Source organism: Mycobacterium angelicum (assembly GCF_002086155.1).
Classification (GTDB): domain Bacteria; phylum Actinomycetota; class Actinomycetes; order Mycobacteriales; family Mycobacteriaceae; genus Mycobacterium; species Mycobacterium angelicum.
Window position 1 is genome coordinate 1 of record NZ_MVHE01000019.1, and the last position, 57,671, is coordinate 57,671.

Below are 57,671 nucleotides of genomic sequence, written 5' to 3' on the forward strand. Positions count from 1 at the left end.
CGCCGCCGGCCCCGCCGTTGCCGTAGAGCCAGCCGCCGGCGCCGCCGTTGCCGCCCGGGGTGGTGGCGTTGGCGCCATCGCCGATGAGGGCGCGCCCGGTCAGCGCGACCGACGGGGCATTGATCGCGTCGAGCAGTGCCTGGATCGGCGAGGCGTTGGCGGCTTCGGCGCTCGCATAGGCGCCCGCGCCGCCGGTCAGGGCTTGCACGAATTGGCTGTGGAACGTCGACATCTGCGCACTGAGCGCTTGGTACTCGCGCGCATGTGTGCCGAACAAGCCCGCAATCGCCGCCGACACCTCATCGGCAGCGGCGGCGGCCAGCGGGGTTGTGCTGACGGCGGCAACAAGATTAGCCGCGTCGATGTTCGCACCGATATCCGCCAAATCTGTTGCGGCAGCTGCCAACATCTCCGGGACGGCAATAAGGTAAGTCATGGCAGAACCTTCCTGCGGCTCGTCACGACTCGGCTATTGCCGGCTGATAAAGAAACCAATAGTTTGCGGTGACGAGCTTGGCCTTGACACCAAACGTTGTCAGACGAGCTTTGAATAAATGCTGAACCGATGTTGAATCCACTGGTCAACGGCATATAACGGGCGTGTGTAAGAGTCTTGACGGCGTCACCGGAATCGTTGGCGTGCCGCATGAGGTGTCCGAGAAATTGTAGAACGATATTCCAGTAAATGCGTTGTATTGCAAACGGATTGAACCGCGACACGCCGCTGAGTCTGGTTGCTGCGCCGCCTTCGTAGCGATAAGTTCTGTCGCCACAACTAAATAGCGCGAGCCAGAGTGCAGGCGAATTCGAAACGAAGCGTAAGTGATACGAAAAGCAAAGGGAGTGAATAGAAGTGAAGAATCGCCTGATATCTGTCATCGGTGTAACCGCACTCGTTCCCAGCCTTCCGGTCGTCCTACCGATTGCCACGGCACATGCACATGGCTATATCGCGACGCCGGCCAGCCGGCAGGCGCAATGCGCCCAGGGACTCGTCCAGTCGAAGGCCCCAAGGACTTCACAGCTGCAGCCCCACACCGCCTACGACCCAACCTGGACCCTGGCCGCCACACCCGCTCTGTGGAAGGAGGCCTGACCGTCCGTCTCGGCTGCCCGTAACCTGTAGCGGGTGGTCGACGACAGGCACGGGCGCAGCGATAAGCAACGACCGCGATCGGGTTCCGGCGGCGCGCCGCGGCGCGGTCCACGGCGCGAGCGTGATGCCTCGTGGTCGGGCCCCGGCCGCGCCCGACCAGTGCAGCCGCAGCAGGCCGGCGGCGACAAACCCCCCGCAGACGGGCCGGCGATTCCGCAGGGGGTGGACGCGCGGCAGTTGGCGCCCGAAATCAGGCGTGAGTTGAGCACATTGGACCGGGCCACCGCCGACACCGTGGCGCGGCACCTGGTGGCCGCCGGCACCCTCCTCGACGACGACCCGGAAGCCGCCCTGAACCATGCCCGCGCGGCCCGGGCTCGGTCCTCCCGAATCGCCGCGATTCGGGAGGCGGTCGGAATCGCGGCCTATCACTGTGGCGATTGGGCTCAGGCGCTGGCCGAACTGCGGGCCGCGCGCAGGATGGGCAGCAAGTCGTCGCTATTGGCGCTCATAGCGGATTGCGAACGCGGCCTTGGGCGCCCCGAACGTGCCATCGAACTTGCCCGCGGCCCAGAGGCGGCGCAGCTCAGCGGTGACGACGCCGACGAACTGCGCATCGTCGCGGCCGGCGCGCGTGCCGATCTCGGCCAGCTGGAGCAGGCGCTGACGGTGTTGTCCACTCCGCAGCTGGATCCAGCCCGCACCGGTTCCACAGCCGCGCGCTTGTTCTACGCCTACGCCGACACGCTGCTGGCATTGGACCGCAGCCAAGAGGCGCTGCAGTGGTTTCTGCGCTCCGCGGCAGCCGACATCGACGGTGTTACCGACGCCGAGGACCGGCTGGACGAGCTGGGCTCGGCGGACGAAAAGTGAAAACGATTGCGCAACAATATGATTGCCTGCTCATCGACCTGGACGGGACGGTGTTTCGCGGCCGCGAAACCACCACTGGCGCGGTGGAATCGCTGGACGCGGTAACCGCCCGCAAGCTGTTCGTCACCAACAACGCCTCGCGCAGCGCCGACGAGGTCGCGAGCCATCTGGGCGACCTAGGCTTCACCGCGACCGGCGAGGACGTCGTCACCAGCGCCCAAAGTGCCGCTCACCTGCTGGCCGCACAGCTACCAGCCGAGGCCAAAGTGCTAGTCGTCGGCACCGATGCGCTGGCCAATGAGATCAGCGCTGTCGGGCTGCGTCCGGTGCGCGCGCACGACGACGAACCGGTAGCGGTGGTGCAGGGTCTGTCGATGACGATCGGGTGGGCTGAGCTTGCCGAGGCGGCCCTGGCCATTCGGGCCGGTGCGCTCTGGGTGGCCGCCAATATCGACCCGACGTTGCCCACCGAGCGGGGTCTGCTGCCGGGCAATGGGTCCTTCGTGGCCGCGCTGCGAACTGCCACCGGCGCCGAGCCGCAAGTGGCGGGCAAGCCGGCTCCGCAACTGATGAAAGATGCGGTGGGACGCGGCGATTTCAGCGCGCCCCTGGTCATCGGCGACCGGCTGGACACCGACATCGAGGGCGCCAACGCCGCGGGGTTGCCCAGCCTGATGGTGCTCACCGGGGTGAATACCGCGCGCGATGCCGTGTACGCCGAACCCGCGCGGCGGCCCACTTATATCGGCCGGGACCTGCGCAGCCTGCATCAGGACGGCGAACTGCTTAAGGTGGCACCGCAGCCGGGCTGGCACGTCGACATCAACGGCGGCACGCTGACGGTCAGCGCCAACGGCGACCCGGACGATGAGCTGTCGATCGTGCGTGCCGTCGCCAACGCGGTGTGGGACGCCGCGATCGACGGACAGACACCGAGCATCGAACCCGGCGACGAGCAGGCCCGCGACGCCCTGGGGCGCTGGTCGATGATGCGTACCGACTAGCCGCCCACTAGCGTAGGAGCGCAATGACTATCGATCCTGACGAGATTCGCGCGGAAATCGAATCCCTGCTCGCCCAGTTGCCCGAGGCCACTGACGGCGAGAACGGACCGTCTCTGGCCGAACTGGAAGACATCGCCCGACGTCTCTCCGAGGCGCACGACGTGCTGTTGGCTGCCTTGGAGTCGGCGGAGAAGGGCTGAGGGCGCGCATGTCTCGGCGTGCCCGCGTTGACGCCGAACTGGTTCGGCGGGGCCTGGCACGATCCCGGCAGCAGGCCGCGGAGCTGATCGGCGCCGGCAAGGTGCGCATCGACGGCCTGCCGGCGGTCAAGCCCGCCACCGCGGTGGCGGTCACCGCGAACCTGACCGTGGCGGCCGAGGAACGCAGCTGGGTTTCCCGCGGAGCCCACAAGCTCATCGGCGCCCTAGACGCCTTCGATATCCCGGTGGCAGGACGGCGCTGCCTGGACGCGGGCGCATCGACCGGTGGCTTCACCGAAGTCCTGCTGGACCGGGGTGCCGCCGAAGTGGTTGCCGCCGACGTCGGTTACGGCCAGCTGGCGTGGTCGTTGCGCAGCGATCCGCGGGTGGTGGTTGTCGAGCGGACCAACGCGCGCGAGTTGACCCCCGAGGCGATCGGCGGGCCCTGCGACTTGCTGGTCGCCGACCTCTCCTTCATCTCGCTGGCGACCGTATTGCCCGCTCTGACTGGATGCGCTGCGCCGGGCGCCGATATCGTTCCCATGGTGAAGCCGCAGTTTGAGGTAGGAAAAGGCCAGGTCGGCACCGGCGGGGTGGTGCATGACCCGCAGTTGCGCATCGACTCGGTGCTCGCCGTAGCCCAGCGTGGCCAGGAGTTGGGATGGCACACCGTCGGCGTGACCGCCAGTCCGCTGCCGGGCCCGTCGGGCAACGTCGAATACTTCCTGTGGCTGCGTGCCCAAACCGATCGTGGCCTGTCGGGTGATGCGCTGGCAGCCGCCGTGCAGCGGGCCGTGTTGGAGGGACCGCGGTGACCGAAGAACGTACCGTGCTGCTGGTCGTGCACACCGGGCGCGATGAAGCGACCGAGACCGCCCGCCGGGTGGAGAAGGTGTTGAGCGACAAAGGGATTGCGCTGCGTGCGCTGTCGGCAGAGGCGGTCGACCGCGGCGGTGTACGGTCGGGTCCCGACGATATGCGCGGGCGCGGCGTCGGAATCGATCTCGTCGACGCCGACCCGCACGCGGCCGAGGGTTGTGAACTGGTGCTGGTCCTCGGTGGCGACGGAACATTCCTGCGTGCCGCCGAATTAGCCCGCAACGTCGGAATTCCGGTATTGGGGGTAAACCTGGGCCGGATCGGCTTCTTGGCCGAAGCCGAGGCTGAGGCCATCGACGCGGTGCTCGAACACGTTGTCGCACAAGACTATCGGGTGGAAGAGCGGCTGACCCTGGACGTCGTGGTACGCCAGGGGGGCCGCATCGTCGATCAGGGCTGGGCACTCAACGAAGCCAGCCTGGAGAAGGGTCCGCGGCTGGGCGTTCTCGGGGTTGTCGTCGAGATCGACGGCCGCCCGGTTTCGACGTTCGGCTGCGACGGCGTGCTGATATCGACGCCCACCGGTTCCACCGCCTACGCGTTCTCTGCGGGCGGACCGGTGTTGTGGCCCGACCTGGAAGCAATCCTGGTGGTGCCCAACAACGCTCACGCACTGTTCGGCCGGCCGATGGTCACCAGTCCCGATGCCGCGATCGCGATCGAAATCGAGGCCGGCGGTCACGATGCCCTGGTGTTCTGCGACGGCCGGCGTGAAATGCCGGTCCCGGCCGGCAGCCGACTCGAGGTGACCCGCTGCGCCACGCCGGTCAAATGGGCACGACTGGACAGCGCGCCGTTCACCGACCGGCTGGTGAGCAAATTCCGCCTGCCGGTGACGGGTTGGCGCGGGCAGTAACTGGTGCTTACCGAAATTCGTATCGAGTCGCTGGGCGCCATCAGCGTCGCTACCGCCGAGTTCGATCGCGGCCTGACCGTGCTGACCGGCGAAACCGGAACCGGCAAAACCATGGTGGTCACCGGCCTGCACCTGCTCGGCGGCGCCCGCGCCGACGCCAACCGCGTGCGGTCGGGAGCCAGCCGAGCCGTTGTCGAAGGTCGTTTCACCACAAGCGATCTGGACGGCGCGGTGGCCGCACAGCTGGATACGATTCTGGATTCCTCGGGGGCCGAACGCGACGAGGACGGCAGCGTGATCGCGTCGCGCTCGGTCAGCCGCGACGGTCCGTCGCGCGCCTACCTCGGCGGTCGCAGCATTCCCGCCAAGTCGCTCAGCGGTTTCACCAACGAGCTGCTCGCCTTGCACGGCCAGAACGACCAGCTGCGGTTGATGCGCCCCGAGGAGCAGCGCGGCGCGCTGGACCGGTTTGCGGTCGCCGGCCCGGCGCTGGAGCGCTACCGCAAGCTGCGCGACGCGTGGCAGTCGGCCCGCCGCGATCTCGTCGACCGTCGCAACCGGACCCGCGAACTGGCCCAGGAGGCGGATCGGTTGCAGTTCGCGCTCAACGAGATCGACGCCGTCGACCCGCAACCGGGCGAGGACGAGTCCCTGGTCGCAGACATCGTTCGGCTCTCCGAACTGGACACGCTGCGCGAGGCCGCGTTGACCGCTCGGGCGGCGCTGAGTTCCGACGACGCGGAGGGCCTCAGCGCTTCCGACGGCCTGGGCCGCGCCAGGGCGGCCCTGGAATCCACCGACGACGCCGCGCTACAGGCGTTGGCCGAGCAGATCGGTCAGGCGCTGACGGTGGTGCTCGACGCCAGCGGCGAACTCGGCGACTACGTCGACGCGCTACCCGCCGATGCCAGCGCACTGGATGCCAAGCTGGCCCGGCAAGCTCAACTGCGCACCTTGACCCGCAAGTACGCCGCCGACATCGACGGTGTGCTGCGGTGGGCGACCGAGTCGCGCGATCGGTTGACCCAACTCGACATTTCCGAAGAGGGGCTGGCCGCGCTGAACCGCCGCGTCGACGATCTGGCGCTCGAATTAGGCCAAGCCGCAGTCGATCTCAGCAAGATTCGGCGTAAGGCCGCCAAGAAGCTGGCCAAAGAGGTCACTGCCGAGCTGTCCGGCCTGGCGATGGCCGACGCCGACTTCACCATCGGCGTGACGACGGATCCGGCCGACCGAGACGACCCCGCGGCACTGATCTTGCCGACGGGCGAACAGGCCCGGGCCGGCGCCGACGGCATCGACCAGGTCGAGTTCGGCTTTGCCGCACACCGCGGCATGACGGTGCTGCCGTTGGCCAAGAGCGCGTCCGGCGGCGAGCTGTCCCGGGTGATGCTGGCGCTCGAGGTCGTACTGGCCACTTCCCGGAAGGAGGGGGCCGGCACCACGATGGTGTTCGACGAGGTCGATGCCGGCGTCGGAGGCTGGGCGGCGGTGCAGATCGGGCGCCGGCTGGCCCGGCTGGCCCGTACCCACCAGGTCATCGTGGTCACCCACTTGCCCCAGGTCGCCGCCTACGCCGACGTGCACCTGATGGTGCAACCCAGCGGCAAGAACGGGGCCAGCGGCGTACGCCGCCTTTCCCACGACGAGCGGGTAGCCGAGCTGGCCCGGATGCTGGCCGGCCTGGGCGAGTCCGACAGTGGCCGCGCACACGCGCGCGAACTGCTCGATACCGCGCAGAACGACGACAACTAATCCGGCCCCGGCCCGGGCCAGGCGCCTTATTTCAAGGCGAGCTGATAGCGATAGTGATACTGATCCGCGACAGCTGCCAGGGCCGTGGGCGACGAAGGTTCGTTCCCGGCGAACGACATGACCATGCGCTCGACGAGGCGAGTATTCGAATCGACTATGTTGCCGACCGTCTCGTGCGAGGTTGTCGCTCCGGTAATCCAGAGATTCCTTCGTCCCTGGCACCGCTCCATCTTCTCGACAGCCCCGTCGCGAATGGCTTCTGACTGGAGCTGAGGTGAGTATTTCCAGCGGCATTGGCGAAGCACCTCGTTGACCACCGCGCCGTCGTCGAGGAGATCAGTCTCGAGTTGGCCGAGCAACTCGGCATCGCTCTGGCCGCCGTCACCGTATTGATAGCAAACATAGAGATCCGGACGTGTCTGAGACCGGGCACGCGCAACAGGAGTCTTGTCCCCGGTTCGGCGGGCCCCGGCGACCTGCCCCCGGAAGATGGCGACCCGGTCCTGTACGCGGTCTTCCCAGCAAATGGTATCCATGTCGTGGAACCACCCTTTGACATCGACGAGCGTGGTGACATAGGCCCGCCAGCGCAGGGTTTCCGAATCGATCGGATACGCCTGCCGCTCGGTTTCGTCGAACGGAAACCAGCCGGTGGCTTCGTCGAGTGGGGTGGAGATCACGAGGTGATCGAATTCGAAATCGCCCTGGTTGGTGTGGACGACGTAGCCGGCCTCGCGTCGGTCGACGCCGACCACCGTGTGTTCGAGGCGAACGTCGAGCTGGGCGGTCAGGTAGTTCCACAGCGGAAGCCAGCCGGGTGTGGGCTCCTTGACCTTGATCAGGCCGGTGGCAAAAAGAGCCGGGGTATTCCAGCGAAGTCCGTAAAGCGCCGGAACGGCGTCGAGCGATCCGTAACCCATGGTGCCCATCGAGCGAACCGCCAACCGGGTAACGACATCGAGCCCTCGCTCTGCGAGCCATCTGCCGAACGGTTCAGCAACCTCGTCGACCATGCGCCGGCCCGCGGTCCCGGCCGCATCGCTGGGCGCACCATGCAGATCCCAGTTATGGAAGACCCGCCAGTCGGCGACATATCGTCTGATTTGGGTGAGGGCGTCGAAAATCCCGGCTTTGCTGCCAATCACATAGTCTTTGAAATCTAAGACGTCGCCCATCGCAGTCGATATGCGCTGCTTTTCTACAGCAAACAAACCGATATCTGCTTTCTTCATCCACCTCTTCACGGTGGTATACCCAAGCGGTATGTAACACGCACCGAGTTCGTGCCCAATGCCGTTGTGCTGCAAGGTAAAACACTTGCCGCCGACACGATCCGCTCGCTCGATCACGGTGATATCGGCAAAGCCTTTCTCCGTGAGCAATCGAGCTAGCGAAAGGCCGCCGGGGCCAGCGCCGATGATCCCAATCCTAGGTGACATGCCGGCTGATGCTTCCAGCGCTTCTAAACAATTCCTCAACACTGGACCCGAACCAATAACGGCGCACCCTCGCCGGCCGCAAGCGCGTAGCGGGCGCGCTTTGTTGAGGAATTGTTTAGACGCATGTGAAGGATCGTGTTGTCCGTCACTTCGAGCACTAAAAGTGATGGGCGCCACAACTGTCGCGAATCGTAAGGGGCGAAGCGATGTGTGTAGGCGCGCAGCGACATCGGCTGGCAAAACGCCAGGGTGACACCAACCTATCCAATGCGGCGGCTTTTCGGCGTGGAATGCGTTGCGGTCGAACGATTCTGATCGGGCCGTTTAATCGTCGTCTCGGAACGATCGTTTCGCGGTGTTTGCCAGCTTCGGCAATTAGTCACGAGCACAGACAGTTGCCTGGAGAGCTGATTTGCTGTGGCCGGTCTTGGATGTCCTGGAGGGTGTCATGATGGCTCAGGTCGAGACGGTTACCGTCTTGTTCACCGACTTGGTCGATTCGACCGCGCTGGCCTCCCGGGTCGGTCCGGAGCGCGCCGAGGAGTTGCGGGTCGAGCATTTCCGGCTGTTGCGGGAAGCGGTCGTGGGGGCCAACGGTGTCGAGGTCAAGAACACCGGCGACGGGTTGATGGTGTCGCTGCCGTCGGCGGTGGCGGCTGTCGAATGCGCCCAGGCGATCCAGCAGCGTCATGAGCTGCGTAACCGTCGCGCCGCCGAACAGCTGTTGGTGCGGGTCGGAATCAGCATGGGCGATGCGACTCGCTCGGAGGGCGATGTGTTCGGCGTCCCGGTGGTGGAGGCGGCGCGGCTGTGCGCCAAGGCCAATCCGGGTCAAGTGTTGCTGTCCAACGTCACCCGGGTGATGGTCGGTCGTCGCGGCGAGCACACCTTTCGCTCGGTGGGCGACCTCGAACTCAAGGGGCTGCCCGAGCCGGTGGCGGCCTGCGAGCTGTTGTGGGCCTCGCTGGAGTCGGCGACCTCCCCATTGCCGCCGCGGCTGCAGGTGTTGCCGTTGACCGACTATGTGGGCCGCGAAGCCATCCGCGAGCGGCTGTCGGAGGTGTGCCAGCTCGCGATGGACGGCACCCGCCAGGTGGTGCTGATCAGCGGGGAGCCGGGAATCGGCAAGACCCGGTTGGCCATTCAGGTGGTCTCGGAGGCGCATGCCGATGGCGCGAATGTGCTTTTCGGGCATTGTGACGAGGAGCTGGCAGCCGCGTATCAGCCGTGGGTGCAGGCGTTGCGGGGGTTGATCGAGTACGCGCCGATCGAGGTGCTGGCCCGCCATGTGAGCGAGCACGGCGGTGAATTGTGCCGGCTGGTACCCGAGTTGGCGCGCCGGCTGCCCAATGTGCCGGCCCCTCGGGTCAGCGACCAGGCCACCGAGCGCTGCCTGTTGTTCGGGGCGGTCGTCGGGCTGCTGGAGTGCGCGGCCGCCCAAGGGCTGGTGGTGTTGCTGCTCGACGATCTGCATTGGTCCGATAAGCCTTCGCTGGCGCTGTTGAAGCACGTGGTGGCGCATCTGGTGCATGCCCGGCTGTTGGTTTTGGGCGCTTACCGCGAGAGCGACATCGACGCCGATCATCCGCTGAGTTCGTTGCTGGCCGACCTGCGCCGGGAACCCGCGGTGGAGTGGGTGGCCCTCGGGGGTTTGGCCCAGCGCGAAGTGGAGTCGCTGATTGCGGCCGCCGCGGGTCGACAGCTGACCGCCAAGGAGCTCAAGCTGGCCGAGGCGGTGTGTCTGGAAAGCGACGGCAACCCGTTTTTCGTCACCGAAATCCTGCGCGATCTCTTCGAGTCGGGGGGAGTGGAGCGCGCCGACGGCGGCCGCTATGTGGTGACCGCCGATATCGGAGAGCTCACCCTGCCGCGCAGTGTGCGCGATGTGATCACGCAGCGGATCCATCGGCTGGGTCCCGACGCCGTCAGCATTCTGGACGCCGCGGCGGTGATCGGTTTCGAGTTCGACCTGGAGTTGTTGTCGGTGGTCACCGGGCGTCGCGAGGACGACCTGCTGGCGGCGCTGGAGTCGGCGGTGGCCGGATCGCTGTTGCGGGAAAGCCCACAAACGTTGGGGCGCTTCGTATTCGCGCACGCGCTGATCAATCACACCCTCTGCGAGGACCTGAGCCGGACCCGGCGCGCGCGGCTGCATCGGCGCATCGCCCAAGCCATCGAGGACACTGCGGGGCAGAACATCGATGAGCGCTTCGGCGAGCTGGCCCACCACTGGGCCGCGGCCGGCCAGGCGGCCAGCTCGGCCAAGGCGATTTCCTATGCCCGGCGCGCCGGCGAGCGCGCCCTGGCACAGCTGGCCCCCGACGAGGCGCTGCGCTGGTTCGACCAGGCTCTCGACCAGCTGGCCACCGTGGGCGACGACAACACGGCCGAGCGCTGCGACCTGATGATCCTGATGGGCGAAGCCCAACGCCAGACCGGAGAACCGATCTATCGGGACACCTTGCTGGCCGCCGGCGAACTCGCCGCGCGGCTCGGCGACGGCGAGCGGATGGCCAAAGCGGCCATCGCCAACACCCGCGGCTGGCCGAGCAACGTCGTCGACGTCGACGCCGAGCGGGTCGCCGCGCTGCAGTCGGCCATCGAGGTGCTGCCCGCCGAGTCGCCGCATCGCCCCCTGCTGCTGGCGCAGTTGGCCGCCGAGGCCTGTGCCGCTTGGGATTTCACCACTCGGGTACGCCCGCTCATCGACGAAGCCCAGGAGTTGGCGCGTCAGAACTGCGACAAATACACACTGGCGCGGGTGCTGACGTTGGTCAGCGCGGCGCAGGTGGTACGGCCCGACCTCACTGCCGAGCGGCTGGGGCTCACCGCCGAGCTGCAGGCTCTGGCCGACGGGATCGATGACCCGCACCTGGGATGCATGGCCGCGGCGATGAGATTTTTCGCCACCGTCGAAATCGCCGACGGCGACCAAGCGCGCCAGTGCGCCCACCGGGTCTGGCAGCTCTCCGAGCGCACCGGTCAACCCTGGATGCGTTGGCTGGCACTGTTTTTGGCCACAGCGACCGCGGCGCTGGGCGGCCAAATCGAGCTCGCCGAGCAGCACGCCAGCGATGCGCTGGCAATCGGGATGGCCATCGGCTTTCCCGATGCGGTCTTTCTCTACAGCCCCCAGTTTCACTATCTGCGGTACGAACAGGACCGTCTCGACGAGGAAATCATCGACGCGAACATTCAGATGCGAAAAGTCGCGCCACGGCTGTCGTCGATTCCGGCCCGGCTCGCGTTCTACCTCACCGAAGTCGGGCGCCTGCCGGAGGCCGCCGAACTGCTCGACGAAGCCACCCAAGCCGGTCTGGGCTCGCTCAACCACGACGATCTGCGGCTGTATGCCCTGGCGCACTGGGGCCTGACCGCGGTGCGCGTCGGTAATCGCGATGCCGCCGCGGAAATCTATGACCTGCTCTACCCCTACCGCACCCAGCTGATTTACCCGGTGCCGATTGCCTTCTCCTCCGCCCACGCGATTCTGGGACACCTGGCGGGCGCGCTGGATCGTTACGACGACGCCGAACATCACTTCGCCGCCGCCACCGCGCTGCACGAGCGCATCGGTGCGCCGCTGTTCGAGGCACGCAACCTGCTCTATTGGGCCCAGATGCTGCTGACGCGAAACGCCGAGCAAGACACGCCCCGCGCAGTGGAGTTGCTGCACCTCGCCCGTGACACCGCCCGCGACTTAGGGGGAGCGGCAATCGTCAGGCAGACAACACATCTCATCGACGCCACCGAAGCAGTGCTGAACAGGAGTGGGTTATGACAGGCAGGATCGCACCGGCACGGGGGAGCGGTTGCACCGACACCGCCGACCGGGTCAGCGACAACGTTCGAAGCGCTGCCATCGTGGCGGCGGACACGGTTTCGGCCAACGGAGGACGCCAGCGGATCCGCAACCCGCGTGGGCCGCTCATCCGGCGCCGCCAGCCGTCGCCAACGGCGGTGTTGCTTGTCGCGGGCCTCGGTGCCGGTTTGGCTTTTCTGGACTCCACGATCGTCAACATCGCCTTCCCGGCCATCCAGCGGCACTTCCATAGTGGCGGCATCGGCACCGTGTCGTGGGTGCTCAATGCCTACAACATCGCGTTGGCTGCGGTCCTGGTGGCCGGCGGCCGGCTCGCCGACCTATTCGGGCGCAAGCGAATCTTCATCTACGGTGTCGTATTGTTCACGATCGCATCCGCTTTGTGCGCGGTGGCCGAAACCGTCGGAGAGTTGATTGCGTTCCGGGTGCTGCAGGGCGTTGGTGCCGCGGTCTTGGTACCGGCCTCGCTCGGGCTTGTCGTCGAGAGCTTGGACCCGGCGCACCGCGCGCGCGGCGTAGGCATGTGGAGCGCGGCAGCCGCGGTCGCAGCGGGCTTGGGCCCGCCGATCGGCGGTGCCCTGGTGCAGGCATTGAGCTGGCGCTGGGTCTTTCTGGTGAATCTGCCGCTGGGCATTGTGGCGGTGCTGGTGGCTCGGCGGAGTCTGGTCGAAAGCCGCGCCGCAGGGCGCCGGCGAGTGCCCGACTTGCGGGGTGCCGTGCTGCTGGCCATGGCGCTGGGGTTTATGACGTTCGGGTTGATCAAGGGTCCCGACTGGGGCTGGGGCAGCGTGGGCGTCATCGGTTCCCTGGTGGCCGCGACGGGTGCGATGGCCGGATTTGTCATCAGCTCGCGCAAGCACCCCACACCCTTGATAGAGCCGGCGTTCTTGCGTATCCGATCGTTCGTAGTCGGCAATACGCTAACGCTGATCGCCACCGCCGGGTTCTACGCCTATCTGCTGACCCACGTGTTGTTCCTGAACTACGTGTGGGGTTACAACCTGTTGCGAGCCGGCCTGGCGGTCGCTCCCGCCGCGTTCGTCGCGGCCGTCGTCGCCGCGGTGCTCGGCCGCGTCGCTGACCGTCATGGTTACCGCATCGTCATCGTCGCCGGTGCGCTGATCTGGGTGGCGAGTCTGCTCTGGTACATCGAACGGGTCGGATCAAAGCCCGATTTCCTGGGTGCCTGGCTGCCCGGCCAGATATTGCAGGGCATCGGGTTCGGCGCGACGTCGCCCATGCTCGGCGGTGCCGCGCTGGCCGGTTTGGCTGCCGGCGGCAGTTACGCCACCGCATCGGCGGTGGTGAGCAGTGCCCGCCAGATCGGTGCCGTGCTCGGCATCGCGCTGCTGGTGGTGGTGGTCGGTACACCGGCTCGCGGCGCCGCCGAAGAGGCGCTGCGACGTGGTTGGGTGCTGTCCGCGATCTGCTTTGCGGTCGTCGCGGTCGCAGCGGTGTTCTTCGGCCGTACCCGCCAGGTCACCGGCGACACGGTTGAGCGCGAGCCGGCGCCGCAGATCGATGTGCTGGGATCACGGTCGGCACCCCGGCACGCCGCGTCCGCCCCACTCCCGTCGGCCGCATCCAGCCAAGTGGATCCACTTCGGGGCTTGCCGCTGCTTGCCGGGCTGGGCCCGGCCGCCCTGGCCGAAGTGCGTAACTGCGCCGAGCACGTTGAGCTGCAGGCGGGCTCGTACCTCTTCCGGGCGGGTGAGGTGTCCGACGCGCTCTACGTGGTGCGCAACGGGCGCCTGCAGGTGCTGCGCGACGGCGTCGTGGTCACCGAGTTGGGTCGCGGCGAGGTCGTCGGCGAACTCGGATTGCTTATCGAGGCGCCGCGATCAGCCTCCATTCGCGCCGTGCGCGACTCCACGCTGCTGCGCCTGACCAAGGCCCAATTCGACAGGATTTCCGACGCGGGCGTCCTCGCGGCGCTGGTCAAAGCCTTGGCCACCCGGTTACACCGGGTGCCGCCACCCGCCGTCCCGCACATACCGGCACCCGAGGTGGTCATCGCCGTGATCGGTGTCGATCAACGGGCGCCGGTATCGATGGTGGCCACCCAGCTGTGTGCCGGGCTGGCGGGCCGGCTGAAGGTGGTCCACCCCAGCCGCGTCGACCGCGACGGCTTGGAACGCGCCGAGCAGGCCGCGGACAAGGTGTTGTTGCACGCGAAGGCCGACGACGCCGACTGGCGCGACTTCTGCCTGCGCGTCGCCGACCGGGTCGTGCTGGTGGCGGTCGACCCGGCCCCGCCGGCGCAACCCCTGCCGGCCCGAGCCGTCGGTGCCGACCTCGTGCTGGCCGGAGCGCCGGCAAGCCGGCAACACCGGCGGGCGTGGGAAGAATTGATCACACCGCGCTCGACGCATACGGTCCGCACCGCACACGCGACCGCCGACCTGCGTCCGCTCGCCGCACGCCTGGCCGGCCACTCGGTCGGACTGGTCCTCGCCGGCGGGGCCGCACGAGCCTTCGCCCACCTCGGGGTGCTCGAGGAACTGGAGGCCGGCGGTGTCAGGGTCGACCGCATCGCCGGCACCAGCTTCGGAGCGATCATTGCCGCGCTGTCCGCCATGGGGCTGGACGCAGCGGCCGTCGACGCTTACATCTACGAGTACTTCATCCGCAGCAGCCAGACCGATTACACCCTGCCGACCAAGGCGCTCTTCCGAGGGCGACGCACCATGACCGCCCTCTACGACGCCTACGGCACCCGGTTGGTGGAGGAGCTGCCCAAGCAATTCCGTTGCATCAGCGTCGATCTGCTGGCGCGCAAGGCCGTCGTGCATCGCAGCGGCGTGCTCGCCGAGGTGCTGGCCTGTTCGATGTCGCTACCGGGTCTTTACCCGCCCAAACGCTACGACGGCTCGCTGCATGTCGACGGTGGCGTGCTCGACAACCTGCCGGTGACCGCGCTGGATCGCAGGGACGGCCCGCTGATCGCGGTCAACATCGGCGCCGGACGAGCGGCGCAGTCCGGCGCGGCAACCACCAACGGGCGCCCTGTCCAGGTGCCGGCCATCGGCGACACCCTCATCCGCACCATGACGATCGGCAGCGCGATGGCCTCGACGACGGTGTTGGCGCAGGCCGACGTCGTCATCACGCCTGACACCAGTGGCATCGGCTTCGTCGAGTTCCACCAGATCGACCGCGCACGTGAGGCCGGCCGCGTCGCCGCTCGCGCGGTGATGCCGCAAATCTCGGCTCTGTTGCGCCGCTAAGTACGGGTGACCCCGATGTGGGCCAGGGAGAGAAATTTCATCGTCGAAAAGGACCAGAACATGACCGAATTCATGCGCAATATCGACGCGATTTCCTGGTCGCTGGAAAGCGATCCCCGGCTGCGCTCGACCGGAATCACGCTCGCGCTGTTGGAAAGGTCCCCCGATTGGGACGAAGTTCGGTACCGATTCGAGCTCATGACCCGGAAGATGCCGACGATGCGTTGCCGGCTTGTGGAGTCGCCGCGCCCGGCCCCACATCGCTGGGAGCCCGACCCCGACTTCGATTTCGACTTTCACCTGCGGCGGGTGACCGTGGCCGAACCGGGCACTTTCGACACCGTCCTGGAAATGGTGCGGGTGGCCACAATGGAGGACTTCGACCGCGCGCGCCCGCTGTGGACCGTCACGTTGATCGAAGGGCTCGACGGCGGCGAAGCGGCGCTGATGTGCAAATTCCATCACGCCCTTACCGACGGGGTCGGCGCTCTTCAGATTGCGATGACCATGCTCGATTTCACCGAGGAGCCGCCAGAACGGCAGGTGTTAGCGGTCTTTCCGAACGTGCCACGTCGCAGCTGGGTCAGCGGATACGCCGACCTGGCTCGCTACCACGGCGACCTAGCGGCCAAGACGTTGGTCGGCGCCGCTCGCGGCGTGCCCGCGGTGTTGTTGCGGGCATTGCGGCGACCGCTGGACACCGCGGCAACGGTGACCTCGATGGCGGGATCCGTCTACCGCGTGGTTCGGCCGCTGGTCGGGGCGGGATCACCCGTCATGACCGAACGCAGCCTGGCTCGTCAGATCGGCGTACTGGAGGTCTCAACGTCGGCCCTGCGCTCGGCTGCCAAGCGTCGCGGCGGCACTCTCAACGATGCATTCATCGCCGGCTTGGTACGTGGACTGGGCCACTATCACGCAAAGCACGGAGCCGATGTCCGCGAGGTGCATCTGGCGATGCCGATCAGTTTGCGGTCCGACACCGACGATATGGGCGGAAACCGTTTGGCCCCAACGCGATTCAACGTACCGGTGGACATCGCCGATCCGGCGGACCAGATCGAGGCCATTCACCAACGCACGTCGGCGTTACGCGAGGAACCGTTGTTGTCCTACACCGACCTCGTGGCCGGAGTTGTGAACCTGTTGCCGGTGGGGGTGATCAGTTCGGTCGTGCGCCAGACCGACATCACCGCCAGCAATGTCCCCGGCGTACCGGTGCCGGTGTACATCGGCGGGGCCAAAGTCTGCAAATACTATCCATTCGGCTCGACGGTCGGTGCGGCGGTGAGTGTCACGCTGTTGAGCTACATCGACACCTGCGCAATGGGTATCAGCGTGGACAGCGGCGCGGTCCCTGACTACGACGTCTTCCACGACTGCCTGGTCGCGGGTTTCGACGAGGTGCTGGCTCTTGGGGGGAACCCGTGAGCGGCCAACGGCGCACGCCCCGACGGCGTGCGGCCGACAAGCGAACCGCGCTGCGGAGCCTTCCGATCTTGGCTGACATCGATGACGAACACCTCGCTGCGCTGTCGAGGATGGTGGAACGCCATCGGATTCCCGCCAACGAGTGGCTCTTTCACGCGGGCGATCCATCCGACGCCATCTATATCGTCGATTCGGGCCGGTTCGTGGCTATCAACGCCGATGGACACGTCGTCGGGGAGATGGCCTCCGGTGAGTCGATCGGGGAACTCGGGGTGATCGCCGGCGCGACGCGGGCGGCCGGAGTTCAAGCTCTTCGGGACAGCGCCGTCTGGAAGATCGCCGCCGATACATTCGCCGACGTCCTCGCTACGACTCCGCGCCTGCAATCGGTGATGTTGCGCGCAATGGCGAGGATGCTTCGCGAGTCGCGGTCTGCCGACATCTCCCGGCGTCCCAGGGTGATCGGCGTTTTGTCGACGGGGGATGTCTCTGCCGTCCCGACCGTCGACTCGATCGCCACTCACCTGGGCTGCCACGGTCAGACCGGCGTGGTGGCTCCGGCCGCTGACGCCACCGAAGGCGAGCATTACGGCGAGTTGGTGGAAGCGTTCAGCGCGACACTCGATCGAGCGGAGCGAATCAATGATTGGGTCCTGCTCGTGGCCGACCGCGGCTCGGGCGAGCTCTGGCGGCGATACGTTGCCGCGCAAAGCGATCGGCTCGTGGTCCTGGTGGACCAACCACGTCCACCGAAAGCCGTTGATCCACTTGTCATCCAACGGCCGGTCCACCTGATCACGCGCATCGCAGAACCGGATCCGAGTTGGTGGGATCTGCTGCAGCCGATCTCCCATCACCCCGCCAACGACGATGGAATCGCGGCGTTGGCCCGCAGAATCGCTGGGCGGTCGGTCGGTCTGGTGATGGCGGGCGGAGGCGTGCGGGGTCTTGCGCACTTCGGTGTCTACGAAGAGCTCACCCGTGCCGGTGTCGTCATCGATCGGTTTGGCGGAACGAGTACCGGTGCGCTGGTTGCCGGCGCCATCGCGCTGGGGATGGACGCCCGGAAGGGAATTGCCGCGGTGCGGGAATTCGTCTCACAGGGCTACCCCTTCGGTGACTATGCGATCCCTGTGGTGGCGCTGACTCGAGGTGGACGCTGGGATCGTCTGATTGAGAAATTCGCCGCCGGCACCCTGATCGAGCATCTGTCGCGGGAGTTCTTCTGTGTGTCTGCCGACATCATCAGCGGCCGCCAGATCGTCCACCGGCGGGGGAAGCTGTCGGTCGCGGTGCGCGCATCGATCTCGATCCCCGGTCTGTTGCCGCCCGTGCCGGACGGCGAGCATGTCCTGGTCGACGGTGGATTGGTGAACAACCTGCCGGCCGACGTCATGTGCGCTGATCCGGATGGTCAGGTCATCTGCGTGGATTTGCGTCGAAAGTACTTGCCGTCAAAGGGATTTGGTCTTTTGCCGCAGGTGCTTCAGCCACCCGGGTTCGTCCGGCGGTTCTTGACCGGCACGGACGTCGCGCTGCCGTCGTTGCAGGAGACATTGCTTCGCATCGTGGACCTTGCGTCGGCCAGCAGGAATCTGCGCGAGCTTCCCAGAGTTGCGGCCATCATCGAGCCGAACGTCTCCGGGGTCGGACTGCTGAACTTCAAACAGGTCGATGCCGCCGTGGAGGCCGGCCGGGTCGCCGCCCGGGCAGCTCTGGAAGCTAACCCGCATCTGGTTCGCCCGGCTTCGACCCATCAAGTCGGGGTGGCTTGAGCGGCGGGTGGACGATCGTGAAGTCCGTCATTTCAGGCACCGTTAATGGCGGACACCACGACGTTGGTGGCGGGACAAAACGACGGGGCGTACTCGCGGTCTCCGGGCTGATCGCGGTTGATGACGTATGAAATCGTGCGGTCATTGCCAGGCGTAACTGTTATCGAAATCTCCTCTTATGCCTCAGTAGTCGAATCGAACCGGGCCAACTTGAGCCAGTCGTCGTAGCGGCAGTCATCTCGCCACTCGACGGGCAGCGCTGCCAACGCGTCGTCGATGGCGGCCCAGATTGTTTGCCTCGGTGCTAAATCCGTTGTGACAGCGGTTATTCGAGCTTCGGCGGCTAGGTTGGCTTCGTGTGGTACATCGGTGATGGGTGCCAGGGCGTTGATGGCGTCCAGGACCCGGGTTCGGCGTGCAGCGTATGGAAGTGCGGCCAATTCGTCGGGCAGGATGGGAGATCCGAAGATGTAGTCCTGTGCGGCGTGGCGGTATGGGACCTCCAATTTGTGGTTCAACGGCTGCTCGGGCAGGCCGCCGGCGAAATGCAGTGGCACGATCGGCAGTGACATGTCCACTGCGAGATCCAGCAGCGTGGAAGTAAGCGTTTGAACCCGCTGAGCCGAGGAAGTCTGCCGGGTGCCGGAGGCATGGACCAGCAATGACGAGCCGCGCTCTGCGATGTCTTGCTTGACCTTGTCGACGATGGCCAAGAAGGTGTGCGGCTTGTCCTGCTCGAAATAGTGGATGTTGCGCAGGCCGGTGGCTTCGCCGCTGCCGAGTGTCCGCGACAGCCTTCCAACCCAACGGTTCACGTGTTTGGCGTTCGATACGGTCACCACGGTCGTGTCGGTCAGCCAAGAGGCGATTACCGTGCCCAGGATCGATTCGATTTGCACCTGATGATTGGCGAGCAAGAGCACGCTGCGGCCGTTGAGTTCCTGGAGCGCTGCGGGATCCTCGACGATGACGTGGCGCACGTAGCGCGACAGCAGCGCCCAAATCAGCAGATCGCCGAGCCAGCCCTGCTGCTTGCCGGTCTGCTGGGCCCACCAGGCTCGCACCGGCGTCCAGTCGCAGTGCAGTCCCGCGCGTGCGTGCAAAACCGGGGGACGGGTGTTCTCGATCGTCACTGAAATGGCTTCGAGCGGCAGCGCCGGGCACGACGCCTGGCCGTTTCGCAGTTGCACCGTGGAGGGATGAATCGCGCCGTGCGCGGCGTGGGCGACGGCCTCCTTGGCCGCCACTTCCATAGCCAGCTGGGCAGCACCGCCGGTGCCGCACGAATACAGCGCTTGAACGGTGCCCGGGAACCAGTTGGCTTGGTTGACTTGGCTTGCGTCAAGCTCGATTTCGCCGGGGCCGCGCTGTTCACTCAGCGATAGCCCCGGCACCGCCCGGCGCTGCAGGAAGGCGCGCCGCTGCACACCATCGGCTTGACCCAGTGATGTCTTCGGCAACAACACCTCGACCACCCGGATCTGGGCCCAAGGGCGGCCATCGATGCCGTACCACAGATCGACCATCGGACATTGCTGCTGTGAATCTGCAAAGCCCGCGAAGCGCGCCTCGACGGCCACCTTTCCCTGCTCGGGTGCATCGCGATAAAACCGCGCCCACACGATGTGGTGTGGGAAACCAACTTTCGAATCGGTCGAGGTGCGGTCCGGGCCGCGGCTGTGCCCGGTCCACACACTCAGCTCGGTGTGCGGGACGATGTGCAAACCCGCGTCGAGCAATCCGGGGTGCACGAGGCCGGCGGGAACGGCGCAGCGGCTGACCGTCAGGATTCCACTGGCACCTTCGTGGCTGAACTCGGCTCCGTCATCGAGACTTTGAAACGCCGGACCGTGGAACACGGCGCCGGAGTCATACGGGTTGGACATGGGCAACGCCGCACTCAGCGGACTTGGCGCCGGCGGTCCATCCGGGTAGTCCGAAGCGGTAGAGACGGTGCCGGAACCGATTGTCTCCCAACGCGACAGCGTGGGGTTGGCAGCTTCGCGCCACACGTGCAGTTGCGCATCGTAGCTGTCCGGCGCCGTCCGCTCGATCTGAGTGCGCAGGTGCACCGGTGCGTCGACGACAATCCAGCGCGACAGATACAAGTCGCGGATCTCCACGACTGCCGCGCCGTCAGCGGCTTGCACGGCCGCCTGGGCGACCAGGTCCAACACCGACATCAGTGGTAGGGCCGCGGCGGTTTGGGTCGGGCGATGATCGGCGATCCAGCTGTCGCGTGCCGGATCGATGATGGTCCTCAGGGTTGTGACCGTCGCCGCGGCTCCCGACGATGCACCGGAGGTGACGGTTTGGCCGTGCGGGCTGCCCTTGATTCGCATCCCGAGATTGGTGGCCGAGTAGATCCGCAGGCCGTCTACCCACAGTGCGGCATCGGCGAGCGCCAGAATCCCGTCGTCGCTGCGCTCAATCGTGGTGATCTCCAATTGCGTGGTGATCAGTTTGTTGTGTGGGCGGACCTGTCCGCGATAGCGCCACGTCATCGACTGGTCGATGGCCAGCGGTTCGAACCGCGCGTGCGGACCTGCTTCCTCGCCCAGCCCCAGATCGAGCATGGCGAACTGCAGAAGGTTGATCATCGACTCGATTCCCAAGGATCCGGGTTGTACCGGGTCTTGGAAGAAATGAGCCTTGAAGAACCACTCGGTGGGGTCGACGCTCTTGACGGCGCGCCAGCGCCCCAACCCTGCGCGACCGGCGGTGGGCCAACGTCCCGTGACGCGGTCGATCATCAGCAGCATCGGTTCAGGCAGCATCGCGCCGGGGCCGAAATGGCCTTGCGGACGGGTGGTCAGATCGACATCGGGAGCCGCGGACGGCGCCGCGAGCTGTTCGTGCTCGGCGCCACTCGTCGGTAGACCGAGTTGCTGCTCCAGAGCCGGGCCGGGAAAGTAGCCGAAAACCGTTTCGGCGCCGTAGACCTGGGCGTCACCGGCATAAGCGTGTGCGCTGAAGCTGACGATGATGGTGTCGGCGACCTTGGCGACGTTTTTCAGGTGAACTTCGGTACGCAACGTCCCGATGGACGGGCCGACCTCCCGGTGCTGAACACCGACGCCGTCAAGGTTGCGGAAGAACAGGTCCACGTCGGTCGACAACGGGCAGCCGATATAGCTGGCCAGCCAACCGCAGGGTTGCAGGCAGACTTCCATCAGCACCGCACTGGGCATCGTGCGACAACCGTTGGCCGTGAAATACCAAGCGTCGCAAGGTACGTCGTACTCGGCGACCAGCGTCACACCCGATTGCATCACCCCGATCTCGCCCACCACCTCGGTCACGCGCGACATGAAGTGATAAGGCGGGGAAGGCAATCGAGCAACCTTGCGGCTTGTGTCGAATCGTTGGTAGCGCTCGCCGAAGGCGCGCGATGGCTTGCCCCAGGCGCAAGCCAGCAATGACTTGTAGTCGAAACTGAACCCGTCGCTGACCGCGACCGGCTTGGGTTCAACGTAGTGATCCAGTTGCGGCAGGCCCTGATCCATGGGCCAGCCGGGTGAAAGCTTCAACCCCAGGCGGGGGCAATGGAAGGCCGCCAACCCGTCGACGGTGCACAGCACGTCGGCGAACAGCGTCGGTTCGGGCTCGTTGATGAGCTCTCGGATGAATACCTCATACACGACTTCGCGCGAGCTGGGGGTGACCTGGCCGCGGCACTTGAGTTTGCACGTCTCGAACGGGACCGGTTCGAATCGCCACCCGTCACATGCCAGCGTCATGCCCGCCGCCGTCATGTAGATGGCCATCGCTTGCAGCGTGCCCTCGAACATCAAGGTTCCCGGCATGCACGGGTCGTTCTTGAAATGCCCATGGAAGAACCAGGTTTCGGCGGTGATGTGCTGTACACCGCGCAGATAGCCGCGGCCCCAGGGGCCGCCGGAGAAGTCGATCTGGGTCACTTCGTCGACGAACAGCATGTCGCCACCGGCGGTGGTGGGGGTGCGGGTATGGCTTGCCGCGCGCTCGAACCCCGCGCCCAGCCGCGGCCAGAGCTGGCCGGCGGCAAGGGCTTTGAGATCGCTGGTCGACAAGGAGTGTCGCGCCGTTGCGCAGGGCGGGGAATCGAGGCGGCCGGTAACGGTCTGTTCCTCCGGTCGCCACAGAATTCCGCCCGAGGCAGCCAGTTCCTCGTCGGAAAAGAAGCCGGCCTGTCCGTTGCGAACCGCCAATCGTTCGGTGCCGCCGATGGTGCAGTCGTAGTGGAAGAAGAACAGGCGGATGTCGCCTTGCCGGGCGTGACCGTCGACATGGATGTCGAAGCGCAGCGTGTCGCCGATCTCGGGCAAGCCACCGAGAAAGGTCAATTCGCACCCGAGGAGGCGATACACGCGTTCGCCCTTGTTGGCGAAATCCGCACCCATCCACGAGATGAGCATGAGGTCGGCCTGGCCGCTTTCGATCATGATTCCGGCCGGCATCCGGCCCTGGTGCAGCCACCACGCGTAGGCCGTCACGTCGGTCTCGGTCCACAGGGTTCCGGTGCCGGGCCGACCGGGCTCAGCGTCGATGCCCAGCAATCGATCCGCGAGCAACAGCGGCGGTTGGGGCATCCGGGTCTGGCGCGGATAGCCGTCTTGGCACGTGAAGGCGGGTCCATAGATCTCGGAGATCTTGCCCGAGGCATGCACCCGCAAACCGTCTTGGTCCAGCGTCAACCCGGTGGGGGTGCTCTTGACGGTTGGCGACGGAAGGACGGCGCCACTCGGCGGTACCGGCTGGACTGCGCGGTGCGAGCCGTTGTCGCAGCGACGCGACGCGGCGATGTGCGAATGGGGTGTCGGTGGCGCGGGGACGTCGCCGCGAGCGGGCAATGCGTCGCCGGCGGTCGGTATGGCCGGTGGCTTCGGCAGCACAGTAACCGACGGGCCGGCGTCCGCCGCGGCTGACGAGCTGGTCAGGTCGGCGAGGTCAGGCAGCCGAACGGGCGGCATGTGTGCCACGAACTCCAGCAGCCTCGCGCTGCCGCTGTCGCTGCGTGCGGCGGCCAGCTGGAGCGCCAAAGACTGACGTCGTGTCGCGCTGTCGCGCGGTAGGCCCGCCGGTGTGCGCAGCGTCAGTTGTTGATGCTCGCCGGCCAGTCCGTCCAGGGTGACGACCACCTCACGTGGCTCTTGGGTGGCCTGCGACCCGTCGGGTTCGATTCCGAGGAAACCGAATAGCACCCCGGCAGACACTTGCAGCAGCCCGGAGGCCGCGTGGGCGTGACCCAGCAGCGGCTCGACGTTGAAGCTCCCCGGGGCCGTACCGACCCGAAGCTCATGAGCGGGTGCCTGTCCTGGGGTGGCCGGGGCACCCGGCAACAGGGCGTAGATCGTATCGTTTTGCCGGAGAGCATCTTCGGCGCGCTTGAGCACCATGAGCACCGCGGCATCACCGGGTATCTGCTCGTCCGCGGTGAGCAGCATGCGGGCTGCCGCCTCGTGGACCGGCTCACAGCTGAGGTCGACCGCGCCCACCACGGCCGCGTCGATCTCGCCGTGTCGAAGCGCGCGTGCCGCCAGCTCGAGTGCCGTTGTGCCGGACAACTGTTCACGCGACACGGTGAAGCTGGGGCCGCGCAGGTCGAATTGGCTGTTGATCCGGTTGGCGACGATGTTGGGCATGGAGCCGACGACGGTGCTGGCGGCCAGGCCCGGAACGACCCCGTCGCGCGTGCGCGCCAGTTGTGCCGGGTCGTCGATCGTGTGGGCGAGCCGCCACCGCAGGCCCCACCGGGCCACTTCGGCGTCGCAGTTCATGCCCATCACGACGCTGGTGGTCTCCTGGGGCAGGCCCGCGATGACCCCGGCGATGTTGAGGGCGGCACGCAGCGCGGCAACCTGTTGCGGCAGAGCGTTTTTCAGATCGCTCGGCGGGAATCGTACCTTCGTCACATCCAGTGACAGAGTGGACATGCGTGCGCGGAGGACACCGTCGGCTTCCTGGGTGACCAGTGGCCGGCCCGCGGCGAGATGGTTTGCCACCTCGGCCGTTTCGTAGCCGTCGCCCGCGATGATGCTCAAGCCCACGATCGCGACGTCGGCGTCCGTCGGACTCGGGTTTGCACACCACCATCGGGCATCGGCGCTCGGGCGGTCGGTGTCCACCCATTCTTCGACGATCAGGTGGGCGTTGTTGCCGCCGAAGCCGAAGTTGTTGACCGCCGCGCGCCGTGGTCCGCGGGTGGTCCACGGCTCGGCGGCAGTGAGCAACCGAAACGGCGACTCCGCGATGAACGGCACCGGGTTCTCAACATGCAGTGTCGGCGGCCGCAATCGGGCGCGCATGGCTCCCAGCACCTTGATCAGACCGGCGATGCCGGAGGCCGTAATGGAGTGGCCCAGATTGGATTTCAGCGATCCGATCGGCACGTCTTGGGCACCGGCGAAGATGCGCGCCATGCTCTTCAGTTCGGTGAGGTCGCCCAGGGGAGTCCCCGTTGCGTGACACTCGATCATCGAGATGTCCTCGGGGTCCAGGTCGGCCATGTCGTAGGCCGACCGCATCGCACGTATCTGGCCCTCCTGCGAAGGCGTCAGCATGCTGCTTCCGCGGCCGTCGTTGGCGACACCGATCGCGCGGATCAGGCCGAGTATCTGCGCGTCCGACGCCAGCGCGTCGTCGAGGCGCCGCAGAACCACGAAACCGGCACCCTCGGCCGGAACCAGGCCGTCGGCTTGCTGATGGAACGGACGCGACGCGCCCGCATGACTCAACGCCTGCAACGCGCAGAAGCCCACGTGCAGAAACAAATCGTCGGCGCGATTGACGCCACCGGCCAGCATGACGTCGGCCGTCCGGTCATGCAGCCGGTCACAGGCCAGCTTGATCGCATACAGCGACGACGCGCACCCGGCATCGAGGCACAGCGCTCCCGCGGTCAGGCCCAGCGCGCGAGCGACAAGGTGTGCGGGCAGCCCGGAGTGGAACCGGTTGCGCCAGTCGATGTCGGCGTCGTCGGCGCGCCAGACCTGGGCGGCGAGCGAGGCCATGGTGTGGGTGGGATAGCTCAGGTTTCCCAGCACGACGCCCACCCGATCGGGAACGCCGCCGACTTGCCAGCCGGCGCTTTCGATGGCCTGGCGGGCGGTGTGAAGCGTCCACCGGTAAAGGGGGTCAAGACTGACCAGGGAGTCGGCGTCAAGCAGGAAGCCATTCGGGTTGAAGACGTCTTCGAAGCCGCGCACATAGCCGCCCCGGTCCGACCAGGTGTGGTCGAAACACGGCCCGGTGATCTGCTCGCGCACGATGCGAGCACCACTCACCCCCCAGTAGTCCTGCGGGGGTGTGCCGAGAACGTCTCGGCCCTGTTGGATCGTCGTCCACAGCTGATCGGGATTCAGTCCACCCGGGAAGACGCAGCCCTGCCCTACGACCGCGATCGGTTCGAATTTCATGAGGCCTCCGCCCTTGGCCAAACCAGTGATGTGCTCAGTCGCCGTACGCGTACATTTCGACCCGTTTGAATTCCGCGATTGCTGACCCGCCGGCATCGGTCAGCCGCAGATCGAAGACGATGCGGTTGTCGTTCGACTCGCCGTTGTCGAGGTGGCAATACAGGGTGCCGTCGGTGGGTCCCGGACGGTATCGGATGATCTGCTGAATCTGCAGGGGCAGCATGCGACGGCCGGTGCGCATCAGGCCCCACAAGAATCCGAGTTGCAGGCAGCCGTCCAGCGCGGCCGGATCGGTTGCCCAGCATTGATGCGGCCAGCCCGCCTGGTCGAGACCGTGCAATTGTGCTGTTGCACCGGATGGTTCGCGCCAGGAGACTCGCTCAATCACTTGGAAGGCGGGGCCGTGGAACAGCCTCCCCTCGCCGTAGAACGACTGTTGTTCGGTGCTGCATTGCGCTGTGGCGCAACAGGATTCGACTCCCGGCGTGTTGTGATTGCCGGCGCCAAGTTCGGCCGTGGCGCTGTAGCGAACCACCCCAGCGGTGTCCAGCAACGCAAGCTGCAGCCGCCGTGGTGTGTTTTCGATTGGCACGCAACGCACTACGAACGCATCGCCTGCATCGGTGAAGTTCGGCAGTACGATGCCGCGAAGAACGCGAAGGTCGCGCAGTCGCACAACCTGCTGACCCGGCAGGCAGCCCTGCGCGGCGCGTACGAACCACTCCGCGACCTGTACAACCGGCAGCACCACCTGCTGTCGAACGCGGTGATCTACCAGGTACGGCTGCTGCGCGGCGTGTGCCGCCACGCGAACCAGACGCCCGCTCTCCGGCAACCGATCCGGGAGCCCGCCGGGGATTAGCGCGCCGCCGAGCACTACGTGCGCATCCCGCGTCTGGCTGTCGAGTGCTTCGGCAACGAATGCGCAGGCGCCGTCCTCAACCGGTATGGGTGTGATACCCCGCGACTCGAACACGGCTTTCAGGGCCGGCGTCACCATGCCTGCCTCCCACGGCCCCCAACCCAATGAGCGGACGAGACATGAAGGGCCGCGGCGGGTTTGCTCTGCGAGCGCGACCTGGTTCAAGACCTCGTTGGCCATCGCATAGTCGCCCTGTCCGACATTGCCGCGGTGTGCCGATACCGACGAGAACAGCAGGATCGCCTTGAGCCGGTCGGCGGCGGTTGCTTCGAGCAGCGCAGACAGGCCATCGACTTTGGTGCCGAACACCTGGTCAAACTGATCGGTCGACTTCCGGCTCATGCGCGCGTCGGCCAGCACACCGGCACCGTGCACCACTGCGGTAATGGGTCCGACGTCTGTTCGAACACGATCGAGCATTGAACAAACCTCGGTACGGTCGCGAACGTCGATCGCTCGATAGATGACACGTGAACCCGCGGCCTCGACCGCGGCGATCGTCGCACGTATCTCACGATCGGCCTGCACGCGCCGGACTTGTTGTTCCAATTGCCGCGGCGTTGGCTTAGCGCCCGTTCGCTGCGCCTCGGCCAACAGAGCACGTTTGAGTTCGGCTGCCGTCCTCAGACCGCGCGCCGCGGGCGGTTCGTCGCCCAGCTCGGAGCGGCCGATCACGACGAAGCCGGCCTGGGTCTGCTTTGCCAGTGCGATCACCGCTGCCGCGGTCACACCTCGTGCCCCACCGGAGACCACGATGACGTCGCGATGATCCAGGCGAGCCAGCCGACCCGTAACCCGGGACTCTTCGGCCACGACCGTTACGCGGCCGTGTTCGCTGCCCAGTCCCACTTCGAATTCCGGGCCGCCGGCCAAGATCTCCATGGCGATCTGTTCGGCGATTTGGCGCGGGGATTGCTTCGTGGTGTCTATGTCGATGGCCTTGGCATGGGTGCCCGGCCATTCGAGAGCCACTGTTCTGGTCAGCGCCGCGACGCCGCCCGCCCACGCGCGCGAACCGGCGTCGCTGAGCAAGCCGAAGGTGCCGCCGGTGTCCTGAACGGTCACGAAAACGCCCCCGCCGCTCTCCATGCGAGGGGCTATCCGCAGCGCGTCGGCGAAGACTAGACGGTTCACCGCCACGGCTTCGTCGCGGCTCTGCGCCGATGCGAGGCCGCCCAGATGCAGGATGCAGGTCGAGTCCGCACTCGCCTGGGCCACGACGACCGCGGAAATGCCGTGTGTCCGCAGAATGTCTGCCAACGCGGCTGCGACGGCAGTCTCGCCTCCGACGATCTCGAGCCGGTCAGCCTCGTGCAGGCCCGCTATGCCCATCCCGCAAGCCGGAGCGGCGATTGCGCGCACTGTGTAGCGCGCAATCGGCCGTCCGGTCAACTCAAAAGGGAGGCGATCACCCCTCTCGATCAACGTCGCCCCGTTGTGTTGGCCATTTCCGTTGGCGCTGTGGCTCATTGGCTTGGAAAGGGGGGCGAGGTAGTCGACGATCTCCTGCAAGGTCGTCAAGCCGGCCATCGCCGAGGCCTCCATGTCCGGCAAGGACGGGACTCGCTGCTGAACCGCGGACAAGATCTCCACCCGCTTGATCGAGTCGATGCCCAGGTCGGCTTCCAGTGCCATCGACAGGTCCAATATCTCCACGGGATAGCCGGTCTTTTCGGCAACGACGTCGAGCATGTCGCTCACCAGATCCGTGTCGACGCCGGCCGGCTTCTCGGGCACCGCCGACCCGTTAGGGGGCGACGGCGGCTTCTCGAGCACCGCCGTCCCGTTGCGCTGCCCATTTCCGTTGGTGCTGTGGCCTATTGGCTTGGACAGGGGGGCGAGGTAGTCGACGATCTCCTGCAGGGTCGTCAAGCCGGCCATCGCCGAGGCTTCCATGTCGGGCAAGGACGGGACTCGCTGCTGGACCGCGGACAAGATCTCCACCCGCTTGATCGAGTCGATGCCCAGGTCGGCTTCCAGTGCCATCGAGAGGTCCAATATCTCCACGGGATAGCCGGTCTTTTCGGCAACGACGTCGAGCATGTCGCCCACCAGATCCATGTTCACCGAGACCTCCACAGGTTCGGCGGGCATGCGAGCCGCCGGCTGCGCCGGCATCACAGCGGGCATTGGGGGAGGTGGAATAACCTCTGCGACTAGCGGTTTCAATGATGCAGGGCTTGGCGCTGCGGTGGTTTGCGCGTCTTGGGCAGAACTCGCCGGTTGATCGTCGACCTGAGGCTTGCCGTAGTTGGCGCCGTTGATCCGCAAAGTCAGCTTGGGCTTTTGCCGGGTGCGTGGATCGTCGACCGTGTGGAAGTCAGTCCAGAGGGCGGCGAAATTCATCGGCACTCCCGCTGCCGCCAGCTGAGCAAGGCCAAGCCAGAGAGCGCGAATCCCATTCGTGCGCTTGCGATCAAGAGCGATGGCGTGGTGCGGCAGGCCCTCCAGGCACTTGTCCACCTGGTTGGTCAGCACACCGTCCGGGCCGACTTCCACGAACGTGCGCACACCGGCTACCCACATCGACCGCACCTGCTCCACGAACCGAACCGGCTGGGCGATCTGCTGGGCCAGCGTCGCACGCATCGTGTCCGCATCACCGGCGTAGGGCCTTGCGGTCGAATTTGCATATACCGGGACGGCTGGTGCATCGAAGGGGATTTCAGACAAATAGGTTCTGAAGGGCACCGAGCACCCAGCGACGATGTCGGAATGGAACGCAGTGGCTACGTTCAATTGCGTCGAATTGATGCCAATCGCAGACAGTCTGCGCACGGCCTCCGCGATCGCATCCGCGGTGCCGGACAGGATGACTTGCGTTGGACTGTTGTGGTTGGCGATCACGACCGAGTGCCCCCACTGGTCAAGCAGCGCACCAACTATCTCGCAAGGCGCCGAAACCGCACACATTGTCCCGGCCGTGTCGCGGGCCGCCTCGGCCATGAGGGCACCACGCTTGCGGGCTATGCGAAGTGCCGCCTCGTCGTCGAACACCCCCGCGGCACACAACGCCACGACCTCCCCGAAGCTGTGCCCAGCCACAGTGACGGGCTTGATGTCCAGGGCGCGAACGATCTGCAGCAGGCTCAGACTGTGCGCACCGATGGCAGGCTGCGCCCATTCGGTGCTGGTCAGCATGGTGGCTTGTGCTGCGCGGTCCTGTTCGCTGAAAGCGGTCTTGGGCCATACGATCCGGTGCAGATCGCAGGCCGCGTCCAGCAGCGAGGCGCGAGCGGTCTCCCACGGGGCGAGTGCCGCCTCGAACAGTTGCGGGATGTCGGCGCCCATACCCACGTATTGGCTGCCCTGGCCCGGAAACAACAATGCGACCGGCCCGCTCTGCTGCGCGGAATAGAAATACCCCTTCGGAGAGGAAAACTGTGCCGCGGTGGTCCCGTCGGCGAGCCTGCCCGCAGCTTCATCGAGCATCGAACGAAGACTCGCGCAATCGTCGGCGACCAGAGCCAAGCGGTGTTGCCGGCCGGGGTCATAACTGGCTTGGGTCTGCTGGGCGAGGTAGCGCAGCATGTCGTTGTCGTCCACCAGCGAGGCTGACAAGCGAGTCGCCTCGCCGGCCAGGGCGGCGGCCGTGGCAGCGCCCAGCAGCACGAGTTCGGACTTCCAGGAGCGGTGGCGCCTGGCGTGGCTTCCGCCGCCGGTGTACTCCTCGAGCGTCACATGAAAGTTCGTGCCGCCGAAGCCGAACGAACTGACCGATGCGCGGCGTGGCGCCCCGTCTTCGGCAATCCATGGCCGTGACTGCGTGGAGAGGTAAAACGGTGAGCTGTCCATGTCGAGGGCAGGGTTGGGCTGGTCCACTTTGATCGTCGGCGGCAGCGTCTTGTGGTGCAGCGCCATCACGGCCTTGAACAGTCCGCAAGCGCCTGAAGCGGCCTTTGTATGACCCACTTGCGATTTCACCGAGCCGAGCGCACACCACTGTCGGTCTTGCCGTCCGGAGAGGTCGAAAACCTCGCGAAGTGCCGAAAACTCCGCGAGATCACCGGCTTTGGTTCCCGTCCCGTGCGCCTCCAGCAGCCCGACGGTTTCCGGGCCGTAACCGGCGGCCTCGTAAGCCCGGCGCAACGCCTTAGCCTGTCCCTGCGCGCTCGGCGCATAGATGCTTTTCGCGCGGCCGTCCGACGACGTGCCCATCCCGCGGATCACGGCGTATATCGGGTCGCCGTCTCGCTCGGCATCGTCCAGACGCTTCAGCGCCATCATCGCGAGCCCCTCGCCGAGCATCGTGCCGTCCGCCTGGTCGGAGAAGGGCCGGCAGTCCCCGGATGGCGACAGCGCGGTGACCTTGGCGAAGCACATGAACATGAGGATGTCGTTGAGGGCATCGACCCCGCCGGTGATCACCATGTCCGAGTCGCCCAGATACAGCTCATTGAGGGCGATTGAAACGGCCGCAAGGGAGCTAGCGCAGGCGGCGTCTACGACGCAGTTCGTGCCACCCAGATCGAATCGGTTTGCGATGCGCCCCGCAACGACGTTACCCAGTAGTCCCGGGAAAGTGTTCTCCTGCCACGGCGTATACGCGGCCGCGATCTGTTGATTGAACGACTCGATCTGGTCGCCCGCTATCCCGGCACCGCGAAGTGCCCTCTCCCACACGGGAGCCTGTAGCCGGCCTGACATGTGGGCGACCATCTCGGTGGCACTGGCGACGCCGAGAACCACTGATACGCGTTCCCGGTCGACCCGCGAGAGGTCCGCTCCCGCAACGTCTTCCAGGACCTGCCTGGCAACCGCTAGGGCGAGCAGTTGCGCGGTGTCGGTGGCCGGCGCAACGTTGGGCGGGATTCCGAATTCGGCGGGGGAGAAGTCGACATAGGGAAGGAAGCCGCCACGCTGGGCATACATCTTGTCCGGCGTGCCCAGTCCCGGGTCGTAGTAATCGTCAACACGCCAGTGCGATTCGGGAATGTCGGACAGAAGATCCGCGCCGTCGACGATGTTGCGCCAAAAGTGCTCGGCGTCGGGCGAATTGGGGAATAGGGCGCTAACGCCGACCACGGCGATGGGGGGGCGGCTAGACATGTTCGGCATTCGCTTTCGTTGTTGGTGATGAATTGGACATCGATCTGACGCTTGTGTCCTCACCACTCGGTGGCTCGGCGACCATTTCAGCTGCCTTCGTCGACCGATAGCCGGCGTGGTGTAAAGCGAAATGCGTTGGGAGGAACTGGAACTCCGCAGGTGCGCGCCTGCTGTGCCCGGGTGACCTGTGCGGCCCCTTCGAGCAGGTTGAGGGCAACTTGAACAACCTCACGCTGCTCAGGCGGTTCCAGGAAGCTGTCCCGCACCCAGCTGTTGAAGGCACCCATTGCGGGCCCGCACCAGATTTGATAGTCGAGCGTGCGGCGGGTTTCGCCGCCGATCGCCCACCGGCTCGATTTGCCCAGGTACCAGCGGAACAGCAGCGCCATCTGGAATTTCGGATCCCGCGCGGCCAGCTCGAGGACCGCGGCATCACGATGCAGCCAGAACTGTTCGGTCTGCGACCAGACCTCTTCGACGCTCTGGCCGAAGATCTTCTCCAGGTCTCGGCGCTGCTCGCCGACGATCGCATCGAGAGCCGGCTTGCTGACGTACAGCTCGTAGAGTTTCTTGGCGCGTGGCCCAAACATGCTGCCGCGCTTGAGTACTTGCAGATCGACGCCGAGTTCGAACATGTCGGCGGCGGGAGCCATCATGACATCCGCGATGCCGACGTCGGCCAGAAGTTTGCGTCCTTGCTCAGACAGCCCGGACTCTATGCAGGCTTGATTCACCGAGCCCGTCATGACATAGCCGGCGCCCATGGCGAACGCACCCGCAACCGATTGGGGCGTGCCCAGCCCGCCCGCAGCGCCGACCCGCACCGGTCTCGATAGCCGGTGTTGCGCGGCGAGAGTGTCACGCAGCGTGATGATTTCGGATAGCAGCGCGGGCAACGGCCTGTTGTCGGTGTGCCCGCCGCTGTCTGCTTCGACGGTGATGTCCTCGGCCACCGCTACATGCCGCGCGAGTTCGGCCTCCCGGTGGGTCAGCTTGCCCGACTCCACCAGCGCGGACACGATCGCCGGTGGCGCTGGCGTCATGAATTGACAGGCGACTTCGGGGCGGGAGATCTTGGCGAAGACGCTGTTCTTCCGGACGACGTGGCCCGCCGGATCGGTCGACAGACCGTGCAGTGCATAGTGCACGACCGAGGGGGTGATCCTCATGAAGGCGGAGGCTTCGACCTTGCGGACACCCCGGGAGATGAAGAGTTCGGCCACCCGGTTTTCCAGCGCCGCTTCATTGGGCGAATGGATGAGATTGGCGCCCCAGACGCGACCGGCGGTTGCCGAAAGTCCGTCCTCGATCGTCGACAATGCCTGCTCCACATGGGGATAGGACAGACCGCCGGCCCCGAAGAAGCCCAGCATTCCCGCCTTGGCCATCGCGATCACCAACCTCGGCGTGGCGATTCCATTGGCCATCGACCCGGTCAGGTAGGGAAAGCGCACCCCATGGGCCGCGCAGAAGGTCCGGTCCCCAAGCCACTCCGGATATATCGGCGGCAGCGTGCCGAGCAGGGTGCTTCGCCGGGATGCCGCCGATCCATCACCGGCCGCAGTCAAACCGAGTTGGCCGCTCTGGTCGTCCAGTAGGACCTGCACCGGCTGACGGAAGCAGCCAATGATTCGCACCAGCTCGTCGGCGCCAAATGCGGTACCCGTCGGGCCCGGTCGCCGTCCGCCCGGTGCGGGTTCGGCCGAGAGCAGCTGACTGGCGCTGGAACCCTGGTTCATCGTTTCCGCACCTTCCCTGCGACCTGTTGATCACAAATGCGATGGCGGAGCCGCGAGCCGATCGAGAGGCCTCGATAACCGCTTCGCACAACGAGATACGTATCCGATGGCGTGCGTTGGCGAAGGCAGCTGCCTGGACAACGAATCCGCAGCCGGTAAGCCGCGACCACGGACAGAGCCAGGCGAAAGCTTGCAGAAGGTGCGTGGCATGACCGATTGGCGTGGCAATTCGCCCGTGAGATTTGGGCCGCCTGGTATTTCCATGATTCCAATATCGGATTCGTCTTGTATAGATCCTTAACGAATCCTGCGTGCTCTGACCGTTCGCCTGTTCAGGGCCGTTGGCGCCGTCGCCCCAAAACCGGGTTCTACGCCCCAAACATGTTGGCGTGCAACGGAAAAGGGCCAGGGAGTTCGCGCCTTACCGGGTGCTACTGGTCGGTAACGGGTTCATGGGAGGTGGTTTCGAAGATCAACTGGTGTTCGGTTATGCCGATCCGGTCACCGTCGCTCAGGGTGGTGCTGGCAAGGATGCGTCGCCCGGAAACGTAGACGCCGTTGGCCGATCGCAAGTCGACTATCACGAAGCTGGAACCGGTGTCGACGAGCGCGGCGTGGTGACGGCTCACTTTGGCGCCGGACAGGGTGATGTCATTGTCCGGGCTGCGTCCTATACGGGTGGTGGTGGCGGCCAGTCGATACGTACGTTGGTTCGCGTCGCGCAGTAGGGGGCCGCGAGTGGTGCCCGAAGGCGCCGGCGGGTACTCCGACAGGGTTCTGAGGGTGTCGTCAGCGTTCGATTGCGCGGCCTTGCGCATATCAAGCGGCCGCTGGCTGAGGATTCGTTCGTATAGCGCACGCACTTTGGGTCCGGGGTCGACGCCGAGGTCGTCGGCGAGGTTATCCCTAAGCCTGTGATAGGCATCGAGCGCATCCGATTGGCGGTCGTCCAGGTAGTAAGCGGTGATCAGCTGCGCCCAAAGCGCCTCTCGGTAAGGGTGGTCGATTGTCAGGCTTTCGAGCTCACCGATCAAAGAACGGGGTCGCCCGCAAGCAATTTCCACTTCGGCTCGAGCGATGTGTGTGACGATCTTTTCCTCGACCAGTCCCATTTGAAACGCGTCGACGAAATTGAAGTCGCGCAGGTCATCCAGAACCGGACCACGCCACTCGGCAAGCGCGGCCGAGAAGTGTTCACTGGCCTGCTCGAATCTCGCCTCCGCGGCGGCTCGCACACCGGCCGTCTTTTCGGCCGCGAACCGGCCGAGGTCGTAGTGCATGTCGGGGACTGCGAGCCGGTAGCCGGGCGGTGCGCTGGCCAACAGGGCGCGGGTTTCGACACCGGCGCCCGCCAACAGCCGACGCAGATTCGAAACATATGAGGACAGCGTGGCTCTGGCTCCGGCAGGAGGTCCCTGCTCCCACGCTGCGCCCGTCAGCGCATCGACGCTGACCGGTCGATTGCGATTGATCAGCAGCATCGCCAGCACTGCGCGTTGCTTAGGGGTACCCAACGGTACAGCTGTACCGTTGATACTCATCTCCAATGGCCCGAGGACGCCGAACTGGACATCGTCTTGCGCCATCGACTCTCTGGTCCCTCCCACCTATCCGGTAGTACTAGTGCCCATTTTGAGGGCGCCGCGAGACTTTCGCATAGGATTTCTGAATACTCACCGCGTGTCGGCCAGCGCTAATAAGTCTGGGATCGTCGGGTGCTGCGCGGTAGCCATTCTTGCCGAGTCGCACGGACATTCTCGGCGCATCGCGAAATGCGCGATGTGGCATTCCCGTGAAACGCCTAAAAGCCTTGTTTGTGCGGGTTTGATTTCGTTACGAGTTGAGTGCCGCGGTTCGACGGGATGCCGCATTCACATCGGCCCATACCGAAACCGGGTGGTTGTCAGTCGTCTTCGGCGAGCGCGAAAGTTGCTGCCTGATCGAAGCTCATCGCGTCGCCTTGGCGCCAGGCGGCGTCGAACTCCTCGGGGCTGAGCTGTTCGCGGGCGCGCCGTTCACATTCGTCGTGCCAGTCGCCTACCTGGGTGAAGATGCCCGTCGAGGCGCCGCACGCGCGACATACCGCGGCGGCGGCTGCCATCAGGACGACCGCACGGTGCGGGTCGTCGCAGGATCCCGCAACCCAGGCAATCACCGCCAACATGGGCGCACCGGTCCACGGGTCGTTGATGCGCTGGGTCAATTCAAGACATTGCCTTAGCGGCTGTTGGGCGAGTTGCACCTCACCGCGCCGCCACCGGTTCATCCCGACAAACGCCAACGCACGCGACCGTTGCACTGCGTCGCCGACGGCATCGGCGAGGGCGAGCGCCTGTTCGAACCAACTCAGTGCCTGATCGTTGTCGTCGGCTGTTTGGGCCATCCAGCCCAGCATCATCATCGACAGAACCCGCACCTCGTAGGCGTCGGGTGCATTCAGAGCCTGGTGATAGCAGTCGCGCGCGTGCGCGAGGTCGCCCCGGAGTATGCACGCGAACCCATCGGCGACGTCGATTCGAGCTCTTATCTTCGGATTGTCCAGCCCTTGAAGCAGGTCGCGTGCCTCGGCCACCCGGGCCGCGGTCGCGTCCAGGTTGCCTTGTATGGCGGTGATGTGTACCGCTTCGCAGAGCAGGTCGATCCTGGCCGCCGGGGGCTCCTGCGCCGTCGCCGACAGCGCCATTTCCACCCAGTGGCGCGCGTCGCTGAGCATTCCGCAAGTGGTCCACATGGGGCGCAGGGCGGCGATCATTGCCACGGTGCTGGCAGGGATTTCGGACAGGGTGAATCCCAGGGCTTCGCGCAGGTTGGGCATTTCATCGGTGAGGCGGTGATACCACTGGATTTGGTGTGGTCCCCACCATTCGGTGTGGACCTGGTTGAGCAGTTGTTCATACCAGGTGGCGTGACGTCGGCGCAGCGCGTGATATTCGGCGTCGGACAGGCGCTCGCGGCCGTATTGGCGCACGGTGTCCAAGAGCCGGAAGCGCACGGCCGTGTCGTGGTCGATGCGAATCAGGATGGATTTGTCCACCAGCGCACACAATTGATCCAGGCACTGGGTCAGGGTGTCGTCTGCCGTGCTACCCGGGGCGTCGTCGCCTTCGGTGCTTTCCATGCTGAGGTGGTGGGCGGCGGGTAGGTCGAAGCTGCCGGCGAAGACCGATAGTTGGGCCCAAAGCTGTTGTTCGGCTTGGCTGCAACGTTCGTAGCTCCAGTCGATGCAGCAGGTCAGGGATTGTTGGCGGGTGGGTGCGCCGCGTCGTCCGCGGTTGAGCAGGGTGTAGCTGCGTGCGAGGTCGTCTGCGATGTGGTCGAGCGATAGGGCGCGAAGGCGTACGGCGGCCAGTTCGATGGCCAGGGGTACTCCTTCTAGTTGGGTGCAGATGCGGGCCACGGCGGGGCCGTTGTGGGCGGTTAGGGCGAAGCCGGGGACCGCGGCGCGGGCGCGTTCGACGAACAAGGTGATGGCGTCGTAGTCGGCCAGCGCGGAGAGGTTGAGGTCGTCGTCGGCGGTGGGGTAGGTCAGCGGGGCCAGGGTCAGTACTGCCTCGCCGGCGATGTTGAGGACTTCGCGGCTGGTGGTGATGACGTGCAGGGCCGGGCATTCGCGCAGCAGGGTGTCGACGAGTTTTGCCGCATCGTCGATGAGGTGTTCGCAGGTGTCGAGCACCAGCAGTGCGTGGCGGGGCTGCAGGAATTGCCGGAGCACCTCAGCCATCGGCCGCCCGGAGTGATCGCGCAGCCCCAGGGCGGTGGCGACGGTTTCGGCGAGGAGGTCCCCGGCGTGCAGATCGCCCAGTTCCACCAGCCAGACGCCGTCGTCAAAGTGGGTGCCCAGTTCGGTGGCGGCGTGGGTGGCCAGGGTGGTTTTGCCGACACCGCCGATTCCGGTCAGGGTGACCAGCCGTGACTGCTCGAGCAGCTCGCGCAGTTGGGTCAACTCGCCGTGGCGGCCGACCACTCCGGCGGGCAGGGTCGGGACCCGCCGCGTGCTGGCCGCGCGCGCGGGCGCCGGGCGGGTGCCGGGTGGGGAGGTGTCGTCGCTGCTGTGCAGGGCCATCTCGTCAACCGCGAGGCCGCGCTGGCGCTGGATTTGTTGCAGCGCTTGGCCTAGTTCCAGTGCCGAGGGGCGGTCGGTGGGTTCGCGGGCCATGGCGTGTTCGACGACGGCGGCTAGGTCGGTGGGGATGTCGTGTTCGTTGAGTTCGGCCAGTGGTTGGCTGCTGATGCGGATGAATTGGGCGATCATCTGTTCGCCGGCGCGGCGCTGGAAGGGGGCATGACCGGTCAGGGCGGGGAACAAGGTGGCGCCCAGGCTATAGACGTCTGAAGCCGCGGTGGGGGATTGGCCGGTGAGGATTTCGGGGGCGGTGAACGCCGGGGAGCCGGCCAGCGCGCCGGTCTCGGTGCGCAGGCCCGTTGCGGTGCGCGCGATGCCGAAGTCCCCTAATGCGGGTTCTCCGTAATCGGTGAGCAAGATGTTGGCCGGCTTGATATCGCGGTGCACGATGGCCACCCGGTGTGCTGATTCCACGGCGCCGGCAATCTTGACCCCGACCCGCAATACTTCTTCGAATCCCAGCACGCCCAGGCGGGCGATACGGCCCTGCCAAGCACCTTGCCCGCAGTAGGGCATCACCAAAAACAAACGGCCGCTGGCGGTTTGGCCGACCTGTAGCACCGTCACGATACTGGGATGGCCGGTCAGCCGGGCCATTGCCTGCTGCTCACGAACAAAGCGGGCCCGATCATCGGCAAACTGAGCGGTCAGTACCTTGACCGCGACCACCCGCGCTAAAGCCTGCTGCACACAGCGATACACCACCCCAAGCCCGCCCTGGCCAACCTGCACCGCCTCGCTGAACCCCGCCGCAGCCAACTCCGCCACCACATCATCCGAGGGTGCTGTCTCTTGACCGGCCTGCGTACCAAGCGGTTCCCCAGACACCATAAGAACTCCCATGATCCAGCCCAGGGCGCATTAGCCAGCGTGCCGATTGCACACAGTACGGCAGTACTCGCATACAGCACAGCGGAATTGGAGTTGCCGGCCCGGTGTCGGTGCCGCCGACACGGACGTGACGCACCCTTTGTTACGAAAGGGATTGCGCGCCACTACGATTCTGCTCGTCTTCGGCCAGCGCAAAGGCTGTGGCCTGGTCGAAGGTCATTGCGTCGCCTTGGCGCCAAGCGGCATCGAATTGCGCGGGGGTCAGCTGCTGGCGGGCGCGGCGCTCGAATTTCTCGTGGGACCCGCCTGCCTGGGTGAAGACACCCGTCGAGGCGCCGCACGCGCGAGATACCGCGCCGGCGGCTGCCATCAACACGACCGCACGATGCGGATCGTCCTGGGATCCCGCGACCCACGCCAAGGCATCGAGGAGTACCACGCTGTCCCACGGGTTGTTGATGAGTTGCGTCAATCGAAGACATTGCCGCAGTGGTGCTTCGGCGAGCTGCACCTCGCCCCGGCGCCACTGGTTGAACCCGACAAACGCCAACAGGCGCGACCGTTGCACGGAGTCGCCGACGGCATCGGCAAGGGCCAGCGCTTTTTCGAACCAGTCCAGTGCTTCGTCGTTGTCTTCCAATGTCTGGGCCATCCAGCCCAGCATCATCATCGACTGAACCCGCACCTCGAAGGCGTCGGTTGCATCCAGAGCCCAGTGATAGCAGTCGGCCGCGCGGTCAAGGTCGCCCCGGAGCATGCCGGCGTACCCATCGGCGACGTCGGTTCGAGCTCGTGCTTTCGGGTTGTCTGTCCCTTGAAGCAGGTTGCGTGCTTCAGCTACCCGGGCCTCGGTCGCGGCCATGTCCCCTTGTATGGCGGTGAGCCACGCCGCGTCGCAGAGCAGGCTGATCCGGGGCGCCGGGGGATTCTGCGGTGTCGCCGACAGTGTCTTTTCCACCCAGTGGCGCCCGTCTCTGAGCATTCCGGAGGTGGACCACATGGGGCGCAGGGCGGCGATCATTGCCACGGTGCTGGCAGGGGATTCGGACAGGGTGAATCCCAGGGCTTCGCGCAGGTTGGGCATTTCATCGGTGAGGCGGTGATACCACTGGATTTGGTGTGGTCCCCACCATTCGGTGTGGACCTGGTTGAGCAGTTGTTCATACCAGGTGGCGTGACGGCGGCGCAGCGCGTGATATTCGGCGTCGGACAGGCGCTCGCGGCCGTATTGGCGCACGGTGTCCAAGAGCCGGAAGCGCACGGTGGCGTTGTGGTCGATGCGAATCAGGATGGATTTGTCCACCAGCGCACACAATTGATCCAGGCACTGGCTCATGGTGTCGTCTGCCGAGGTCCCCGGGGCGTCGTCGCCTTCGGTGCTTTCCATGCTGAGGTGGTGGGCAGCGGGTAGGTCGAAGCTGCCGGCGAAGACCGATAGTTGGGCCCAAAGCTGTTGTTCGGCTTGGCTGCAACGTTCGTAGCTCCAGTCGATGCAGCAGGTCAGGGATTGTTGGCGGGTGGGTGCGCCGCGTCGTCCGCGGTTGAGCAGGGTGTAGCTGCGTGCGAGGTCGTCTGCGATGTGGTCGAGCGATAGGGCGCGAAGGCGTACGGCGGCCAGTTCGATGGCCAGGGGTACTCCTTCTAGTTGGGTGCAGATGCGGGCCACGGCGGGGCCGTTGTGGGCGGTTAGGGCGAAGCCGGGGACCGCGGCGCGGGCGCGTTCGACGAACAAGGTGATGGCGTCGTAGTCGGCCAGCGCGGAGAGGTTGAGGTCGTCGTCGGCGGTGGGGTAGGTCAGCGGGGCCAGGGTCAGTACTGCCTCGCCGGCGATGTTGAGGACTTCGCGGCTGGTGGTGATGACGTGCAGGGCCGGGCATTCGCGCAGCAGGGTGTCGACGAGTTTTGCCGCATCGTCGATGAGGTGTTCGCAGGTGTCGAGCACCAGCAGTGCGTGGCGGGGCTGCAGGAATTGCCGGAGCACCTCAGCCATCGGCCGCCCGGAGTGATCGCGCAGCCCCAGGGCGGTGGCGACGGTTTCGGCGAGGAGGTCCCCGGCGTGCAGATCGCCCAGTTCCACCAGCCAGACGCCGTCGTCAAAGTGGGTGCCCAGTTCGGTGGCGGCGTGGGTGGCCAGGGTGGTTTTGCCGACACCGCCGATTCCGGTCAGGGTGACCAGCCGTGACTGCTCGAGCAGCTCGCGCAGTTGGGTCAACTCGCCGTGGCGGCCGACCACTCCGGCGGGCAGGGTCGGGACCCGCCGCGTGCTGGCCGCGCGCGCGGGCGCCGGGCGGGTGCCGGGTGGGGAGGTGTCGTCGCTGCTGTGCAGGGCCATCTCGTCAACCGCGAGGCCGCGCTGGCGCTGGATTTGTTGCAGCGCTTGGCCTAGTTCCAGTGCCGAGGGGCGGTCGGTGGGTTCGCGGGCCATGGCGTGTTCGACGACGGCGGCTAGGTCGGTGGGGATGTCGTGTTCGTTGAGTTCGGCCAGTGGTTGGCTGCTGATGCGGATGAATTGGGCGATCATCTGTTCGCCGGCGCGGCGCTGGAAGGGGGCATGACCGGTCAGGGCGGTGAACAAGGTGGCGCCCAGGCTATAGACGTCTGAAGCCGCGGTGGGGGATTGGCCGGTGAGGATTTCGGGGGCGGTGAACGCCGGGGAGCCGGCCAGCGCGCCGGTCTCGGTGCGCAGGCCCGTTGCGGTGCGCGCGATGCCGAAGTCCCCTAATGCGGGTTCTCCGTAATCGGTGAGCAAGATGTTGGCCGGCTTGATATCGCGGTGCACGATGGCCACCCGGTGTGCTGATTCCACGGCACCGGCAATCTTGACCCCGACCCGCAATACTTCTTCGAATCCCAGCACGCCCAGGCGGGCGATACGGCCCTGCCAAGCACCTTGCCCGCAGTAGGGCATCACCAAAAACAAACGGCCGCTGGCGGTTTGGCCGACCTGTAGCACCGTCACGATATTGGGATGGCCGGTCAGCCGGGCCATTGCCTGCTGCTCACGAACAAAGCGGGCCCGATCATCGGCAAACTGAGCGGTCAGTACCTTGACCGCGACCACCCGCGCTAAAGCCTGCTGCACACAGCGATACACCACCCCAAGCCCGCCCTGGCCAACCTGCACCGCCTCGCTGAACCCCGCCGCAGCCAACTCCGACACCACATCCGACGGTGTTGTTGTCCCCCGACCAATCTGGGTACCGAGCGTGGCAAACACCATAAGAACTCCCATGATCCAGCCCAGGGCGCATTAGCCAGCAACATGCCGATTGCACACAGTACGGCAGTACTCGCATACAGTACAGCGGTATTGGAATTGAGGCTTGCGCTGCGCGCTGCTCGGTTCCAGGGATGAGGACTTGCGAGCCCGTGCGGCGGCGCCGTCGACGCGGCCATTAGCCGGCGTGCAGATCCGCCTCGGCAACATCAGACATCGTTCGCGCGATGCCGTCGTTCCCCTCGACAAACTGGAATAGGTTGCGCGCGTCCGCCAGCCAGTCCATTGCCATCGCGGTGTCTCCGCTCTGGAAGGCGAGGTGCGCGGCGGTGAACAGTGCCCGGATGCGCTGCACGCTGGGTTTGGGGGAGGTGGCCGCCAGGGCACGATTCGCCCATTGGCTGCCCTCGGCCACCATCGCCTGCTGGATCCAGAACCGGCGTATGGCGGCGGCCATCTCTACCGCCATCTCCGGGCAATCGGTCAGGCTGAACTGCAGTGCTTCCCGGATGTTGGGCAGTTCGCGGGTGAGGCGCAGGATCCAGTGAAGTTGTTGGGGGCCAAACCATTGCTCCTCGGCTTCGGAGAGCACCTGGTGATACCACGTGGCGTGGCGTCGAGCCAGTCGCGTGCGCTCGTCGCCGGCGATGTGCCCAAGTCCGTAGTCGCGCAGTGTTTCCAATAGCCGATAGCACACGATGCCGTCATTTTCGGTGCGTATCAGGATTGATTTGTCGACCAATGTAGAAAGCAGGTCAAGGAATTCGCTGGCGGGCAGGTCCGCGCCACTGACATATTGGGCGGCCGGCAGGTCGAAGTTGCCGGCGAATAGCGATAGTCGCGCCCATACTCGTTGCTCGTCTTGGGTGCACAGGTCGTAGCTCCGTTCGATGCAGCACGCCAGGGACCGCTGATCGGGGGCGCTGCCGACGCTCAACAATGCATACCCGTCGCGCAGTTCATCTGCGATCTGCTCTACCGACATGGCTGGAAGCCGTGCAGCCGCCAGCTCGATGCCCAACGGCAGCCCGTCCAGGCGGGCGCAGATGCCCGCTACCGCGGCGGCATTGTGCTCGGTGAGCGCAAACTCCGGCACCGCGGCGCGGGCGCACTGAACAAACAACCTGACCGCGTCGTAGCCGGCCAGGTCCCCCAGGCCGGGCTCATCGTGAGTGCTGGGGCCATCAAGCGGAGAGAGCGCCAGCACCGCCTCACCACCGACCGCCAGTACCTCGCGGCTGGTTGCCACGATGTGCAGCCGTGGGCAGTGCCGCAACAAGGTGTCGACCAGGTTGGCTGCCTCATTGACGACCTGTTCACAGTTGTCCACGAGGATCAGCGCCCATCGCCGGTCGAGAACCTCGATCAGCGTCTCGATCGGCGCCCGGGCCGGCTGATTGGGCACCCCCAACGTTGCGGCTACCAGGTCGGCCAGCTGCGACCCGTCGCGCACGTCGCCCAAATCCACCCGCCACACCGCATCGGGGTGGTCGGCACTCAGCTGGTGTGCGGCATGCCTGGCCAGGCTGGTCTTGCCGACCCCGCCGGTGCCGGTAACCGTCACCAAACGGGAGCACTCCAACAACTCGTGCAGCCGTGCCAGCTCAGCCGCACGGCCCACCATTGCGTTCGGCGGCGATGGCAACCTGTCATCCGTTCCCCGCCTGGGCCCCGATGGGCGCGAAATGCGCGCATGTGACCTGTCGCTGCCCTCACGGTCGTACAGGACCATGTCGTCGACGTTCAGGCCGTGCCGGGCCTGGAGCTGCTGCAGTTGTTGGCCTAATTCGAGGGCCGACGGCCGGTTGTTGGGGTCATGGGCCATTGCCTGCTCGATAATCGCGGCAAAGTCGGCGGGGATGCCGTGCTCACGCAGATCGGGCAGGTGTTGGCTGGCGATGCGGACGAACTGCGCCATCAACTGCTCGCCGTTACGCCGTTCAAAGGCCGCGTGACCTGTTAACCCGGTGAAGAGGCTCGCTCCGAGACCGTAAACATCCGAAGCCTCGCTGGGCGCTGCATCGCCGAATAGCTCGGGGGCGGTAAAGGCCGGCGACCCCTGGAATACACCGGTAGCCGTTTTGAACCCCGACTTGGTGCGGGCGATTCCGAAATCACTCAGGGCCGGCTGACCGTAATCCGTAGAAAGAATGTTTGCCGGCTTGACGTCGCGGTGAATGATTCCCGCCCGGTGCGCGCACTCCAGCGCTCCGGCGATCTTGACGCCTACTCGCGATACTTCCTCGATATCCAGCGTCCCCACCCGGGCAATCCGCTCCTGCCAGCACCCCGACCCGCAATACGGCATCACCAGGAACGGATTGCCGCTGGCCGTTTGGCCCACCTGCAATACCGCCATGATGTTGGGATGGGCCGTTAGGGTCGCCATCGCCTGCTGTTCGCGGGCGAACCGCGCTTGATCCTCTTGACATACAACGGTCAGAACCTTGACGGCTACGACCCGATCCAACGCCACCTGAATGCAGCGGTAGACGGTGCCGAACCCACCCCGGCCAACCTCGACCGCACCGTCGAACCCCGCCGCGGCCAACTCGGCGGCGACGCCGAAGCCACCGGCGCCCTGACCCGCAGATTCATGTTGCGTATCAGCGAGGTTCGGATCCATCCACCAACCCCGAGATCCAACCAACTCGTCGAGCGCAGCGCGGAATAGCTCGACAAGCCGAGGAATATAGGCGCACCACATCGGCATATTACTGCTTTATGGGTCGGCATTGTAATTGCATATTTCTGCGAATTCAGGATCGCGCGAGAAGGCGTTACCTGCGTCAGTGACGACCTCGCCCGGGCTCGATAGCGCCACCGCGGGTGCTCGGCAGATTCAACCCTGGCCAGCATCCGCCGACCCAAAGGTCAATGTCGGGCCTGATACGGATGTGACACAAGATAACTTATGGGGCTAATGTTACGGCGCGCCTCCTCGCCCTGACCGTGGTTCACCGACAGAATCGCCCCCATGAAGATGTCAGGGCTTCTATCTCGTAGCACTCCTCGGCCGGGCCTGATCGGCACCGCTCGAGTGGACCGGAACATCGACCGTCTACTGCGCCGGGTCTGCCCCGGCGACATCGTGGTGCTCGACATCCTGGACCTGGATCGCATCACCGCCGACGCCCTCGTCGAAGCCGACATCGCCGCGGTAGTCAACGCATCGCCGTCGGTTTCCGGCCGCTATCCCAACCTCGGTCCCGAGGTGCTGGTCAACAACGGCGTCACCCTGATCGACGAGACCGGTCCCGAGATCTTCAAGAAGGTCAAAGACGGCGCCAAGATCCGGCTGCACGAAGGTGGGGTGTACGCCGGTGATCGCCGACTGGTCCGCGGCACCGAGCGCACCGACCACGACATCGCCGACCTCATGCGGGAGGCCAAGAGCGGACTGGCGGCTCACCTGGAAGCCTTCGCCGGCAACACAATTGAGTTCATCCGCAGCGAGAGCCCGCTGCTGATCGACGGAATCGGCATTCCGGACATCGACGTCGACATGCGTCGCCGGCATGTGGTGATCGTCTCCGACGAGGACAGCGCCGCCGATGATCTGAAGTCCCTCAAACCGTTCATCAAGGAGTACCAACCGGTGCTGGTAGGAGTCGGCTCGGGGGCCGACACCCTGCGTAAGGCGGGCTACCGGCCGCAGCTGATCGTCGGCGACCCCGACCAGATCAGCACCGAAGTCCTCAAGTGCGGCGCGCAGGTGGTCCTGCCCGCCGACGCCGACGGCCATGCCCCCGGCCTGGAACGCATCCAGGACCTCGGTGTCGGGGCCATGACCTTCCCGGCCGCCGGCTCGGCCACCGACCTGGCGCTGCTGCTGGCCGACCATCACGGCGCCGCATTGCTGGTCACGGCGGGTCACACCGCCAACATCGAGACCTTCTTCGACCGCACCCGCACCCAGAGCAACCCATCGACCTTCCTGACCAGGCTGCGGGTAGGGGAGAAGCTGGTCGACGCCAAGGCCGTCGCCACCTTGTACCGCAACCACATCTCGGCCGGGGCCATCGCGCTGCTGGCGCTGACCATGCTGATCGCCATCATCGTGGTGCTGTGGGTCTCGCGCTCCGACGGCGTGGTCTGGCACTGGATCATCGACTACTGGAATCGCTTCACCCTTTGGGTGCAGAACCTGGTCAGCTAGGGCGGTGCGCTGATGATCTCGTTACGCCAACATGCGATCTCGCTTGCCGCCGTCTTCTTGGCGCTGGCCATCGGGGTGGTGCTGGGGTCCGGCTTCTTCTCGGACACCCTGCTGTCGACGTTGCGTAACGAGAAGCGCGACCTGGCCGGCCAAATCAGCAGCCTCAACGACCAGCGCAACGCGCTCAACGAAAAGCTCAGTGCGGCAAACAATTTCGATTCCCAGGTGCTGGGACGGATCGTGCACGACGCGCTGGCCGGCAAGTCGGTGGTGCTTTTCCGTACCCCCGATGCCAAGGACGACGACGTAGCCGAGGTGTCGAAAATCATTGCCAAGGCCGGGGGTTCGGTCACCGGGACGGTATCGCTGACCCACGAGTTCGTGGAAGCCAACTCCGCGGAGAAGCTGCGCTCGGTGGTGAACTCGTCCATCCTGCCGGCCGGCAGTCAGCTCAGCACCAAGCTCGTCGACCAGGGTTCGCAGGCCGGTGATCTGCTCGGCATCGCGTTGATGATCAACCCCAAGCCCGATGCCCCCGCCGTCGAAGACAGTCAGCGTGACACGGTCCTGGCGGCGCTGCGCGAAACCGGCTTCATCACCTATCAGCCCGCCGACCACATCGGGGCCGCCAACGCCGCGATCATTGTCACCGGCGCAGGGCTGCCGGCCGACGCCGGCAATCAAGGGGTCAGCGTGGCGCGGTTCGCCGCGGCGCTGGCGCCCCACGGTTCGGGCACCGTGCTGGCCGGGCGAGACGGCTCGGCGACCGGTAGCGCCGCCGTCGCCGTGGCGCGCGCCGACGCCGGCATGGCCGCGGCCGTCAGCACCATCGACGACGTGGACGCCGAGCCGGGACGCATCACCGCGATCCTGGCTCTGCATGACCTGATCAACGGCGGCCACACCGGTCAATACGGCACCGGTCACGGGGCAACTTCGGTCACTGTGCCCCAGTAGGGCGTGTTCTCCGCGGTGTGGCGCCGTGGATGTTAGGGTGGGTTTCCGTGGGTCGGCAGGCCCAGCTAGATCGGCTACCACAAGTCATGCCCTGCCCGTCTTCACGGAGGTCGCCCTGTTGCGTAAGCACCCGCACACCGCCACCAAGCACCTCTTCGTCAGCGGCGGTGTCGCTTCCTCCCTTGGCAAGGGACTGACTGCCAGCAGCCTTGGGCAGTTGCTCACCGCGCGCGGGTTGCACGTGACGATGCAGAAGCTCGACCCGTACCTCAACGTCGACCCGGGCACCATGAACCCGTTCCAGCACGGCGAGGTCTTCGTCACCGAGGACGGCGCCGAAACCGACCTTGACGTCGGTCACTACGAGCGGTTCCTGGATCGCGATCTGTCCGGTTCGGCGAATGTGACTACCGGCCAAGTGTATTCAACGGTCATCGCCAAGGAACGCCGCGGCGAATACCTCGGCGACACGGTTCAGGTGATCCCGCACATCACCGACGAGATCAAGCGGCGCATCCTGGCGATGGCCGAACCGGACGCGAACGGCCACCGGCCCGATGTCGTCATAACCGAGATCGGCGGCACCGTCGGCGACATCGAATCACAGCCCTTTCTGGAGGCGGCCCGCCAGGTCCGGCATTATCTTGGCCGCGAGGACGTCTTCTTCCTGCACGTGTCGCTGGTGCCCTACCTGGCCCCGTCCGGCGAACTCAAGACCAAACCGACGCAGCACTCGGTGGCGGCGCTGCGCAGCATCGGTATCACTCCAGACGCACTGATCCTGCGTTGCGATCGGGACGTTCCCGAAGCGCTGAAGAACAAGATCGCCCTGATGTGTGACGTCGACATCGACGGCGTGATCTCGACGCCGGACGCGCCGTCGATCTATGACATCCCGAAGGTGCTGCACCGTGAGGAACTCGACGCGTTCGTGGTCCGCCGGCTCAACCTGCCATTCCGCGATGTCGACTGGACCGAGTGGGACGACCTGCTGCGCCGCGTTCACGAACCGCAGGAGACGGTACGAATCGCGTTGGTGGGCAAGTACGTTGAGTTGTCCGACGCCTACCTGTCGGTCAGCGAGGCGTTGCGCGCCGGCGGATTCAAGCACCGGGCCAAGGTCGAAATCCGTTGGGTGGCCTCCGACGACTGCGAGACGCCCAGCGGAGCCGCGACCACCCTGGGCGACGTGCACGGAGTGCTGATTCCCGGCGGGTTCGGCATCCGGGGCATCGAGGGCAAGATCGGTGCCATCTCCCACGCGCGGGCGCGTGGTTTACCGGTGCTGGGGTTGTGCCTGGGTCTGCAGTGCATCGTGATCGAGGCGGCGCGCTCGGTCGGTCTCACCGAAGCCAACTCGGCCGAATTCGAACCGGGTACACCGGATCCGGTCATCTCGACGATGGCCGACCAGGAACACATCGTCGCCGGTGAGGCCGATCTGGGCGGAACCATGCGACTGGGCGCCTATCCCGCGGTGCTGCAGCCGGATTCGATTGTGGCCCAGGCGTATCAGGCAACGCAGGTGTCCGAACGGCATCGGCACCGCTACGAGGTGAACAACGCCTATCGAGACAAGCTGGCCGAAAGCGGGCTGAGAATTTCTGGGACCTCACCTGACGGGCATCTGGTGGAGTTCGTCGAATATCCGCCGGATCGGCACCCGTTCGTCGTCGGCACCCAGGCCCACCCGGAGTTGAAGAGCCGGCCTACCCGGCCGCACCCGCTGTTCGTCGCGTTCGTCGGCGCGGCCATCGATTACAAGGCGGGCGAACTGCTGCCCGTCGAGATTCCCGAGCAGCACGTGTCCAACGGGAGCCAGCATCGAGACGGCGCTCGCGACGAGATCGCCCAGCCGCTAGCCGAACCGGCTGCCCGTGGCTGAGCACGTCTTCGAGACGACGTCGTCCGAAACGCTTTATCGCGGAAACATTTTCGCCCTGCGCCGGGATGAGGTGCGGATGCCGGGCGACACCATTGCGGTGCGCGAGGTGATCGAACATTACGGCGCGGTGGCCATCGTCGCGATGGACGACGAGAACAACGTTCCGATGATCTATCAATACCGCCATGCGTTCGGTCGACGGCTATGGGAGTTGCCCGCGGGGCTGCTCGATGCCGCGGGTGAACCACCCCACCTCACGGCCGCCCGCGAGCTGCAGGAGGAGGTGGGCCTGCAAGCCAGTACTTGGCAGGTGCTGGTCGATCTCAATTCCGCGCCCGGCTTCAGCGACGAGTCGGTGCGCGTGTTTCTGGCCACCGGGCTGACCCACGTCGACCGGCCGGAGTCGCACCACGAAGAAGCCGATATGACCATGCGCTGGTTTCCCATCGCAGAGGCGGTCCAGCGGGTGCTGGCCGGCGAGGTCATCAATGCCATTGCGGTCGCCGGAATTCTCGCCGCCCAGGCGGTCGCGAACGGCGTCGCTGCGGCGCGCCCCTTGGACACCCCATGGATCGACAAGCCGGGTGCGTTCGCCGCGCGCAAGGCCTCGCAATGACGCTTGCGCTCGAGACTCAGATGCAGGGCTACCTCGACCATCTGACCATCGAGCGCGGCGTCGCGGCGAACACGTTGAGCTCCTATCGCCGCGATCTGCGGCGCTACTCCAAGCATCTGGAAGACCGCGGGATCAGCGACCTGGCCAAAGTCGGCGAGGACGATGTCAGCGAGTTTCTGGTGGCGCTGCGCCGCGGAGATCCCGAATCCGGATCGGTGGCGCTTTCGGCGGTGTCGGCGGCTCGGGCGCTGATCGCGGTGCGCGGACTGCACCGCTTCGCCGCCGCCGAAGGGCTGGCCGAACTCGACGTGGCGCGGGCCGTGCGGCCACCCACGCCGGGCCGGCGGTTGCCCAAGAGCCTCACCATCGACGAGGTGCTGGCGCTACTGGAGGGCGCCGGGGGCGACGACGCGGCCGACGGACCGCTCACCCTGCGTAACCGGGCGTTGCTGGAACTGCTGTATTCCACCGGGGCGCGGATATCCGAAGCCGTCGGCCTCGACGTCGACGACATCGACACGCACGCACGCTCGGCGCTGTTGCGCGGCAAGGGCGGCAAGCAGCGGCTGGTGCCGGTGGGACGTCCCGCCGTGCACGCATTGGATGCCTACCTGGTGCGGGGACGTCCGGACCTGGCGCGGCGCGGGCGCGGTACCGCGGCGATCTTTCTCAATGCGCGCGGCGGGCGGCTGTCGCGCCAAAGCGCCTGGCAGGTCCTGCAGGACGCGGCCGAGCGGGCCGGCATCACCTCGGGCGTCTCGCCGCACATGCTGCGGCACTCGTTTGCCACCCATCTGCTCGAGGGCGGCGCCGACGTGCGGGTGGTGCAGGAGTTACTGGGCCACGCCTCGGTCACCACCACGCAGATCTACACCCTGGTCACCGTGCACGCGCTGCGTGAGGTGTGGGCCGGAGCCCATCCGCGGGCCCAATAGCTCGAGCCAATCGCGTCCATCGCCGGTCTGGCCCGTGGTCGTGACGTTGTTGATGCCCACCGCCATTCGCCAGACGGAACACCGCGCGGGGCGAGACGCGCTTTGCGACTCATTCATTTTCAAGGTTACGCACAGCTTTCATTGACCTCCCGGGAAGGCAGACCGGATGTACGATCTTTTGCTTAAGAAATCAGTTCGACGAAGCTGAGGATCCTGCGATGGACGATGACGGCAGCACTGCGGGTAAGCGCTGCGGTCTTTGGCTTACCGGGGCCCGTGGTTCGGTGGCGACCACCTCGATCGTCGGCTTGTATGCACTGAGCGCCGGCCTGATCCCCGACACCGGCTGCGTGACCGCGACGCCTGACTTTGCTGACGCGCATTTGCCGAAGCTTGCGGATTTCGTGGTAGCCGGGCGCGACATCTCCACCACGCCCTTGGTGAAGCGCGCCGAAATGTTGGTCGAAGCGGGGCTGTTGCCGCCTGGGGTGGTGGCCGCGGTCAACGATCGACTCGCGGCTACCGACGATGAGATCGTCGGACCCTCGTGCATGGCGACCGCGGACCCGGCCAGCGCTGGCGCCGCTACCCAGGCGGAACTGGTCGATCGGCTCAGCGATGCGATGGCTTCGTTCATATCGGGGCACTCGCTGGACGTGTTGGTCGTCATCGACGTGGCCTCCACCCAGCCACCCGTGATCGACATGCCGGAATTCCACGACGCCGAGCTGCTCCTGCCGGGGCTGGCCGAGCCCAACCGCATCGTGCTACCGGCGAGCGGCCTGACCGCCCTTGCCGCGATACGCAATGGCGCCGCATATGCCTGCTTCACACCGTCGCCGACGCTGGGCCTGCCCGCGTTGCGCAGCCTGGCCGACGACGCCGGCGTTCTTTACGCCGGGCAGGACGCCAAGACCGGTCAAACCCTGCTGCGCACGGTGTTGGCGCCGATGTTCGCTAGCCGCGCGATGGCCGTCCACTCGTGGTCGGGAACCAACCTGCTGGGCGGTGGGGATGGCGCCACGCTGGCCGATCCGGTGGCAGTACAGTCCAAGCTCGCCAGTAAACAACGCGGCATCCAGCAGATGCTCGGTGGCGGCGTGACCGCTCCACTGCACATCGACTATGTGCCCGACCTCGGCGAAACCAAAGTCGCATGGGATTACATCCATGCCACCGGATTTCTCGGCGGCCAGATCACGCTGCAAACAATTTGGTCGGCACCGGATTCCGCCTTGGCGGCGCCGTTGGTTCTCGACGTTGCGCGCCTGTTGGCGATGGGCCGCTTGCACGGCACGCGCGGCGTCGTCCCGGAGCTGGGCTTCTTCTTCAAGGAACCGTGGGGGTCTGAAACGCATTCACTCGCAGCGCAATACGACGCGCTGGTGCAGTGGAGCACGTCGTTTTCGGCTGGCCGGTGAAGGTCAAGGCTTATCTCGGCCTGATGCGGGCGCCTGCCGCGCTGACAGTTCTCGGTGATACGGCCGTGGGGGCCATTTGGGCGGGCCGCCCGCTCTCGGGGCGGCGGCTCGCGCTGCCGCTGGCCTCGGCACTGTTGTATTGGAGCGGCATGGTGCTCAACGACTGGGCCGACCGGCGGCGCGACGCCGTCGAGCGGCCCGAGCGGCCCATTCCGTCCGGAGAGGTCTCGCCCGGCGCGGCGCTGTCGCTTGCGACGGGATTGGCGGCGGCAGGTGTCGCGACGGCGACCGCGGTCAGCGGCCGGCACGGGCTGGCCGCGGCCGGCCGAATCATGTTGTGCGTCACGGCCTATGACGTGGTTGCCAAGGACACCGCCATCGGACCGCTGGTCATGTCGGGCTGCCGCTTTTTCGATGTCATGCTCGGTGCCGGTCCGGGTTATCGGGCCGCGCTTGTTCCGGCGTCGGTGATCGGGCTGCACACCACCGCAATCACGGTGCTTTCCCGCAGTGAGGTGACGGGCGCCGAACGCAGCCTGCCGGCGGTCGTCGGCGCAATGGGCGGTGCCGTCGCCACCTCGGCGATGGTGAGCACCGCAGGGTACCGGGCCGCACCGGCCGGGGCGGTCTACCTGTGGTCGTTTGGCCCGGGCCTGTGGCAGGCGTGGCAGCAGCCCAGCGCGGAGGTGATCCGTGCGGCCGTGCGCAACGGTATCGCGTCGATGATCGCCGTGCAGGCGATGCTGGCGGCACGTTCTCGGCTGACCATGCTGGCCTTGAGCGGACTCGCAATTGGATTGCGGCTGAAGGTTTCTGCGCCAAAACCCACCGAGGTGACCTGATGCACATTGGCTACAACACCAATAGTCTGGCCGACCATCCACTGGCCGACGCGCTCGGCTTGATCGCCGACGAGGGCTATACCGCGGTGGCGCTGACGGTCGGCTATCCCCACGTGCGCCCCTTCGACTCCGACCTCGGTTCCCAACTGGGTGCCCTTCGGGCGCTGCTGGACAGCTACGGGCTCAAGGTGGCCATCGAAACGGGTGCGCGCTATCTGCTGGATCCGCGTAACAAACACAAACCCTCGCTGGTGGACATCGCCGGTGAGGCACGAGTCGAATTCATGCGCCGGGCCATCGATATCGCCGCCGACCTGGGGGCCACCTGTGTCTCGCTGTGGTCGGGCTACGCGGTCAGCCACAGCGACCCCGCCACCACCCGTGAGCTGTTGCTGAGCCGTCTTGCACAGGTCGTGGATTACGCGGACCGCAAGGCGGTCACGCTGGGCTTCGAGCCAGAACCCGGCATGTTCGTCGAGACGGTGGCACAAGCCCGCGACGTATGCCGGGCGCTGGGCGATCCTGCGCGCCTTGGCATCACGCTGGACGTCGGCCATTGTGTGATGACCGAGCCGGCCGGGGCCGCGGCGGCGATCGCCGACTTGGGCGACAAACTGGTCAACGTGCATCTGGACGACATGACGCCGCTCAAACACGAACATCTCGAATTCGGCGACGGCGATCTCGATCTCGGGTCAGTGCTGGATGCCTTGCGCGGCAGCGGTTTCGGCGGGGTCGCCTCCGTCGAGTTGCCCCGACATTCACACGACGCACCGAATGTGGTGCGCCGCAGCATGTCGGCGATAAAGCTGGCCGGGCTGCCCGTGCAGGCGAGGTCGTGGATCGCTAAGGCCTCAGCCGAGATCGGGCGCGCTCCCGACAAGGTCGTGGAACTGTTCCCCGGGGCCACCCGCGGTGTCGGCGGATCAAGCGACGCCGTGCTGCTGGCCCGGGAAAAGCTGTTCAGCACTTTGGTGGCCGAAAACGATTCCGTCGCGGCCCCGCTTATCGAGAAGCTCTACCGCTGGGGCGACAGCGACGAACGTCTGGCCGTGCTACGCGGGTTGGAGATCGCGGCACTGAACGGCCAACCCGGACCCGAGGCATGCAGCACGGGTGTGGCCCTGGTCGAAGACGCGTTGCGCTGCAACGAGCCCCGGCTGGTGGGCGCGGCCCTCGGCGGGTTTGCCGCCCGCTACCTGTCTCAGCACGCCTGGCGGCACGGAGTGATGAAGCTCGTTTTCATGGAGGTGCCGCTGCAGGCGGTAGCCGGCTTGCACAACCGGGCCGATGCAGAATTGGGCCGCATGGCCAACGATTACGTCAACGAACGCCGTGCGGCCGGTCGTTCGGTGTCTGACGACGTGACGATGCTGCAACGCCTTACCGCGACAGAGACGGAGGTTGCGACGTGAGAATCTTTGACCCCCATATCCATATGACCTCGCGGACCACCGATGACTACGAGCAGATGTATGCCGCCGGCGTCCGCGCCCTGGTCGAACCGGCATTCTGGCTCGGCCAGCCCCGCACCGACGCCGCGTCGTTCATCGACTATTTCGACAGCCTGATCGGCTGGGAGCGGTACCGCGCTTCGCAATTCGGCATCGCGCACAACTGCACGATCGCGCTCAATCCCAAGGAAGCCAACGACAGCCGCTGCCGGCCGATACTCGAGCACATACCGCGCTACTTGTCCAAGGCCGGTGTCGTCGCCGTCGGCGAAATTGGCTACGACTCCATGACGCCCGACGAAACGGCGGTATTCGAAACACAATTGGAGATGGCCGCCGAGCGCGAACTGCCCGCACTCGTGCACACACCGCATCGTGACAAACTCGGCGGGACGATAGCCAGCATCGATGTGGTCAAGCGCATCGGCATCGATCCGGGACTGGTATTGCTGGATCACCTGAACGAGGTGACCATCGAACCCGCGCTGGAAAGTGGTTGCTGGGCCGGCTTTTCGATCTATCCCGACACCAAGATGGACGAGGACCGCATGGTCGCCCTCATGCAGCGGTACGGCCTGGAACGGATCATCGTCAATTCCGCCGCCGATTGGGGCCGATCCGATCCGCTCAAGACGGCCAAGACGGCCGAAGCGATGCTGGCGGCGTCGTTCACCGAAGACGACGTCGATCGGGTGCTGTGGCGCAATCCCGTCGAGTTCTACGGCCAGAGCGGACAATTGCTGTTGTTGAGCGAGGAGCAGGAAGCCGCATTCGCCGGCAACACGATTCACCGCGGGGAAAAACGGTGATGCTGTCGTACTGCAGCAACGTCGTCGCCGCGGAGAGCCTGCAGCTGCTGGAGCACCAATTGTCGTCGGTGTTCGCTCCGGCACGCGAGCATGCCGGGGTGGCGCAACTCGGCGTCGGGCTGTGGCTGCCGGCTGCCACCGCGGCCCAACTCTGCGGCGATCGTCGGGCGCGCCGCCGGCTGGCCGCGATCCTGGCCGACAGCGGACTCGCCGTGGTCACCATGAACGCTTTCCCGTACGGAAAATTTCACGGCGATTCAGTCAAACACAAGGTGTACCAGCCTGATTGGACGACGCGAGAGCGACTGGAATACACGAAGAACTGCGCCCAGGTGCTCAGCGATCTGTTGGGCGATACCGGGCACGGCAGCATCTCGACGTTGCCGCTGGGTTGGAATGACCCATGGGACGACGCCGCCGATGCCCAAGCCCGCAACAATCTGGCCGCGCTGGCCGACGAGCTGCGCCGCATCGAGAATCGCACCGGCAACCGGATCAGGCTGGCGGTCGAACCCGAACCCGGCTGCGTCATCGGCTCGTGCGGCGACGCCATCGGCTGGTTCGGCCGCGCGGTCACGGCCGGTGACGTGGATTCCCGGTATGTGGGTGTGTGTCTGGACACCTGCCATTTGGCGGTGATGCACGAAGATCCCGCCGCGGTGTTATCGGGGCTGGGCGAGATCGGAATCGAGGTGGTAAAGATACAGGCCTCCAACGCAATTCAGATACACGATTTGGCCGCCGACGGGGTGGTCGAGGCGTTCGCGGAATTCGCCAACTCGCCGTATCTGCACCAGGTCAACGGTTTCGATGCGAGCGGCCGCCAGTGGTTCCGGGACGATCTGTCCTTTCAGGACCCCGCGATACCGCGCGAGGGCAGCGCCCGCGTGCACTATCACGTGCCGTTGCATGTGAGTCCGCCGGCGCCGCTGGGCAATACGTCGCATGTCCTCGCCGAGGTGATGGGCATGCTGGGCGATCTAGCCGGACCTGTCGACGTCGAAGTCGAAACCTACACTTGGGATGTGTTGCCGCCGTCGCTGCGCATGGGAAGCCTTGCCGAAGACATAGCCGCCGAGGTTCGCTGGCTGGACGAACTGATCTGTGTGCGGGATCCGGCATGACGCAACCCGTTCTGCTCATCAACGTCGTCGGCTTGACGCAGCCGCTGCTGCGGCACATGCCGAACCTGTCCGCACTGGCGGCCCGCGGCGCCATGACCCCGCTGAAGACGGTTTTCCCGGCGGTCACCTGCACGGTGCAATCGTCGATGGTCACCGGCCTGAGGCCGAACAAGCACGGAATCGTCGGAAACGGCTGGTATTTCCGCGATCTGGGTGAGGTGCTGCTGTGGCGGCAGAGCAACGCCCTAGTGGCGGGGGAGAAGGTATGGGAGACGGCGGCCGGGCGTTTCGAGGGGTACCGCTCGGCCAACGTCGGGTGGTGGTATGCGATGAACGCCAGCAACGACGTCATCGTCACGCCCCGCCCGGTCTATCACCAGGACGGCCGCAAGTCGCCGGACTGCTACGTCATTCCGCCGGATCTGCATGACATTCTGACCGAGAAGCTCGGCACCTTTCCCTTGTTCCAGTACTGGGGACCGACGGCGAATATCACCTCGTCGCGCTGGCTGGTGGATGCATCGATAGAGATCATCGAGCGCTATTCGCCCACCCTGCTCACCGCGTATATCCCGCACCTGGACTACGACTTTCAGCGCTACGGTCCGCGCTCACCGCTGGCGATTGCCGCCGCGGCGGACGTCGATGCGGCGCTGGCCCCGCTGCTCACGGTTGCCGCCGAGCGCGGCATGACCACCATCGTCGTCTCCGAGTACGGGATCGGGCCGGCCCACCAGCCGGTCGACATCAACCGTGCGCTCAGACGCGAGGGCTACCTCAACGTCTACACGCAGCAAGGCCGAGAATACTTGGACCCGTGGACATCTCGGGCCTTCGCCGTCGCTGACCACCAAGCCGCCCATATCTATGTGCGCGACGAAGCCGACATCGCAGCAGTAGCCGACCTCGTCAAAGGGCTCAGCGGGGTCGACGAGGTGCTTGATCGAGACAAGCAGCAGGCATTGGCAATCGATCACTCCCGCTCCGGTGAGCTGGTGGCGATCGCCGAACCGGGCGCGTGGTTCACCTACTACTACTGGCTCAACGACGAACGTGCACCGGAATTCGCCCCCTGCGTCGACATTCACCGCAAGCCCGGATATGACCCCGCCGAGTTGCTGATGAATCCCGACGATCGGGCCGTCAAGGCCAAAGCCGCTGCGGCACTGGTCAAAAAGGCGGTAGGCCTGCGCTACACCATGGGCGTCATTGCCCTCAACGGCAGGGGCGTCGGCGGCACCCATGGGCGGCTGCCGGACTCAGCCGAAGAGACCCCTGTCGTCATTACTTCCACCCCCGACCTGCTGGTCGATGCCTCGGTGCCATTGCCCGTCACCGCCGTACGCGACCTGGTGCTCAACGCCCATACATTCAAGAGATGATGGATATGTTGCCATCGAAACATGACCTTGAAACAGCCATTGCCGCGATGGCCAGCGTCGCCAAGTCCGACGGACTGTCGGAGGCAGACGAGAGGCTGCTGGAAGCGGCGAGCGTGTATCTCGGCGAGGACAAGATCGACTGGCGCGAGCTCGTCGACCGGAGGTTCGACGTCACTGCCGTGAGGTTCGAATCCGAAGTTGCCAAGCGCTGCTTGTTGTTTCTGATGACGGCTGCGATCTTCGCGAACGGCAAAGTTCGGCTGCCCAGAGTTCAGGCGAGCATAAAGATCGCGAAAGCGCTTGACTGCCATGACAAATTCCTGGACGACCTGCTCGACATAGCACGCGGACGCGAATTCATCGGCTCGATGCGCATCCGGGCCAAGCTCATGAGTAGCCACGGCACCTCGCCCCTTCAGGTGCTGAAAGGCTTTTGGGACAATATGTCCGG

Annotated in this window: 31 protein-coding genes (1 of these 31 running past the window's edge); 22 read left to right on the forward strand and 9 right to left on the reverse strand. The window is 65.8% G+C overall.

The features are described from left to right. On the reverse strand, positions 1-436 hold a 436-nt coding region (locus tag BST12_RS13895; protein ID WP_139801671.1), incomplete at its 3' end, for a PE family protein. Between the two features lie 819 nt (positions 437-1,255). Between BST12_RS13895 and BST12_RS13900 the strand changes: the two genes are divergently transcribed. The 6 genes from BST12_RS13900 to recN are packed head-to-tail and all read left to right on the forward strand — an operon-like array spanning position 1,256 to position 6,663. Continuing rightward, on the forward strand, positions 1,256-1,969 hold the full coding sequence (locus BST12_RS13900; RefSeq protein WP_139801674.1) for a tetratricopeptide repeat protein: 714 nt from the start codon (positions 1,256-1,258) through the stop codon (positions 1,967-1,969). After that, complete coding sequence (locus tag BST12_RS13905; protein ID WP_083113712.1) at positions 1,966-2,973, forward strand: HAD-IIA family hydrolase; 1,008 nt, start codon at positions 1,966-1,968, stop codon at positions 2,971-2,973. Before BST12_RS13900 ends, BST12_RS13905 begins: the two co-directional genes overlap by 4 nt. 23 nt (positions 2,974-2,996) lie before the next feature. After that, entirely contained in the window at positions 2,997-3,173 is a 177-nt protein-coding gene (locus BST12_RS30870) for a hypothetical protein (protein ID WP_139801672.1), read from the forward strand. Positions 3,174-3,181: 8 nt separating this feature from the next. After that, positions 3,182-3,988 (forward strand): TlyA family RNA methyltransferase, encoded by an 807-nt coding sequence (locus tag BST12_RS13910; protein ID WP_083113713.1) that lies wholly within the window; start codon positions 3,182-3,184, stop codon positions 3,986-3,988. Continuing rightward, positions 3,985-4,908 (forward strand): NAD kinase, encoded by a 924-nt coding sequence (locus tag BST12_RS13915; protein ID WP_083113714.1) that lies wholly within the window; start codon positions 3,985-3,987, stop codon positions 4,906-4,908. The genes BST12_RS13910 and BST12_RS13915 overlap by 4 nt, the downstream gene beginning before the upstream one ends. Positions 4,909-4,911: 3 nt before the next feature. Further along, positions 4,912-6,663 (forward strand): DNA repair protein RecN, encoded by a 1,752-nt coding sequence (recN, locus tag BST12_RS13920; protein WP_083113715.1) that lies wholly within the window; start codon positions 4,912-4,914, stop codon positions 6,661-6,663. Between the two features lie 26 nt (positions 6,664-6,689). Here recN and BST12_RS13925 read toward each other — a convergent pair whose 3' ends face one another. Further along, complete coding sequence (locus BST12_RS13925; protein ID WP_083113716.1) at positions 6,690-8,102, reverse strand: FAD-dependent oxidoreductase; 1,413 nt, start codon at positions 8,100-8,102, stop codon at positions 6,690-6,692. Positions 8,103-8,553: 451 nt separating this feature from the next. Between BST12_RS13925 and BST12_RS13930 the strand changes: the two genes are divergently transcribed. The 4 genes from BST12_RS13930 to BST12_RS13945 are packed head-to-tail and all read left to right on the forward strand — an operon-like array spanning position 8,554 to position 18,358. Then, positions 8,554-11,883 (forward strand): ATP-binding protein, encoded by a 3,330-nt coding sequence (locus BST12_RS13930; protein WP_170062120.1) that lies wholly within the window; start codon positions 8,554-8,556, stop codon positions 11,881-11,883. Beyond that, entirely contained in the window at positions 11,880-15,152 is a 3,273-nt protein-coding gene (locus BST12_RS13935; RefSeq protein ID WP_083113718.1) for an MFS transporter, read from the forward strand. The genes BST12_RS13930 and BST12_RS13935 overlap by 4 nt, the downstream gene beginning before the upstream one ends. 60 nt (positions 15,153-15,212) lie before the next feature. Then, the gene (locus BST12_RS13940; protein WP_083113758.1) at positions 15,213-16,583 is read left to right on the forward strand and encodes a wax ester/triacylglycerol synthase domain-containing protein; all 1,371 of its coding nucleotides are present in this window, start codon (positions 15,213-15,215) and stop codon (positions 16,581-16,583) included. Further along, positions 16,580-18,358, forward strand: coding sequence for a patatin-like phospholipase family protein (locus BST12_RS13945; RefSeq protein WP_083113719.1), 1,779 nt, complete (start codon positions 16,580-16,582; stop codon positions 18,356-18,358). Before BST12_RS13940 ends, BST12_RS13945 begins: the two co-directional genes overlap by 4 nt. A 176-nt stretch (positions 18,359-18,534) precedes the next feature. On the opposite strand, the gene BST12_RS13950 is transcribed toward BST12_RS13945, so the two are convergent. The 7 genes from BST12_RS13950 to BST12_RS13980 form a co-directional block, all read right to left on the reverse strand. Beyond that, complete coding sequence (locus tag BST12_RS13950; protein ID WP_170062121.1) at positions 18,535-25,755, reverse strand: beta-ketoacyl synthase N-terminal-like domain-containing protein; 7,221 nt, start codon at positions 25,753-25,755, stop codon at positions 18,535-18,537. Between the two features lie 34 nt (positions 25,756-25,789). Continuing rightward, on the reverse strand, positions 25,790-31,726 hold the full coding sequence (locus BST12_RS13955; protein ID WP_170062122.1) for a type I polyketide synthase: 5,937 nt from the start codon (positions 31,724-31,726) through the stop codon (positions 25,790-25,792). A gap of 86 nt (positions 31,727-31,812) precedes the next feature. Beyond that, complete coding sequence (locus tag BST12_RS13960) at positions 31,813-33,465, reverse strand: PfaD family polyunsaturated fatty acid/polyketide biosynthesis protein (protein ID WP_083113722.1); 1,653 nt, start codon at positions 33,463-33,465, stop codon at positions 31,813-31,815. Between the two features lie 431 nt (positions 33,466-33,896). Then, complete coding sequence (locus BST12_RS13965) at positions 33,897-35,051, reverse strand: BTAD domain-containing putative transcriptional regulator (protein WP_083113723.1); 1,155 nt, start codon at positions 35,049-35,051, stop codon at positions 33,897-33,899. 317 nt (positions 35,052-35,368) lie between these two features. Next, on the reverse strand, positions 35,369-38,419 hold the full coding sequence (locus tag BST12_RS13970; protein ID WP_170062123.1) for a protein kinase domain-containing protein: 3,051 nt from the start codon (positions 38,417-38,419) through the stop codon (positions 35,369-35,371). A gap of 142 nt (positions 38,420-38,561) precedes the next feature. Beyond that, positions 38,562-41,639: a protein kinase domain-containing protein gene (locus BST12_RS13975; RefSeq protein ID WP_083113760.1), complete on the reverse strand. Its 3,078-nt coding sequence runs from the start codon at positions 41,637-41,639 to the stop codon at positions 38,562-38,564. A gap of 175 nt (positions 41,640-41,814) precedes the next feature. Continuing rightward, entirely contained in the window at positions 41,815-44,262 is a 2,448-nt protein-coding gene (locus BST12_RS13980; RefSeq protein ID WP_170062124.1) for a protein kinase domain-containing protein, read from the reverse strand. Positions 44,263-44,613: 351 nt separating this feature from the next. Between BST12_RS13980 and steA the strand changes: the two genes are divergently transcribed. The 12 genes from steA to BST12_RS14040 all read left to right on the forward strand — a co-directional run. Continuing rightward, complete coding sequence (steA, locus tag BST12_RS13985; protein WP_083113725.1) at positions 44,614-45,795, forward strand: putative cytokinetic ring protein SteA; 1,182 nt, start codon at positions 44,614-44,616, stop codon at positions 45,793-45,795. Between the two features lie 12 nt (positions 45,796-45,807). Next, a complete protein-coding gene (locus tag BST12_RS13990; protein ID WP_083113726.1) occupies positions 45,808-46,752 on the forward strand; it encodes a copper transporter in 945 nt (314 codons plus the stop codon). Positions 46,753-46,870: 118 nt separating this feature from the next. Then, a complete protein-coding gene (locus tag BST12_RS13995; RefSeq protein WP_083113727.1) occupies positions 46,871-48,637 on the forward strand; it encodes a CTP synthase in 1,767 nt (588 codons plus the stop codon). After that, complete coding sequence (locus tag BST12_RS14000) at positions 48,630-49,253, forward strand: NUDIX domain-containing protein (protein WP_083113728.1); 624 nt, start codon at positions 48,630-48,632, stop codon at positions 49,251-49,253. Before BST12_RS13995 ends, BST12_RS14000 begins: the two co-directional genes overlap by 8 nt. Continuing rightward, the gene (gene xerD, locus BST12_RS14005) at positions 49,250-50,188 is read left to right on the forward strand and encodes a site-specific tyrosine recombinase XerD (protein ID WP_083113729.1); all 939 of its coding nucleotides are present in this window, start codon (positions 49,250-49,252) and stop codon (positions 50,186-50,188) included. The genes BST12_RS14000 and xerD overlap by 4 nt, the downstream gene beginning before the upstream one ends. 218 nt (positions 50,189-50,406) lie before the next feature. Continuing rightward, complete coding sequence (locus BST12_RS14010) at positions 50,407-51,609, forward strand: inositol-3-phosphate synthase (RefSeq protein ID WP_083113730.1); 1,203 nt, start codon at positions 50,407-50,409, stop codon at positions 51,607-51,609. Next, on the forward strand, positions 51,579-52,451 hold the full coding sequence (locus BST12_RS14015; protein WP_245850298.1) for an SCO3242 family prenyltransferase: 873 nt from the start codon (positions 51,579-51,581) through the stop codon (positions 52,449-52,451). Before BST12_RS14010 ends, BST12_RS14015 begins: the two co-directional genes overlap by 31 nt. Continuing rightward, positions 52,451-53,866: an EboA domain-containing protein gene (locus BST12_RS14020; RefSeq protein WP_083113731.1), complete on the forward strand. Its 1,416-nt coding sequence runs from the start codon at positions 52,451-52,453 to the stop codon at positions 53,864-53,866. The genes BST12_RS14015 and BST12_RS14020 overlap by 1 nt, the downstream gene beginning before the upstream one ends. Then, positions 53,863-54,714, forward strand: a complete 852-nt coding sequence (locus BST12_RS14025; RefSeq protein WP_083113732.1) for a TatD family hydrolase — start codon at positions 53,863-53,865, stop codon at positions 54,712-54,714. The genes BST12_RS14020 and BST12_RS14025 overlap by 4 nt, the downstream gene beginning before the upstream one ends. Next, positions 54,714-55,838 (forward strand): metabolite traffic protein EboE, encoded by a 1,125-nt coding sequence (eboE, locus tag BST12_RS14030; RefSeq protein ID WP_083113733.1) that lies wholly within the window; start codon positions 54,714-54,716, stop codon positions 55,836-55,838. Before BST12_RS14025 ends, eboE begins: the two co-directional genes overlap by 1 nt. Further along, positions 55,835-57,220, forward strand: a complete 1,386-nt coding sequence (locus tag BST12_RS14035) for an alkaline phosphatase family protein (RefSeq protein WP_083113734.1) — start codon at positions 55,835-55,837, stop codon at positions 57,218-57,220. Before eboE ends, BST12_RS14035 begins: the two co-directional genes overlap by 4 nt. After that, positions 57,217-57,671, forward strand: partial view of a hypothetical protein gene (locus BST12_RS14040; RefSeq protein WP_083113735.1) — the 5' portion only. The gene runs 523 nt beyond the window's last position; the window shows 455 of its 978 coding nt (coding positions 1-455); it begins with the start codon at positions 57,217-57,219; its stop codon lies off the right edge, out of view. The genes BST12_RS14035 and BST12_RS14040 overlap by 4 nt, the downstream gene beginning before the upstream one ends.

Excerpts from the sequence above, each read along its gene's own strand:
- BST12_RS30870 (WP_139801672.1), top strand. The coding sequence starts at position 2,997 with ATGACTATCGATCCTGACGAGATTCGCGCGGAAATCGAATCCCTGCTC.
- BST12_RS13910 (WP_083113713.1), top strand. The coding sequence starts at position 3,182 with ATGTCTCGGCGTGCCCGCGTTGACGCCGAACTGGTTCGGCGGGGCCTG.
- BST12_RS13925 (WP_083113716.1), bottom strand. The coding sequence starts at position 8,102 with ATGTCACCTAGGATTGGGATCATCGGCGCTGGCCCCGGCGGCCTTTCG.
- BST12_RS13930 (WP_170062120.1), top strand. The coding sequence starts at position 8,554 with ATGGCTCAGGTCGAGACGGTTACCGTCTTGTTCACCGACTTGGTCGAT.
- BST12_RS13935 (WP_083113718.1), top strand. The coding sequence starts at position 11,880 with ATGACAGGCAGGATCGCACCGGCACGGGGGAGCGGTTGCACCGACACC.
- BST12_RS13940 (WP_083113758.1), top strand. The coding sequence starts at position 15,213 with ATGACCGAATTCATGCGCAATATCGACGCGATTTCCTGGTCGCTGGAA.
- BST12_RS13950 (WP_170062121.1), bottom strand. The coding sequence starts at position 25,755 with ATGAAATTCGAACCGATCGCGGTCGTAGGGCAGGGCTGCGTCTTCCCG.
- BST12_RS13955 (WP_170062122.1), bottom strand. The coding sequence starts at position 31,726 with ATGTCTAGCCGCCCCCCCATCGCCGTGGTCGGCGTTAGCGCCCTATTC.
- BST12_RS13960 (WP_083113722.1), bottom strand. The coding sequence starts at position 33,465 with ATGAACCAGGGTTCCAGCGCCAGTCAGCTGCTCTCGGCCGAACCCGCA.
- BST12_RS13965 (WP_083113723.1), bottom strand. The coding sequence starts at position 35,051 with ATGGCGCAAGACGATGTCCAGTTCGGCGTCCTCGGGCCATTGGAGATG.
- BST12_RS13970 (WP_170062123.1), bottom strand. The coding sequence starts at position 38,419 with ATGGTGTCTGGGGAACCGCTTGGTACGCAGGCCGGTCAAGAGACAGCA.
- BST12_RS13975 (WP_083113760.1), bottom strand. The coding sequence starts at position 41,639 with ATGGTGTTTGCCACGCTCGGTACCCAGATTGGTCGGGGGACAACAACA.
- BST12_RS13980 (WP_170062124.1), bottom strand. The coding sequence starts at position 44,262 with ATGGATCCGAACCTCGCTGATACGCAACATGAATCTGCGGGTCAGGGC.
- steA (WP_083113725.1), top strand. The coding sequence starts at position 44,614 with ATGAAGATGTCAGGGCTTCTATCTCGTAGCACTCCTCGGCCGGGCCTG.
- BST12_RS13990 (WP_083113726.1), top strand. The coding sequence starts at position 45,808 with ATGATCTCGTTACGCCAACATGCGATCTCGCTTGCCGCCGTCTTCTTG.
- xerD (WP_083113729.1), top strand. The coding sequence starts at position 49,250 with ATGACGCTTGCGCTCGAGACTCAGATGCAGGGCTACCTCGACCATCTG.
- BST12_RS14010 (WP_083113730.1), top strand. The coding sequence starts at position 50,407 with ATGGACGATGACGGCAGCACTGCGGGTAAGCGCTGCGGTCTTTGGCTT.
- BST12_RS14020 (WP_083113731.1), top strand. The coding sequence starts at position 52,451 with ATGCACATTGGCTACAACACCAATAGTCTGGCCGACCATCCACTGGCC.
- eboE (WP_083113733.1), top strand. The coding sequence starts at position 54,714 with ATGCTGTCGTACTGCAGCAACGTCGTCGCCGCGGAGAGCCTGCAGCTG.
- BST12_RS14035 (WP_083113734.1), top strand. The coding sequence starts at position 55,835 with ATGACGCAACCCGTTCTGCTCATCAACGTCGTCGGCTTGACGCAGCCG.